The organism is Streptomyces sp. NPDC003691, assembly GCF_053981115.1.
Genome location: NZ_JBSFNQ010000065.1, coordinates 1 through 42,062 on the forward strand (window position 1 = coordinate 1; position 42,062 = coordinate 42,062).

Genomic DNA, 42,062 nt, shown 5'->3' on the forward strand with positions numbered 1-42,062 from the left:
GGGGCCGTCGTACGACCCGGCGGAGGGCTGTCGTACGACCCGGCGGGGGGCGGCGGGCGGCGGGCGGCACCCGGGCGGGGCGGGCCCGGGGGCCCCGGGCCCCCGGGGTGCGGACGGCCGGTGCTCCCGGAGCGGCGGCTCCGGGAGGTCCGGGGCCCGGCGGCCGGGCCGGCGGAGCCCGAGCGGCCGCCTGCGGAGGTCTGCGGTCCCGGGGGCGCGGTTCCCGGGCCGGGAACGGGGCCGTGTACGCGCGGTGCTCCCGGGCCCCGGGAGGCCCCGGGCCGGGCGCCCGGCCGGCCGGGACCGGGGTGCGCGCCGGGGGCGGGCGGGGACGGGTGCCGCGCCGGGGGTACGGCGCCGTCCCCGGCGGGTGAGGTTCCCGGTCCCGGCGCGGGGACGGGGACGGTGGCCGAGGCGGGTCCGGGCCCTTGCCCGGGTCCTTGTCCTTGTCCGGGTCCGGGGACGGGGAGCGGCGCCGCGCCGGTGGCGGAGACGGGCCCGGCGGCTGCCCCGGGGACCGGGGCGGTGGTGGTGGGGCCGGGCCTGTCGGGTGACTCCGGGCCCCGGGTGACCGTGGCCGGGACATGCCCGCCGGGCGGCCCGGGGCGCCGGGTGGTCCCGGTGCCCGGCGAGTCCGGCGGGGACGGGGGTACGGCGGTGCGGCCGGAGCGCGGGGTGGTGGTCCGGGGGGTGGGGGAGCGGCGGGCGGCGGTGGCCATGCGGCCACTGTCGCCGCGGGCCGTTCGGGCCGCCAGGGGTCTTCACCCGATGACCCCATAAGCTGGACGTATGAGCGCGACCGGGAGCGAGGGGCGGGTGCCGTTGGCGCACCGGGTGCCCGATCTGGGCGCCCTCGAACTGCTGCTCGCCGTCGCCCGGCACGGCAGTCTGGGCCGGGCGGCCAGGGAGCTCGGCATCAGCCAGCCCGCCGCGAGCGGCCGGCTCCGGTCCATGGAGACCCTGCTCGGCGTCGCCCTGGTCGACCGGTCGCCGACGGGCTCCCGGCTGACCCCCGCGGGCGTGCTCGTCACCGACTGGGCCCGCCGGATCGTCGAGGCGGCCGAGGCGTTCGACGCGGGGGCCCAGGCGCTGCGGTCGCGCCGGGACTCCCGGCTGCGGATCGCCGCGTCGATGACCATCGCCGAGTACCTCCTGCCGGGCTGGCTGGTCGCCCTGCGGTCCCGCCGCCCCGGCACCGCCGTCTCGCTGTTCGCCGGGAACTCGGCGGCGGTCGCGGAGCGGCTCGGCGCCGGGGAGGCCGACCTCGGCTTCGTCGAGGGGCTGCGGATCCCGGCCGGACTGGACGGGGTGACCGTCGCCGAGGACCGGCTGCTGGTGGTCGCCGCGCCCGGCCATCCCTGGGCCCGGCGCCGTACCCCCGTACCCCCGGCGGAACTCGCCGCCGCCCCGCTCGTCCTGCGGGAGCCCGGCTCCGGCACCCGGCAGGTGCTGGACGCCGCGCTCGCCGGATCCGGCGGACTCTCCGCGCCCCTGCTGGAACTGGCCTCCACCACCGCGGTGAAGGCGGCGGCCGTCAGCGGCGCGGGCCCCGCGGTCCTGAGCGAACTGGCCGTCACGGAGGAGCTGACCGCCCGGAAGCTGATCGTCGTCCCGGTGGCGGAGACCGAACTGCGCCGGGCCCTCCGCGCGGTCTGGCGCCGTTCGCAGAAGCCCGCCGGGGCGGCCCGGGAACTGCTGGCCCTCACCGCCCCGCCGCCCACCGGCCGGTCCACTGTCACAACCGTGTGAACCCCGGAGGGTCCCCTCAACCGCCCCCGGCGGGGCGGATACTGCGGCCCGCCGCCGGTGAAACGGCCCTGGCCTGCACTGATGCACCGGCCTCCGGCTGTCCGGAACGGCGTCTCACCATCTGGTTGTACTTGACATTAGTTCACCTTATGGAAGATAAAGATCAGGCTTTGGGCTGAACGTCGCCGCCTGTGAAGAATGGGCGGAACGGCCCCCGAGCATCGCTATGTCCGGATGTCCCCGTGCCCAGTGAGTGAGTGCCGCCGTGTCCCACCCCGCCGCCCCCGTCCCTTCCGTCACCGGCCCCGTGGCGGAGTGGGAGGCGTGGCGCGCCGCGCGGCGCCGGTCCGTCACCGCGCCGACCGGCAACCTCGCGCTGGTGGAGACCCGCTGGCTGCCCGCAGGTGAACGTCCCGACCTCCCCGCCGCCCGCGCCGCCGCCCCCGAGGGCACGACCGTCACCACGGTCGAGCGGACCGACCTGGTCGGCGGCACCCCCGAACACGGGCTCCGCTTCTGGTCCGCCGACGCCCCCGCGCTCCGCGCCTACGAGCGCACCGAGGTCTTCCCGTACGACCCCGCCTGGGTTCTCGACGCGGTCTACACCCCCGTCCCCGGCGCCCGGCGGATCCCCTTCGAGCACATCCGGGACAACGGCGGCAGCCGTGACCTCGCCGTCCCCGGCGACATCACCCTCACCCTCGACGGGCACGACTACACACTCAGCGCCTTCGACGACGACGGCACCCTGCTCCTCGTCTTCGGCGACCCCACCAACGGCGCCCCCGGCGACAACGGGACGTACGGCGCCGGACGCTTCCTCTTCGTCACCCGCACCGGCGAGGACTCCGTACGCCTCGACTTCAACCGGGCGTTCGTGCCGCCCTGCGGATTCTCCGATCAGTACAACTGTCCGATGCCGCCGCGGCAGAACCGCCTCCACCTGCCCGTCACGGCCGGTGAGAAGCGTGTCGTCAGCCGCGGCGGCGCGACCGCCCAGCACTGATCCCGCTCCCGTACCACCGCACGAAAGCGCAGCCCTTCCATGAGCACCCGCAGCGTCCGCTACGCCCTGCCCGCCGTCACCGCCGCCGCCCTCTCGCTGGCCCTCACCGCCTGCGGCGGCGCCCCGGCCGGCGGTACCGGATCCGGGAAGCACAACCCCGACGCGACCATCACCATCGGCTCCCTCTACGAGCCGCAGAACCTCGACAACACCGGGGGCGGTGGCCAGGGCGTCACCGAAGCCCTCCACGGCAATGTCTACGAGGGCCTGTTCCGGCTCACCGACACCGGGAAGACCGAGCCCCTGCTCGCCGCCTCCCACCAGGTGAGCCCCGACGGCCTGACATACACCTTCACCCTCCGCGACGGTGTCACCTTCCACAGCGGCAAGAAGCTGACCAGTACCGACGTCAAGTACAGCCTGGAGCGGGTGATCGCCCCGGCCTCCCAGTCCGCGCGGAAGAAGAACCTCTCCGTCATCAAGACGGTCGAGGCTCCCGACCCGAAGACCGTCCGGGTCACCCTCTCCCAGAAGTCGATCTCCTTCGTCTACAACCTCGGCTATGTGTGGATCGTGAACTCCGCCGCCGGGGACCTCCGGGCCACGGCCGACGGCACCGGACCCTTCGCGCTGGGCAAGTGGACCCGCGGCTCCAGCCTGGGACTCGACCGCTTCACCGGCTACTGGGGCACCGAGGCAGCCGGCAAGAAGGTCGTCTACCGCTACTTCAAGGACGCGGCCGCCCTGAACAACGCCCTGCTCAGCAATGGTGTCGACCTGGTCACCAGCCAGCAGTCGCCGGACGCCCTCGACCGGTTCAAGAACAACCCCGCGTACAAGGTGACCGAGGGCAACTCGACCACCAAGCTGCTGCTCGCCTTCAACGACAAGGCCAAGCCGTTCACCGATGTCCGGGTCCGGCGGGCGGTCGCCGCCGCCGTCGACGACAAGAAGCTGCTGGAATCCGTCTGGGGCGGCCACGGCAAGCTCATCGGCTCCATGGTCCCGCCCACCGACCCCTGGTACGAGGACCTCACCGGCACCGACCCGTACGACCCGGCGCTGGCGAAGAAGCTGCTCACCGAGGCGGGCTACGCCGACGGCTTCACCTTCACCCTCCAGACCCCGTCCTACGACCCGCACCCCACCGCCGCCACCTTCATCGCCGCCCAGCTCGCCGACGTCGGCATCAAGGTGAAGATCAACACCATCACCCCGGACGAGTGGTACACGAAGGTCTACAAGAACAAGGACTTCGAAGCCACCCTCCAGGAGCACGTCAACGACCGCGACCTGGTCTGGTACGGAAACCCCGACTTCTACTGGGGCTACAACAACCCGCAGGTCACCAAGTGGGTCGACGAGGCCGAGCGGTCCGCCACCGCCGAGCGGCAGACCGAACTGCTGAAGAAGGTCAACCGCACCACCGCCCAGGAGGCGGCCAGCGAGTGGCTCTACCTCTACCCGCAGATCGTGGTGGCGAGCAGCAAGGTCTCCGGCTACCCCGTCAACGGCCTGAACTCCCAGTTCCACGCCTTCAACATCAAGAAGAGCTGACGACCCCGATGGCCCGCTATCTGCTGCGGCGGTCCGCCCTGCTCCTGCTCTCGCTGGGGCTGGCGACCGTGGTGCTCTTCATCCTGCTGCGGATGCTCCCCGGCGACCCGGCCAACGCGCTGACCGCCGTCGGCGCCACCGACGAGCAGATCGCCGCCGCCCGCGCGGCGATCGGCTCGGACCGGCCGCTGCCGGAGCAGTTCACCCACTGGACCGGACAGCTGCTCCGGGGCGACTTCGGCAACTCCTTCGTCAGCTCGCTGCCCGTCGGACCCGAGATCGCCACCCGGCTCCAGGTGACCCTGCCGCTGACCGCCGCCGCCTTCCTGCTGGCCGTCCTCGTCGCCGTACCCGCCGGTTTCGTCGCCGCCCACCGGCGGCACACCTGGTACGGGGCCCTGCTCAGCGGGGTCTCCCAGCTGGGGATCGCCGTGCCGGTGTTCTGGCTCGGCATGATCCTGGTCGCCGTCCTCGCGGTGAACGCCCGCTGGTTCCCGTCGGGCGGCTTCCCGCCCGACGGGTGGGCCGACCCCGCCGAGGCCGTACGCTCCCTCGCCCTCCCCGTCATCACCGTCGCGCTGGTGATGAGCGCCTCCCTCATCCGGTACGTACGCTCCGCCGCCCTCGACGTCCTCGGCAGCGACTATCTGCGCACCGCCCGGGCCCTCGGCGGCACCTTCGGCGGCGCGATGTGGCGGCACGGCATGCGCAACGCCTCCGTCCCCGTCATCTCCGTCCTCGGCATCGAGCTGGCCTCCACCCTGCTCGGCGCGGTGGTCGTGGAGTCCGTTTTCGCCCTGCCCGGGCTCGGCTCCCAGCTGACCACCGGCATCAGCCAGCACGACTACCCCGTCATCCAGGGAGTGCTGTTCGTGTCCACCCTCGCGGTGCTGCTGATCGGCTTCGCCGCCGATGTCGTACAGCGCCTGGTCGACCCCCGGCTCCGGGGCGGACCCGCGGGAGGCGGCCGATGACCACGACCCTCCCGAAGGCCGCGGCCGGGGCCCGGCCGCACCGCCGCTCCCTCACCCTCATCACCGGCTCCGTACTCGCCGGAGCCGTCGTCCTGCTCGCCCTGGTCGCCCTGTTCTGGCTGCCGTACGCCACCGACGACACCTCCGGCGGACGGCTCGCCCCGCCCGGCGGCGAACACCTCCTCGGCACCGACAAACTCGGCCGCGACCTGCTCACCCAGGTCATGAACGGCGCGGTGATCGCCGTCCAGGCCGGACTCGGGTCCGTCCTGATCGCCGCCTCGCTGGGCACCGTCCTCGGACTGCTGGCCGCGTTCGCCCAGGGCTGGCTGGACGACACCCTCTCCGCCGTACTCGACCTGCTCATCGCCTTCCCGACGCTGCTGCTCGCCATGCTCATCGTCGCGGCCCGCTCCGGCAGCCTCGGCTCCGCGGTCCTCGCCATCGGGATCGCGCAGAGCGCGGTCGTCGCCCGGCTGGTGCGGATCCTCGCCAAACGCGTCCTCGCGCAGGACTACATCACCGCCTCCCGCACCTCCGGCACCACCTGGCCGCGGATCGTCGCCGGACACGTCCTGCCCAATATCTGGCCCACCCTGGTGGTCAACCTCGCGCTCCAGTTCGGGCTCGCGGTCCTCGCCGAAGCCGGGCTCTCCTACCTCGGGCTCGGCGCGCCCCCGCCCAACGCCTCCTGGGGGCGGATGCTGCTGGAGGCCCAGGCCACCTTCACCACCGCGCCCGCGGGCGCCCTCGCGCCCGGCATCCTCCTCGTCGTCCTCGTCGTCGGCGTCAACCTCGTCGCCGACGGACTGCGCGACACCCTCGACCCGACCAGCCGCGGGAGGCAGGCATGAGCACCGGCAACCCGACGGCGACGGCTGCGGGGACGGAGACCGGCGGACCGGTGGGGACGGACGAACTGCTGGCCGTCCGCGGGCTGACCGTCCGCACCCGGACCGGACGGAACCTCGTCGACGGGCTCTCCTTCGGTATCCGCCCCGGTGAACGCCTCGGCCTGATCGGCGAGTCCGGCTCCGGCAAATCCCTCACCTCCCTCGCCGTCCTCGGCCTGCTGCCCGGCGGACTCACCGCCGGGGGCAGCGTCCGGCTCGCCGGTACCGAGATCCTGGGCGCCACCGAGAAACAGCTCGTCAAGGTACGGGGGCGGGACGCGGCCGTCGTCTTCCAGGAGCCGCTCACCGCGCTCGACCCGCTGATGCGCGTCGGCCGCCAGATCGCCGTACCGCTCGCCCGCCACCAGGGCCTGAAGGGCGCCGCGCTGCGGAGCGCGGTCACCGAGGCGCTGGAACAGGTGAGGCTGCCCGACCCGGAGCGGATCGCCCGCTCCCGTCCGCACGAGATCTCCGGCGGCCAGCGTCAGCGGGTCGCCCTCGCGATGGCGCTCGCCTGCCGCCCCGCCCTGCTGATCGCCGACGAGCCGACCACCGCGCTCGACGTCACCGTCCAGGCCGAACTGCTGGCCCTGCTCGACACCCTCGTCCGGGAGCGGAACATGGCGCTCCTGTTCATCAGTCACGATCTGGCCGTGGTCGCGGGGATCGCCGACCGGGTGGTCGTCATGAAGGACGGCCGGGCGGTGGAGGAAGGCGGCGTACGGGAGGTCGTGGGAGCGCCCCGCGATCCGTACACCGCGGCGCTGGTGGCGAGCGCCCGGGCTTTGGAGGACGCGCTGGAACGACGGAGGGCGGCACGATGACGGAGACGGAGACGGGGTCCGACGTGGCGTCGGCGACGGGGGCGGACCCGGCGACGGCGACGGGTGTTCCGGCCGGTGCCGGGTCCGGGCCGCTGCTGGCGGCCGACCGGGTGTCGTACACCTACCGCTCCGGGAGCCGGCCCGTCCTCGACGGGGTCTCCCTCACGGTGGGCGCCGGGGAGAGCCTGGCCGTCGTCGGCGAGTCCGGCACCGGCAAGACGACCCTGCTGAAACTGCTCCTGGGGCTCGCCGCGCCCACCTCCGGCACGGTCCGGTTCGACGGGGAGCAGCTCCGGCTCCGCGACCGGGCGCTGATGCGGCGCTTCCGCGCCGGGGTGCAGTGCGTCTTCCAGGACCCGTACGCCTCCCTGGACCCGCGCCGCCGGGTCGGCGACACGGTCGCCGAGCCGCTGCGCTCCCTGGGACTGGCGAACCGCCGCGAAGCGGTGCCCCGGGTGGCCGCCGCGCTGACCGCCGTCGGACTGGATCCGGAGGCCGCGGAACGCTATCCGCACGAGTTCTCCGGCGGCCAGCGGCAGCGGATCGCGATCGCCCGGGCCACCGTCTGCGACCCGCGGGTGTTGCTCGCCGACGAACCGGTCAGCGCGCTCGACGTGACCACCCGGGTGAAGGTCGTCGACCTGCTGCACCGGCTCCGCGAGGAGCGCGGGCTGGCGCTGGTGATGGTCTCGCACGACCTGTCGGTGGTGGCGTCGCTCTGCGACCGTACGGCGGTACTGGAAGGCGGCCGGGTGGTGGAGTCCGGCCCGACGGAGTCCGTCCTGGGCGCGCCGGAGCATCCGTACACGGCCGAACTGGTCGCCAGCGTCCCGTCACTGGCCCGGGCGGTGCCGGGGCTCTAGCGGGCCCGCCGCCCCGCCGCCCGCGGCCTCCGGCGTTCAGCCCCGACCCGCCGCCGCGTCCACCAGGCCCCTGGCGACCGCCAGGTCGTCGGAGACCTCCGGATGCCACTGGACGCCCAGCACCCAGGCGCTGCCGGGGAGTTCGGCCGCCTCCACCGTGCCGTCGGCGGCGTGTGCCGAGGCGGTCAGCGGCGGGGCCAGCCGGGCCAGGGACTGATGGTGGTACGAGGGGACCTCCACGGGCTCCGGTGCCAGCGCCCCGTACCGGGTTCCCGGCACCGGTACCACCCGGTGCCGGGTGAAGACGCCCGGGCCGCCCGTATGCCCGTCGAGGTGCTGGACGAGGGTGCCGCCGAGGGCCACGTTCAGCAGTTGCAGACCGCGGCAGATGCCGAGCAGCGGGGTGCCCGAGTCCAGGGCCGCGTCGATCAGGGCCAGCTCCCAGGCGTCCCGTTCCCGGGCGGGCGGACCCGTCCGGGCGTCGGGCTCCGCGCCGTACCGCCCCGGCTCGACGTCCGCGCCGCCCGCGACGATCAGACCGTCCAGGCGCGCGACCACCGAACGTGCCGCGCCGGAGTCCGGGTCCGGCGGCAGCAGCACCGCCAGGCCGCCGGCGCGGTGGACCATCGTGTGGTAGGCGGCGGGCAGTACCGCGGCCGGTACGTTCCACACTCCCCAGGCCGCCGGTTCGAGATAGGTGGTGACGCCGATCAGGGGCTCGGGCACGACGCTCCTTCTGTATCGCTGGTGGCCGTTGATATGCGGGGACGCTGATGCCAGGGCGGCCGGTGATGTCCGGGCCGGTGGGGTGGGGCAGCCGTCAGACCGGATCCCGCTCGCCGTCCCGGTCCTCGTCCTGTTTACGGTCCCGGTCCTGGTTGCGGTCGCGGTTCAGCTCCGCCTCGGCCTCGGCCAGCGCGGCGAACTCCTCCTCGGGGGCCCGCGCCACCAGATGGTGACGGCTGTAGACCGCGAAGTAGGCGAGGGCCACACCGTAGACGGCCAGGGCGATCAGCGCCGCCTCCTTGTCCACCAGGAACGTCGCCACCAGCGCGGAGAGCGCGAGGACGAAGGCGACGGAGGAGGTCGCCGTACCGCCGGGGGTGCGGTAGGGCCGGTGCAGCCCGGGTTCGCGGCGCCGCAGCACGATATGCGAGAGCGCCATCAGCGCATAGCTGATCGTCGCCCCGAAGACCGCGATGTTCAGCATCCGGCCGCCGTTGCCGGTGGACGCGGCGAGCGCGAAACCGATGGCGCCCGGGATCAGCAGCCCCAGGTAGGGGGAGCGGCGGCGGCTGGTCAGGGAGAGGAACCGCGGCAGATATCCGGCCCGGGAGAGCGCGAACAACTGCCGGGAACCGGCGTAGATGAGGGAGAAGAAGGACGCCACCAGACCGGCGAGCCCCGCATAGTTGACGAAGCGGCTGAGCGCGGTCGGGTCACCGTCCCCCTGCAACGCCACCACCAGCGGGTTCCCCGCCTCCTGGATGGCCGCCGAACCCCGTGCCCCGGTCGCGGCGAAGAACGTCAGCAGGGCCAGCAGCACCAGGATGCCCATCGAGACGGCCAGCGCCTTCGGCAGCGACCGCACCGGGTCCTTGGCCTCCTCGGCCGCCAGCGGCACCCCCTCGACCCCGAGGAAGAACCACATCCCGAAGGGGAACGCCGCCCAGATGCCGAGCAGTCCGTACGGCAGCCACGAGTTCGCGCCGAACGCGTCCCCGTCGACCGGGATGTCGTTCAACCCGTCCGCGGAGAACTCGGTGAACGCGCCGAGCGCGAAGATCAGCAGGGCGGCCACCGCGATCGCGGTGACGACCAGACTGAACCGGAGCGCCTCGCCCACGCCCCAGAGATGGATACCGATGAAGACCACGAAGCAGGCGAGATAGACCGGCCAGCCCGACTCCAGGCCGAAGAGGCCGAGGGATTCGACGTAGTCCCCGATGAAAATGGAGATCGCGGCCGGCGCGAGGACGTACTCGATGAGAATCGCGGTGCCGGTCAGAAAGCCGCCCCAGGTGCCCAGCGCCCGCCGGGCGAAACCGTAGCCGCCGCCCGCGGTCGGCAGGATCGCGGAGAGTTCCGCGAGGGCGAAGACCAGACAGGCGTACATCACACCCATCAGCAGGGTGGCGATCGCCAGACCGCCGAAACCGCCCTTGGAGAGGCCGATGTTCCAGCCGGAGAAGTCGCCGGAGACGACATAGGCGACCCCGAGTCCGGTCAGCAGCAGCCAGCCGGCGCTGCCGCGGCGCAGCATCCGGCGGCTGAGATAGCCGTCGTCGGGGGGAGACTGTCCGGGGATCGCCGGTTCGGGTTGAGGGTTGGTCCGGGTGGTGTCTTCGGCCATGGCTGGATCCCTCCCGCCGCTAAAGGTTGAGGGCGACACCTTTGCGGTACGGGCGGGACCGGCGCAAGCCCCCGCGCGGAACTTCCGGTCCCGGCGCCCGGTCCCGGCTCCGGTTCCTGCCCGGCTCCGGCCGCTGCCCCGCTTCCGGTCGGCCCCCGCTCCCGAACCCCCGGCTCCGGTCCCCGTCCAGGCCCCGGCCCCGGTCAGGCGAGAAAGCCCCGCAGCAGCGCCGCCGTCCCCCCGCAGTGTTCCCGCATCGCCTCCCGCGCCCGGTCCGCGTCCCCCGCCAGCACCGCCGCGACCACCTCGGTGTGCTGCTGCTGCGAGTGCTCCAGATTCCGGACCAGGATCGGAATGCAGTCCAGCAGCTCGTTCACGCCCGCCCGGACCCCCGCGTACGCCCCGGCCAGCGACGGCGAGCCGGACAGCTCGGCCAGGGTGAGATGGAGCAGGGTGTCCCGGCGGCGGTACTCGGCGAGCGGCGCGTCGTGCGTCGCCGCCAGCGCCGCCCGCAGCCGCCCCGCGCCCTCCTCCGTCAGACCGTGCGCCGCGCACAGCCCCGCCGCGCCGACCTCCAGCACCTCCCGGAAGCGCAGGGTGTCCTCGACGTCGGCGCCCGCCAGCCGGCGCCGCAGTTCGTCCTCGCCGTACGCCTCCGGCCGCGGCAGCACGAAGGTGCCGCCGTACCGGCCCCGCCGGCTCTCCACCAGCCGCTGCTCCGTGAGGACCTTGAGCACCTCGCGCAGCGTCACCCGGCTGATCCCCATCCGGTCGGCCAGCTCGCGCTCCGCGGGCAGCCGCTCCCCGGCGGGCACCAGGCCGAGCCGCAGCAGCTGGAGTATCTGCTCCAGCGCCTCCTCGAAGCCGTTGCCCGCGCGCACCGGCCGCAGCACGGCCGTCAGCCGGTCCGCCTCCGCCGGGTCCGCGGCCCCGTCCGCACCGCTCGTCTTCGCCACGTCGCCGTTCCCTCTTCCCAAGCAATGGTCTTCAGCAATACCTTATGGCTCCCGGCCGACCCGAGGAGGCGCGAATCCGTGGCAGACCGCACACCCCCGCTCGCCCTGGCGGAGCTGCGCTCCCTGGTGGCGGGCGGTGATATCGACACCGTGGTGCTCGCCTTCCCCGATATGCAGGGACGTCTCCAGGGCAAGCGGTTCGCCGCCCCCTTCTTCCTGGACGAGGTCCTCGGCCAGGGCACCGAGGGGTGCAACTACCTCCTCGCCGTCGACACCGAGATGAACACCGTCGACGGCTATGCCATGTCCTCCTGGGAGCAGGGGTACGGCGACTTCGCCATGCACCCCGACACCGCCACCCTGCGGCGCGTCCCCTGGAACGCCGGCACCGCCCTCCTCGTCGCCGATCTGGCCTGGCACGACGGCGGTCCCGTCACCGCCGCCCCGCGCCAGATCCTCCGGCGCCAGCTGGACCGGCTCGCCGAACGTGGCTGGACCGCCAACGTCGGTACCGAGCTGGAGTTCATCGTCTTCAAGGACACCTACGAAGCGGCCTGGGACCGCGACTACCGGGGACTGACCCCCGCCAATCAGTACAACATCGACTACTCCGTCCTCGGCACCGGCCGGATCGAACCGCTGCTGCGCCGCATCCGCAACGAGATGGCGGCCGCCGGACTCACCGTGGAGTCCGCGAAGGGCGAGTGCAACCCCGGCCAGCACGAGATCGTCTTCCGCTACGACGAGGCCCTCACCACCTGCGACCAGCACGCCGTCTACAAGACCGGCGCCAAGGAGATCGCCGCCCAGGAGGGCGTCTCCCTCACCTTCATGGCCAAGTACAACGAGCGCGAGGGCAACTCCTGCCATATCCATCTCTCCCTCGCCGACGCCGACGGCACCAATGTCATGGCCGGGAACGGCCCCGGCGGCACTTCCCCCGTGATGCGGCACTTCCTCGCCGGACAGCTCGCCGCGCTCCGTGACTTCAGCCTGCTCTACGCGCCCAACATCAACTCCTACAAGCGCTTCCAGCCCGGCACCTTCGCGCCCACCGCCGTCGCCTGGGGATACGACAACCGCACCTGCGCGCTGCGGGTCGTCGGCCGGGGCCGTTCGCTGCGCTTCGAGAACCGGCTCCCCGGCGGGGACGTCAATCCGTACCTCGCCGTCGCCGGCATGGTCGCCGCCGGACTGTACGGGGTGGAACAGGAGCTGGAGCTGCCCGAACCCTGCGCGGGCAGCGCGTACGCCGCCGGGCACGCCCGGGTCCCCACCACCCTGCGCGAGGCCGCCGAACTCTGGGAGACCAGCCCCGTCGCCAAGGCGGCCTTCGGCGACGAGGTCGTGGCCCACTACCTGAACATGGCCCGGGTCGAACTCGCCGCGTACGAGGCCGCCGTCACCGACTGGGAGCGGCGCCGCTCCTTCGAGCGCCACTGAGGCGGCCGACCCGCGGGCGGCGCATCCGGCGCCGGGCCCCGGGCCCACCGGCCTGCGGCGTCGCGACCGGCCCACCGGGTTCGGCCGGGCCTCCCGGGGCCCGGCCCCGGGGGCCCACCGGACTCCGGTCCGGACGCCGGGGCCACCGGCCCGGACCGCCCTCCGCCACGGCCGGCGGGCCACCCGCCCGTAAGGACCGGCGGGTCACCCGCCCGTAAGGAAAGGAACGCCTTGCACCCCGAGTACCACGAGGTCCTCAACCCCGCCACCGGCGCCGTCGTCGAGCAGGTCGCCGCGGTCCCGCCCGCCGGGGTAGCCGAGGCCGTCACCCGCGCCGCGGCCGCGCAGCGCGGCTGGGCCGCCGCGGCGCCCGCCGACCGGGCCCGGCTGCTCCGCCGCTTCGCCGCGGCCGTCGACGACCACCTCGAAGAACTCGCCCGGCTGGAGGTCCTCGAAGCCGGGCATCTCATCGGCAACGCCCGCTGGGAGGCCGGGAACGTCCGCGACCTCCTCGAATACAGCGCCGGGGGAGTGGAGCGGCTCAGCGGACGCCAGATCCCCGTCCCCGGCGGACTCGACATCACCTTCCTCGAACCCCTCGGCGTCGTCGGGGTGATCGCCCCCTGGAACTTCCCGATGCCCATCGCCGCCTGGGGCACCGCACCCGCCCTCGCCGCCGGGAACGCGGTCCTCCTCAAACCGGCCGAGACCACCCCCCTCACCGCGCTGCGGCTCGCCGGACTCGCCCTGGAGGCCGGGCTGCCCGAACACCTCTTCCAGGTACTGCCCGGCTCGGGCGCCGTCACCGGCGCGGCCCTGGTCGACCACCCCGGTATCGCGAAGATCGTCTTCACCGGATCGGGCCGGGTCGGCAAGGAGGTCATGGCCCGCTGCGCCGCCACGGTCAAACGCGTCACCCTCGAACTCGGCGGCAAGAGCCCGAACATCGTCTTCGCGGACGCCGATCTGGACGCCGCCGTCGCCGCCACCCCGATGTCCTTCCTCGACAACAGCGGCCAGGACTGCTGCGCCCGGACCCGGATCCTCGTCCAGCGCTCCGTGTACGACCGCTTCCTGGAGCTGCTCGCGCCCGCCGTCCGGGCCGTCACCGTCGGCGACCCGGCCGACGAGACCGTACAGATGGGACCGCTGATCTCCCGGGCCCAGCTGGACCGGGTCCGCTCCTACGCCCCCGCCGGCCTGCCCGGTATCCGCGGCACCGCCCCCGACGGCCCCGGCTTCTGGTTCCCGCCGACCGTCCTCACCGGGCTGTCGCCCGACGACCCCGCCGTCCGCGACGAGATCTTCGGACCCGTCGCCGCCGTCCTCCCCTTCGAGGACGAGGCGGACGCGATCCGGCTGGCCAACGACACCGAGTACGGCCTCTCCGGCTCCCTGTGGACCCGGGACGTCGGCCGCGCCGTCCGGGTCTCGCGCGCCGTCCGCGCGGGCAACCTCTCCGTCAACTCCCACTCCAGCGTCCGCTACTGGACCCCGTTCGGGGGCTACCGGCAGTCCGGCCTCGGCCGGGAACTCGGCCCCGACGCCCTCACCGCCTTCACCGAGACCAAGAACGTCTTCATCAGCACGGAGGACTGACCCCATGACCGAATCCCAGAGCCAGCACGTCTGCCGCCGGCTGGTGGGCCGGACCGCCGTCGTCACCGGCGCGGGCAGCGGTATCGGCCTGGCCACCGCCCGCCGCCTCGCGTCCGAGGGCGCACACGTCGTCTGCGGCGATATCGACGAGACCGCGGGCAAGGCCGCCGCCGACGAGACCGGCGGCCTCTTCGTCCGGGTCGACGTCACCGACCCCGAGCAGGTCGAAGCCCTGTTCAAGGCCGCGTACGACACCTACGGCTCGGTGGACGTCGCCTTCAACAACGCGGGCATCTCCCCCCCGGACGACGACTCCATCCTCACCACGGGCCTGGAGGCGTGGAAGCGGGTCCAGGACGTGAACCTCACCTCCGTCTATCTGTGCTGCAAGGCCGCCATCCCCTATATGCAGCGCCAGGGCCGCGGTTCCATCATCAACACCGCCTCCTTCGTGGCGATCATGGGAGCCGCGACCTCCCAGATCTCCTACACCGCGTCCAAGGGCGGCGTCCTTGCCATGTCCCGCGAACTGGGCGTCCAGTTCGCCCGGGAGGGCATCCGGGTCAACGCGCTCTGCCCCGGGCCGGTGAACACCCCGCTGCTCCGGGAGCTGTTCGCCAAGGACCCCGAGCGCGCCGCGCGCCGGCTCGTCCATATCCCCGTCGGCCGGTTCGCCGAGGCCGACGAGATCGCGGCCGCCGTCGCCTTCCTCGCCAGTGACGACTCCTCCTTCGTCAACGCGACGGACTTCCTGGTCGACGGCGGGATCTCGGGGGCGTACGTCACCCCGCTGTAGCCGCCCCGGGGGCGGGGGTCACAGAAAGGTCAGGCCCTCGCCCCGGTACGTCGGTACGGTGTCCACCACCCGGTCCCCGGCTATCAGATGCAGCTCCCCGAACCGCTCGCACAGCTCCCCGGCCTTGGCATGCCGGAACCACACCCGGTCCCCGATCAGCAGATCGTCCGCCGGGGCGCCGAGCAGCGGGGTCTGCACCTCGCCCGCGCCCTCCACCGGGTCGTACCGCAGCCCTTCCGGGAGATACGGCACCGGCAGCCGGTCCCGGCCCGCGGCCCCCGAGGCCGGATAGCCCCCGCCGAGCACCGTCACCGCCCCCACTCCGGGCCTGCGCACCACCGGCAGCGCGAAGAGCGCCGCCGGGCGCCCCGAGAACGACCGGTAGTGGTCGAAGAGACCGGGCACGAAGAGCCCCGAACCGGCCGCGACCTCCGTCACCGCGTCCTCGGCGGCCGTGCCCTCCACACTGCCGGTCCCGCCGCCGTTGACGAACTCCAGCCCGGGGACGACCGCACGGACCGCCCGTACGGACTCCGCCCGCAGCGCGGCGAGCTGGCGGCGGGCCGCCCGCTGCATCAGCCGGATCCCCCGGGCCCGCAGCGGACTCCCCGCCACCGCGTCCGCGACCCCCGCGATATGCCCTTCGTACGCCATCAGACCGACCAGCCGGAACCCCGGCCGCCGGGCCACCGCCCCGGCCAGTGCGGCCAACTGCTCCGGAGTGTGCCGCGGGGAGCGGCGGGCCCCGACCCGGACCCGGCCGCCGAGCAGCCGCAGCGCGGTGTCCAGCTCCAGACAGACCCGGATCTCCTCCCGGCCGCCGTCCCGGGCCCGGTCGATCAGCTCCAGCTGCGCCGGGTCGTCGACCATCACCGTCACGGCGGCCGCCGCCTTCGGATCTCCGGCGAGCCGCCCGAAGGACGCCCGGTCCACCGACGGATAGGCCAGCAGTACGTCCGGGAACCCGGCCCGCGCCAGCAGGAGGGACTCCGCGAGCGTGAACGACATGACCCCGGCGAAACCTTCCTGCGCAAGGGCCCGCTCCAGCAGCGCCCGGCAGCGCACGGACTTGCTGGCGACCCGTACCGGCTTGCCGCCGGCCCGCCGGACCAGATCCGCGGCATTGGCGTCGAACGCCGCCAGGTCCACGACCGCGAAGGGCGCGTCGAGGCGGGCGGTGGCCCGGTCGTACCGGGCCCGGTCGGCGGCACGGTGAGTCATGGCCAGAGCCTGCCAGACCGGATTACCGATGGGTAGGGGGAGGATCGGGGCAGATCCGGGCGGAGTCGGCGCCCGGTGCCTCGGGGCTCCCGCCACCCCGTAGAGTGACGCAGGCGCGGAGACGAACAAGCATGCTGCGAGGGGCGATCCGACGGCGCAGGGAACATCGGGACACGGGGGGCTCCATGAGTACGGAAACACCGAGCCCGCCCGGCCGCGCCGAGGACACTCCGCCGCGCTCCCGCATCACGGATGCCCTGCTGCCCCCGGCGGCACCCACGGGCCCCTCGGGAGCCCCGACCGACCCGTCGGCCCGCCGCCCGCCCGTCCCGTCGCCCCGCCGCGACGAACCCACCCGCCCCCTGCGGGTCCGGGTCCCGCCCCCGGCGGACACCACGGCGACCCGCCGCCTCCGGACGTCCCCGCCGCCCGCCACCGCCGGAACCCCGGGCAGGCCCGCGTCACGTCCCCCGGCCCCTGCCCCGGCGCTGCCCGCGGCGGGCCCGGCGACGTTCCCCCCGGCCGCGGATCCGCACAACGGCGCCGCGCCGGGCGCGGGCCCGGGTGCGGCGGATGTCCGGGAGGGTGCGGGGCCGTCCGCGCCGGGTACCCCGCCGGGCGGGGCGGCTGCGGTACGGGGCGCGGGTGCCGCGCAGGGTACGGGCGCCGCGGGCGTCCGGGAGGCCGTGGCGCCGTCCGCGTCCGGTGCCGTGCCGGGTACGGACGCTCCGGCCGCCGGGCGGGATGCCGTACCGGTCACCGGTACGGGTGCACGGGCCACCGGACGCGGTACGGCGTCCGGTGCGCGGGGCCCGCGCACTGCCGCTGCGGAGGCACGGGAGGGCGCCGCCGGGACCGCCGCGGAGACACGACCGTCCGGGCCGACCGGAAGCCCACCACCACATGACAGCGCTGCCGGGGCCGAGTGCCGGAGTACGGCTCCCGGCCTCGCGCGGCAGCCGGGCGCCACCACCCCCGGGACCGGGGGCGGCCGTGCCGCACGGGACACCGCGACGGCCCAGCTCCGGATCCCCCCGGCGGCCGTCACGGGCGGACGGACCGTCATACGGGCACCCGGCGGCGGCACCGGCCACCCCGGGATCACCGGCGCGGCCGACGCCTCCCAGGACCCGCCGGGCACACCTCCGGCGAGCGGATCCGCGCCGGACGCACGCCCTTCCGGCGCGCCCGGCCGGGAGCCCGCCGTCCCCCCTCCGGCCGCGCCCCGGCCGGACGGGAATCCGGCCGACGGCCCGGCCCGGCCTCCGGCCGCCCCGGACGCCCGCCCCTTCCGCCCGGCGCGGAGCGGGAGCGGCGACGACAGCGAGCCGGGCGAACACCCGGTGCCGCCCGCACCGGCGCCCCGCCCGCCGGCCCCGCACCGGGAACCGCCCGCCGCCCCCGGACCCTCTGGGCCTTCGGCCGCCCCCGCCGCGCCCGCACCCCCCTCCGTTCCCGCCGATTCCGCTTCCTCCGCCGGACCCCGGGGCGCCGAGGGCCCCACGGCTGCGCCCCCTCGCGAAGACGCGCCCGGCACTCCGGCACGTCCGGCCGGTGCGCCGGGTGTTGCCGGTCGGGGCGGGTCCGCGGGGAGTGCGCAGAGCGCCGCCGGATCGGTGGCTCCCGCCGGGGCGCCCGGGGGTTCCCGGCAGAGCGGGTCGGTGCCCGCCGCACCGGTTGCCGGGGGCCCTGCCCCGGTCGCCGACACAGCCACGGGTACCCCCGTGCCCCGGCGGCCGGGCACGGCTCCGGCGGGCCGCCCCGCTCCGGGTGGCGGCTCTCGTGCGGGTGGTTCCGCGATGCCGCAGCGCCCGGCCGGTTCCCCTGCTGCTGCCGGCTCCGCCCCAGCCGTCGGCGCGACCGCGAGTACCCCCGCGCCCCCTGCCCCGCCCCGGCGGCCGGGCACGGCTCCGGCTGGGGGCCCGCACGCGGGCGGGCGGGCACCGGGTTCCACCGGGGCGCCCGGCGGGCCCGCGCGGCCCGGCGCGGGTGCCCGGGCGGACCTCGCTCCCGGCGGCCCCGCGGAGCGAACCGGTACCGGGGCGGGCACGATTCCCGGTGGCCCCGCGGAGCGAACCGGCGCGAGTGCCGGGCGGGCCTCCGTCGTACCCGAGCGGCCCGCCGCGCCGCCCCCGGCTCCCGGCGTACGGCCGCCGGCCGCCGGGCCGTTGCCGCCCGAGCAACCGGCCGCCCGGTCCGGCCCCGTACTCCCGCCGCACGCGCCCCCGTCACTGCCGCTGCCTCTTGAGGAGTACGCGGAGATCACCGCCCGGCTGCGGCCCGTGCCCGCCCGGCGGCCGGTACGGACCGTCCTCGCCGCGGTCTGCGCCGTACTCGGACTCGGGCTGATCGGCGGCGCGGTCACCGCCACCGCGCTCACCGGCGGGACCGGCGGCGGCTCCGCCGAGGAGTCCGCGTACGACCGCGCGCAGGCGCTCTGGCACACCGCGCCCGTCGGCCGGCTCTTCCCCCCGACGATCCGCGGTCTCAAAGCCGGTCCCGGCAAGGCCGACCGCGTCTGGACCCGGATCGCCGTGGCGCCGGACACCGACTGCGCCACCGCCCTCGACCCCGGACTGACCGCCGCCCTGGCGAAGACCGGCTGCGTCCGGGTCGTCCGGGCCACCTACACCGACGCCACCTCGACCCATGTGACCACCGTCGGCATGGTCTTCACCGGAGCCGACGAGCACGATATGGCGACCCTCGCCCAGCGAGTCGACACCCAGAGCCTCGACGAGCGCCCCGATCTGCTGCCCCGCGCCTTTCCCGCCCGGGGCACCGTCGCCGAACGCTTCGGGGCCGCGCAGCGGGCGAGCTGGTCGCTCAAGGTGCTCCCCGACGCGCCCGTCGTGGTGTACGCCGTGTCCGGCTTCGCGGACGGCCGGGCCGTCGCGGGCCCGGAGCCGGTCACCGCCGCCCGGGACGCCAAGTCGACATCCCCGGTCGCCCAGGCCGGGCTCGGCCACGAGGCGTCGGGCCTCGCGGCGGGAGCCGAGCGCGCTTTCCGGTCGGCGCTCCACCCTCCGACGGAGGCCCCCGAGTGACCCCTTCCCCCGCCTCCGGAGCGAACCGCCGTACGCCCGCGGCCCGGAGCACCTCGCACACTCCCGTTCCCGCGGCCCGGGGAACCTCCGTTCCCGCGGCCGCCGCCTGCGCCTCCGGGTCCGCGGCCGTGGCCCCCGCCGGTGTCCCGGGTACGCCCGGTCCCGCTGTCCCCGGCACCCCGGCCGCATCCGGTCCCGCCGCCCCCGGCTCCACCGCCCTCCGCGCCCCGGGGGCCGCCCGGGTCTCCCGGCCCGCGCGGCGGAGCCGTACGGCAGCGGCGGTCCGCACCCGGCGGCTGCACCGCACCGCCGCGCTGGCCGCCGCCACCGCGTTCGCGCTGCTGCCCGCCGTACCCGCCCGCGCCGACGGCATACGGGTCCAGCAGTGGGGCCTCGACGCCCTCAACACCGACGAGGCGTGGCGTACCACCAAGGGCGAGGGGATCACCGTCGCCGTCCTCGACACCGGCGTCGACGACCAGCACCCCGACCTCAAGCACAATGTGCTGCCCGGCAAGGACCTCATCGGCTTCGGCGCCGTACGCGGCGACCGGGCCTGGGCCCGCCACGGCACCGCGATGGCCGGGATCATCGCCGCCCACGGCCGGGGCTGGAACAACGAGTCCGGGGTCATCGGCATCGCCCCCGAGGCGAAGATCCTGCCCGTCCGCGTGATCCTCGAAGGCGGCGACAACGCCCGCGAGAAGGCCCGCAAGACCCGGGGCACCGCCCTGGCCCAGGGCATCCGCTGGGCCGCCGACCAGGGCGCCGACATCATCAACCTCTCCCTCGGCGACGACAGCGAGTCCGCGCACCCCGAGCCGGGCGAGGACGCCGCCGTCCAGTACGCCCTCGCCAAGGGCGCCGTCGTCGTCGCCTCCGCGGGCAACGGCGGCGAGAAGGGCGACCGGATCTCGTACCCCGCCGCCTATCCCGGCGTCATCGCCGTCACGGCCGTCGACCGCTTCGGCGGCCGGGCCTCCTTCTCCACCCGCCGGTGGTACGCCACCGTCAGCGCGCCCGGTGTCGACATCGTGATACCGGACCCGGACCGCAAGTACTACGAGGGCTGGGGCACCAGTGCCGCGGCCGCGTTCGTCTCCGGCGCCGCCGCCCTGGTCCGCTCCGCCCACCCCGGTCTGACGCCCGCCCAGGTCAAGCGGCTCCTCGTCGATACCGCCCGGGACCGCCCCGACTCCGGCCGGGACGATTCCCTCGGCTACGGCACGGTCGACCCGGCGGCGGCCATCGAGGCGGGCAAGGACCTGACCCCCCGGGACCCGAAGACCGCGACGGCGGGTTACGCCAAGCCGTACTTCGGCAAGGGGCCGCAGCCGCGGAAGCCCGACGAGACCCCCTCCAACTGGCTGGCGCCGCTGGTCGGCGGCGGGGGCGCGGTGGTGCTCGCGCTCGCGGTCGTGCTGTGGCGCGGCGGCCGCCCCCGTACCGGAGCCTGAACCACCGCCGGACCGCCCCCCGGGGACGGCCACCCGGGCCTGCGGTCCTTCGGCCACTCGGACCTCGGGCTCACGGCACCTCCCGGACCGCGGGCGCGAACCGTCTCCCAGGCTCACGGGCGGGGAGAGGCCCCGCCCCCGCTTCGGGCGTGAACCATCCTCTGAGCCCTGAGCCCTGAGCCCTGAGCCCTGAGACTTCTCGGGGCGAGGCTGTGACCTGCGGAAATGTGGGCTTTTGGGTATCTGGCCTGGGGAAACCCCTCTCCGTAGTTCTCGTATTTTCGCGCGTTTTCTCAGCCTGATGTGTGCTGGATCCGTTCCGGAGCGCTCCGTTCTCAAGGCGGCCACGCATCTGCTCTGTGATGTCGATGCGGGATGCTCTGCGATTCCTTGTTGTGGGCCTGGCCGCACAGAAACAGCCAAATCTTGCCGGAGTGTTTCAGGCCAGGAGGGAGTGTCCGGCAGCGTTCGCATGGAGCTGCCCCCACCATCACTCGACGTTGGTGCTTCGGTGCGCGCAAGTGCTGATGGAACTGAGAGCGGTCACCAGGGCGTGGTCCGGACAGTCGGTCGACGGGTTGAGGCGTAGAGCGAGTGCATTCACGGGCCTCGGGAACGGAATCTTGAACGGGTATCGAATTTGCGTCCCGATTCGATCGTCGACACCAATCCCATCGTGAAAACGATCTGCTGATCATCCATCCGGGGGCTAGCATCTCAGAGGTCACTTGGGGATCAACCGCCCCTTTCGGAACGTGCTTTCAGGATGACTGTGAAGATCAAGCGTGTGCGCGTCGAGAACTTCTGCTGCCTACAGAAGGTCGATGTCTCTTTCGAAGGAACGACCTGCTTCATCGGCCCGACAGGCGTTGGGAAGTCCACGGTGCTGCGAGCCCTGGACTGGTTCTTCAACGGGGAGAAGTCTGTCGCGCTCAGCACGAACGACGTGCATTCGGCAGCGGAAGGCGGGCGCATCTCGGTGGAGGTCGAGTTCGACGGCCTCACCGACCGCGACCGTGCGACGCTCGGACGGTACGCACCCGAAGGCGTCAAGTCGGTGAGCATCTGGCGGACGTGGCAGGACGGCGACGACAAGATCACGGGCAAGGCCCTCGCGTACGCGCCCTTCGAGGAGGTGCGACGTCACCAGAAGGCGACCCCGTTGCGGAAGGCGTACAACGAACTGTTGGAGGGCGACCCGAGCCTCGGGCTACCCAAGGTCGGTAGTGCGCCGGCAGCGGAAGAGGCGATGAGGGCGTGGGAGCTCGCGAATCGCGAGCGGCTCACCGAGTCCGAGGTTGAGGACACGCACTTCTTCGGTTTCGCGGGCCAGAGCGTGTTGGCACAGTTGATCGACTTCGTGTTCGTCTCTGCCGATCTGCGGGCCTATGAAGAGGCGGACGACCAGAAAGCTACGGCGCTTGGCCGCATCCTCGATCATGCGGTGGACCGGACGGGCGCGAACGAGCAGCTCGGTCAAGTCGAGGAGAGTGCACATCTAGCACGTGAGAAGATCCACGCTGAGGTGTACGGCCCAGTCCTCGATGAACTTTCCTCCGCGCTCTCCTCGGAGGTGGAGAAGTTCACTACCGGCCGCCGTGTGGTGGTCACTCCCGTTGTGCACCCGCCGAGGCCCGCCCGGACCGCCTTCAGCGTGACGATCCGCGACGGTGCGGCCGAGACCTCGGTCCATCGGCAGGGGCACGGGTTCCAGCGTGCGCTCATCATCGCCGCGCTGAAGTTCCTGGCGGACCGTCGCCAGCCCGAGGGCGGGACACGAACCTTCTGCCTGGCCATTGAGGAGCCCGAGCTGTTCCAGCACCCTCCTCAGGCCCGCACCTTCGCAGCTGTCTTGCGCGAGCTCGTGTCTGCATCGCCCGCAGGGCGTACCCAGGTGATGTACGCCACCCACAGTCCCGTATTCATCGATCCGACCGGCTATCACCAGATTCGGCGCCTGTGCCGAGCGTCCGATCAGGAGCATCCTGCGACCGAGGTCTGGCAGGCGACCGAGGATGAACTGTGCCGGACCCTGGACGGGCTGGTGGACGCAGACACGGTCCGACGGCGCATTGCAGGGCAGCTGACCACTGCGTTTGCGGAGGGGTTCTTCGCCCGAAGCGTCGTGCTGGTTGAGGGGACGGGTGACGAGGCTGTCCTCAACGGGTGCGCGGAGCGCGTGGGCGTGAACCTCGGCGCCAACGGAATCAGCATCGTCGCGGTCGGCGGCAAGGACAACATGATGATCGCCCACGCGATCTTCAGTGCCTTGGGTGTGCAGTGTCACGTGCTGTTCGACGGCGATGCCCACAAGGAGGAAGAGAAGCTGCAGTCCGTGCAGAACTTGTTGCCCGAGCAACGCAAGGCTCAGGAGCTGAAGGCGCAACAGGAAGCACAGCGCACCTGCGCGAAGAACGCCAATCTTCTCGGGTATCTGGGCGCACCGCGTTCGCTGCGCCCGGTTGACGAGTCCGCAGCCCGCTACACGGTCTTTGAGCGTGACCTGGAGACCTACCTGGCGGAGTACTGGCCAGCATGGGGCGCGCGGAGAAAAGAGCTGATCGACGAGGGGGAGGGCTTCGGAGACAAGAACGCGGCAACGTATCGCACAGCGGCCCGAACTGCGGCGACCGCACCGCCGTTCCTCATCCAGGCACTGCTGGAGAACGTTAAGGCGATGGTATGAGCCCTCAGGCTCGGCCTTTGCACGAGGGAAGACGAACCCGGGATATGCTCAGGGAAAGAGGTTGCTCCAGCCACGTCAGTGGGCCTGTGTGTTCAGGGTTGTGTCGGGGGCACCTCCCAGGGACGGGTCTGGGCCGAAGTCGGTGACCGTCATGGACGCAGTCCCTCCGGGCGGGCTCGTCAGGACGCCACGGACGCGGACCGGAATGCCAGCGTCGTGGCAGTGGACCGCCTCGTGGTAGGCGGTATCGGGCAGATCTATCCACACGGTGCGACTGCGGCGCTGGATAAGGGCTTGGACGCCGACGCGCCCAGTCTCGTCGTCCGGGTGCCGACTGAGGTCGGTTACCAGGCCGTAGATCACGTTCTCGCGGCTGTAGACGCTTGTCTTGAGTTGGTCGGCTACCCGCTCCACGACGGCGATAGCGTCGTGGTTGAACTCGACCTCACGAGGGGTCCCAGGGGGTGCCGACGCAACCCGAGACCAGTTGAAAGTGACGTCCAGGCTGTCGACCGCCTTGCTGTTTACGACTTTCGACAGGGCCTGGCACAGTTCGTATGAGACACCTTCCCCGATCGAGTCGGTGATCTCACTGGGCGTGGGGACGCGGTCTGCCTCTGCCATCTCCTCCAGAACGCCCAGCGCTCGGGACATCGTGGCGGTGACGCGCCGGTCGAACAGCGTCTCCTCGATCTCGACATCGATCTGGTCTTGGCCCCGTTCGTACACGTCCATGGGGGACCGGGCCTGGCTGATGATGGGCACGATGTACGACCCTTTACGGGTCTGACCGAGCCTTACGTCCCGAGCCTGTTCTCTGGCACGGACTGGGAAGCTCCGGAAATGACCCTGCCTACGCAGGGTTGCCGCGGCCGAGGCCACTCGCAGCCGTTTTGCCGATTGGAAGAGCTCGAAGCCGGCGTCCAGAGGGATCGACCCGTCACGAATGGACGGGTGGGAGGCTCTGAGATCGGTCACGTCGTGGAAGACGGAGCTGATGGAGTCCGTCACGGTTCGAGTGTCCACACCGCCGATCCGAGAGAGATCCGCGACGAGCATATGAGCCCGTTTGGTGAAGTCCGGGGCGCCCGGCTTCATGGGGACGAGGATGACTTCCTCGGTGGGACCGGGAAGGCGCCAGAGTTCCGCGATGTCACCGCCGGACACCGTGGACCAACCTGTCACTTTGAGGTAACTGCGGATCTCAGCCGGCCCGAAGGGGAGTTCGTCGGTGACCACGTCAGTTCACCACCGAGCTGCCGACGAGGAGGATGCTTCGCGCCATGTCGAACATGGACTGCATCGACTTCACGGTGAGTTGCTGTTCCTCCGGGAGGCCGATCGCAGTGGTGGCGCGGCTGTTTACGGGCTCCCTGCCGTGCAGGCAGGCCCAGTACCCGTGGCAGGCGAGAACGACGGAATCAGGGTGCTGGGTGACCCAGAGTTCCAGATTGGGCGGCACCACAAGGAGAACCAGGTGCCCGGGCGCCGAGCGTTCCCTGCTGCGCAGCTTGTCGTAGGTCTCGATGTCCAGGTCGAAACTGTATCCACCGCGAACGGCGCGTGGGCTCTGCGTGCACTTGAGTTGGAAGTCGACCATGAGGCCGCGGTCCCGGAGCGTGACATCCACCCCGTCCTTGTCGACGTTCCAATCCCCCACTGTGTACCCGCCCTGGGAGGCGAGGGCGTGCACGTACGCGCGGCTGATCTGTTCCTTCTGCCAGCTTGTCGCTTCCCCGGTCACGTGTGCCCCTCCCCGCAGCCTGATCGCGAGGATAGATGCGTGCGGAGCGTCTGGAAACAGGGCGTCGAGTCTCGAGGAACCGACTGCGACCAACAACGCCATCTGAGTCCCCCGACTAGGGGATCACTGAATCTTGCTTTGGGGCGGTCCGTCGGCGATCGGGCTGTCCTACGTGCTACACGCTGTGGCTGGGGGTCAGGCTGCAGGTGCGGGGTGGATCGGCTGTTTCCTGGTCTGCGAAGGCGAGGAGGTCAGGCATCCTCGTAGGACCATGCCTGGCCAGTCTGCCGGTATTGCTCCACGGGAATTGGGTATTCCCCTCTCCGCATCCGGGTGGTGTACAGGAGACCGTCGAGGTGGTCGATCTCGTGGTGGATGAGGCGGGCGAGGCCGTGTTCGTACACTGCGGCTGCTGTCTCGCCGGCCAAGGCCGTGCTCTCGACGGTGATCTCCAAGGGGCGGGGGACAAGGCCCCGGACGTCGAAGAAGCTCAGGCAGCCCTCATACTGCTCGTCGCTCGCGTCCACGCAGGCTGTGACCCTTGGGTTGAGCAGGATGATCGCGGGGGCGTCGCCGGGTGGCTGGACGATGGCGACGGCGCGGCCAATGCCGATCTGTGGGGCCGCGATGCCCATGCCCTTGGCGAAGGGGTGGACCTGGCTGATGCGGTTGAGGGCGGCGAACAATTCGTCCACGATGCGCTCGGCCTCGTCCTGCTCGGTGGGCAGGTCGAAGCGGCGGGCCGGGGTGGTGAGGATGGCGGCGCCCTCCTGGACGACGCCGAGGTCTCGCATCTGCTGGCTGGGCCGAACGCTCGTCAACTGAACTCTCCCTGTTCCGTCTTGTGTTCGGGTCGTGCGCGGAACCGCCACTCCAGACGGTACCGAGCGTGCAGTGCGGGTGTCGTCGTGATCCACGTGAAAGCCCGATGCTCGCCGTCGTCGCGGCGGACGGGCGGGGTGCGGAGTGGGGAGGCTTCGGCGGTCATCGAGGTCTCGGTGCCCCAGACCACGGGGTTGAGGGCGGTGGGGAAGACAAGCTGGACTTCGAGCTGTTCTGTGGGCAGGCGGACGGCACGCTGGAACCAGTTGCCCCATTTGTCGTCGCCGACGGTGTAGGCGTACTCGATCCAGACGGATTCGCTGGGGTAGAGCGGGAAGCGGCCGTGTTCGTTGTCGAACAGCAGCCAGATCTCCTTGAAGGCGTCACGGTCGTGCTTGGCCTGCCATCGCATTGGCTCGCCCCGGCAGGTGGCGGTGAGGTCGAGTTCGTCCCAGGTCAGCGGGTGGGCCCGGTAGTGGGCGTTGGACTGTTCCGGGTCGCCGGGGTAGCGGTCGACCGAGATGCGGATCAGGTAGCGGGTGACCGGTTCCGTGCCGGTGTTCCGGAGCTGGCGTCGCATCGTGAGCCGGTAGGCGCGGCCGTCGTAGCGGAGGTGCGCGGCGTCGTGTTCGACGACGAGGGCGGAGCCTACGGCGTGCGGCTGCTCGGGCATTCGCGGTGTCGGCGGGGCTGCGGGTGGGCGCCGTGCTCGGGACTCTCTGGCCCTCGCCTGCTCGTAGTCGAGCCAGCGCCGCCAGATGGCCTTCGCGGAGTTCATCACCTCGTCGGCGAGCCGGGCGAACTCCGCGCTGGGCTTGTGGCGACCGGACTCCATGTGGCTGACGTACGACGGGTGGAAGCCCATGGCCTGGGCTAAAGCCCGCTTGGACAGACCCCGTACCTCACGCCACCGCGCCAACTCGGCCGCGAAGTCCTCGGCTGCCTGTTCGGCGGTGATCTCCGCGCCCTGGGTGTCCATCGAACCATCGCCCCGTGTCATCTTCAGTGAGCATGAATGAACCGTGAGTGATCCCAGTTCATCATCCCGTCACGGTCCGCGTCGACGCTTTCCTTCCCTCAGCGGCCCGGACCGACCCGGGCGGATGACGGAGGCGACGCATCATGCGCGTGCTGTACCTGCTGAACATCTCCAACCCCGACCGGCTGTCATCGGACTCCGGCTGGATCTTCGCCGATCTCCTCGCCCCGGCCCTCGCGGACGCCGGAGCCGAGGTGACCGTCGCCGCGCCAGCACCGGCCGGGGACGGCCGGTGCGGCTTCCGGCAGACGAAGCTGCCCGGAACGAAGTATCGCGCCCGGTTCTCGGCGGACATCGACGAATTGGAGTCTCTCATTCGGTCCGAGAAGCCGGACGTGGTGGTGGCCAACCAGATCGAGGAGGCCACCGCGATCCGTACGGCCCTGCTGGAAACGGGCTCCGGCGCGCTACTGGCCGGGTACTGCCACTATCTGCCGTACTCCTTCGACGACGGCAGGCAGCTTCTGGTCGACCCATCCCTCGATGACGGCGGGCTCGGGCGGCCGGTGCTGCTGGCGTTCGCCGCCGGCCTGGCTGTCTGTGACCGGGTGATGGTGCACTCCTCCACAGCCGCCTCCTGGGTCTCGGCCGCAGCTGAACGGATGACCGTGGATCTGGGCGACAGGCTGCGGGTGGTTTCGGCCCCACGCGACGAACGCCTGGTCCGCGCGCCCGTCACCACCCCGAGCGGCGACGGAGCCGAACCGATCGGGGTCTACAACCACAGGCTGTACGCGCACTACGGCACCCAACAGTTCGTGGACCTGGCCCGTGAACTTGTGTCTTCCGGATCCGTGCGGCTTCGGGTGATGGACCTGTTCGGGCAGCGCAGTGCCGCTCGGACCGGGCTGAACGACAGTCCCGAGCGGATGCAGGAGAAACTTGCCGCTCTGCCTCATGTGCAGATCGTCTCGGACCGGGGTGACCGCGTCCGCTATCGGGATCTGCTGGCCGGGGCGCGCTTCGGTATCGCCCCGTTCCGGCGCGGCTGCCCGTGGTCGATGAGCGTGATCGACTGCCAGGGCATGGGCCTGCCGGTAATCTCGCCGCGACTGGGCTGGCTCGCCGAGCACATTGACCCCGAACTGTGCTTCACCACCACGTCCGAGGCGGTCGCCCTCGCCGAGCGGCTGGCCTCCGACGACACGTTCCACGCCCTGCACGCCAAGCGCGCCCACGCCTCCACGGCCGACTTCACCCCCGAACTGGTTGCCACCCGCTACCTGGAGGCGATCTCGTGACTGGGTTCGACGCCGTCTTCCTCTCGTACGACGAACCGATGGCCGACTCCCTCCACTCCCGCCTCCAGCGGACCCTCGGGGGCGCTGTGAAGCGCCTGCACGGAGTACACGGCATGCGCCGGGCCTACCTGCTGTGTGCCGAGGCCGTCGACCGTGAGCAGTTCTTCCTCGCGGACGGCGACTTTGCCATAGACACCAACTTCGCCCCGGCCGCTGTGGAGCCCCTGGACGAGGATGTCTCCATGCGCGTGTGGCGCGCGGTCAACCCCGTCAACGGACTGACCTACGGCTACGGCGGGCTCAAGCTCATCCGCCGCAGTGCTCTGCGGGAGATGGGCGAGGCGGTGGATGTCCTCGCCGCACTGCCCGGACGCGTCGAGTTCGCCGAACAGGCCGCCGGTGTCACCCGCTTCAACCAGAGCCCCTTCCACTCCTGGAAGGCGGGCTTTCGGGAGTGCGCGATGCTCACCCGCGGCAGTGAGTACGGCATGGCCGACGGCGACGCCCACTGGCGGGTGGAAGCTTGGAGCCGCAGCAGCGACGGGGAGTTCGCCGCCTTCGCCGCAGCGGGGGCCCGAGAGGGCGTGGCCTTCGCGAGCGAGGTCGCCCGTCAACCGGACCAGTTCGAGCGGCTCAACGATCCGGCGTGGCTGCGGCAAAGGTTCACTGAGGTCCACGGGGACCAGACGGTCTCCGGGTGACTAGGCCACTCGCCCTGATCGAGCCGTACGCCGACCGGCTGGGCGGGCACCATCAGCGCACTCTGGTGGCGCTCGCCCAGGCACGACCCGGCAGCCTGGTCGTCGCCCTGAACGGAATCGCACCCGATGCGGTGGCCGTGCTCCGGGAGACGGCAGCCCGAACGGCGACCGCGCCCGTGGGGCGTGTCTCCGCCGGATTCTTCGTCGCATCACGCCTCCTTGCTGGTGTTTCGACGGTCATCCGGCGGGTCTTTCGCTCTCGTCGATGGCCCGACCGTCTGCGGCGGCTGCCACACCAGATCACCCTCATCGCGCGCTGCCTGGCCGAAGCCTCGGCACTGCGGACCGCCCGTCGGCTTCAGCCCATCGCCGACGCGGTCGTGATCCTCACCGCCAGCGATGCGCTGCACGGGGCAGCAGCCCTTCTGGGAAGTCAACCGCATCTCCGGTTCGTCCACGAGGCCGTCACGACCGAAGACTCCTTCGTACGGCTCATCGGCCGCCTGGCCCGCCGGGGCGAGCGCCGAGTGATCGCCGTGTACCCGACCGAGTCGGTCGGCGACCAGTTCGCCGAGGACTTCCCCGACCTGCCGGCCGTGGTCCGAGCCTTCGCGGTCGACGATGGTCTCCGTCTGACCGACTCCGAACGTGAAAGTGGCCGGTCGGCCCTCGGGATCCCGATCACCGATGCCGTGGTCTGCCTCGTCGGCGGCTGGTGGCCGTACAAGGACCTCGACGTCATCGACGCCGCCCTGGCCCGGCTGAAGGAACCGCTGCACCTCGTGGTCACGGGCGATCCACTGGACGAGTCGGTACTCGCACGCTGGCAGAACCTGCCCTTCCTCCACCTGCACGTGATCCCCGGACCCGTCACGGAGTGCGCGCTACGACGGGTTTATGGGGCGGCTGACGCCGCCCTCGTCGCCCGGCGCCCAGGGGTCGGCAAGGAGTCCGGCCTGGTGATGGACGCCGCCCGCCTCGGCGTCCCGCTGATCCTCTCTGGTCACGACCTCACGCTCACCGGCCGGCTCCAGGGCCGACCGTGGGCCCTGATGTTCCCCCCAGGCGACCCGGATGGCCTCGTCCACGCTCTGCGCAGCGTCATCCGCCAACCGCCTGAGCGACCCGGCTCTGAGGCTCCCGACCTTCTGGGGATGCCGACCGCCGCAGACCAGGCCGACTTCCTCACTCGGATGATCGCCTCCCTCATGACCACGGAGTCCCGATGCTGAGCACACCCCCGGCTCTGATCGCCGTCGTCGGGCCCGTCGAGCCTTCTCTGTTCGAAGCATGGGTCCACCACTACCGGAAGCTCGGCATTGAGCGATTCTTGATCGCTTTCCATTTCCCCGAGCATGTTCCCCACGCCCAGCAGCACCAGCTCCAGGCGGCCTGCCGGGAGCTGGGCATCGTTCCCACCGGCACCTCGACCGGCCCTTGGCACGAGCACACGAACACACAGCTCCGCGACGCCCTGCGGCACCACGCCGGACGCGGCTGGCACCTGCTCGCTGACGCCGACGAATTCCAGCAGTACGCCGCGCCTCTCCCCGAGGTGATCGAACAGGCCGAACGTTCCGGACACCGGACCGTGGGCGGCCTGATGCTCGACCGCGTCACCGCGACCGGGCATCTGACCGGCTGGCGCACCGAAGACGGGCTGGATCACGCGTATCCCCTCGGCGGCCATCTCACCCACCGGCTCCTGCACGGGGACCCCCGCAAGATCGCACTGGCCTGCCACGACATCCCCGTCTCCTCCGGCAACCACCGATCCCCCGGACACAGACCGGACCCGGACCGCCTCTGCGCCGTTCACCACTTCAAGTGGCGCTCCGGGGTCTTGGACGACCTCCGCCGCAGGGTTCAGCACTTCTCGACGGGCACCTGGCAGGAACAGACCCCGGCCGTACGCGGCGAAGCCGCCCGTCTCCTGTCACACGTTCGCCGGCACAGCGGCTCGATCGACATCGGCGATCCGCAGTTCGCGTTCCGGCGGGTGGGCCTGGACCGGACGCCGGACGGCTGGGCCGCCGAGGCCCGCGACATCGTCACCGCCTGGCGGCCGTCCGCCGGCTCCGCCCGGGATCGGGGAGAATGACCGCGCTCGTGCACGCCCGTCGCGGAAGGGATGACCCCGTGCCCCTCGCCGTTCTCCTGGTCGGCCTCACCGGCTCCGGCAAGACCACCGTCGCCCAGACCCTCACCCGCCACGGCTACGTCCGGCTGTCCGTGGACGAGGAGGTACACCGCCTCCACGGCCGCTACGGCGTGGACTACCCCGAGCACACCTACTTCGAGCGCGAGCGACCCGCCATCGAGACCACCCGGGAACGGTTCACCAAGGAACTCCAGGCCGGGAACGATGTCGTCCTCGACCATGGTCTGTGGCGCCGCACGGACCGGGACGCCTGGCGGGAGGCCGCCCGTGAAGGAGGCGGCCATCCCGTCGTCGTTTACCTTCCCGCCGACCGCGACGAACTGCTACGGCGCCTGACCGAACGCAACCAGCGCGAGGACGCCAACGCCCTCACCGTCACCCCCGAAGCCCTCGACGACTTCTTCGCCCGCTTCGACACCCCGGCCGAGGACGAGGAAGTTATCGTCCACACCGGAGACCAGAACGCACTTCTGGCAGCGCTGGCCGCAGCTCGGCACACTCAGCGCTGAGTGCCTCTGCTCGCCCCACGCGTCACATGGTGTGGCGTCACCAGAGGCTGGGGCACGGAGAGGCTGGGCTCGCTGCCATGGGTGCTTCGGAGGCGAGCTGCGGTCGCCCGCTTGTCCGGCAGGGAAGCGGTATGCCACACCAGCACCTGAGCCGGTGAATCCGCACTGTCGAGCCCGGGGCTCACGGGCCCGCCGCACCCCGGGTTCAGCCCGCGGCGGCCACCGCCGCGCGTACCGCCGCCTCCACCCGGGCGACTCCGGCCTCCTTCGACGGGTGCCCGTCCGAGAGCGCCACCACGAGGCGGCCGCCGGCCCGTCCCATGGAATGGACCACCCACAGGCCGGTCGCCCGCATCGGCATCCAGCCGTTCTTGAGCGCCCACCCGCCGGGCCCCGGACCGGCGGCCGCCGACACGCCCCAGGCCTGGTCCACGCGGACCAGGCCCATCAGCTCCCGCAGCGGGGCGTACCCGGGCTCCCGGAACACGGACCGCAGCAGGGTCAGCTGATCGCGGGCGGTGGTCCGGGTCAGGCCCCAGGCCGGGTGGGCGGAGGTCGCGGTCAGCCCGAGGCGCGCATGCGCGGCGTCCAGCGCCGGGGCGCCGCCCAGGGCCTGCCACAGCTCGGTCGCCGCGTCGTTGTCGCTCCGGACGATCATGTCCCGGGCCAGGGCCCGCTGCCGGGCGTCCAGCGGCCGGCCGCTCCGCAGCAGGGCGGCCAGTACGGAGACCTTGACGATGCTGGCCGAGGGATAGCGGAGATCGGCGCCCTCGCCGTACCAGGAACCGGACTCCGTCCCCACGGCGACCGAGAGCCGGTGACACGCCGGAGGGCCGGGTACGCCGGAGGCGCCGGAAGCCAGGGAGCCGCCGGGTACGGCGGAGGTCTCGGTCATGGCCGCAGGCTATGCGGCCGTACGGGATCCGATAAGGCCCTGTCCCGCCCGAGGCTCCCGTCCGCCCGGCGCCCCCGTGACCGGCCGCCGCCCGGAGGGAACTAGGCTCGGAGCGTGGCCCTCAAGAACATCCCCGATCCCGGTTTCTCCGACGACGACGGCACCGCCGACGCCCGGCTGACGGCGGCACTCGCCGTCTGGGCGGGCGACCGGACGGCCGAGGGGGGGGTCCTGGCGGCGCTCGCCGGGGCGCGCCTGCTGGTGCCGGTCGTCGCCGTACTCGGCGAGGTCGAGACGGACGAGAACGGGCTGCGGCGGGAGAAGACCAGCGAGATGGCGGTGCCCACGCTCACCGCGGGGGACCGGCGCGCGCTGCCCGCGTTCACGTCGCTGGAGACCCTGGCCCGCTGGGACCCGGCCGCCCGTCCGGTCGCCGTACCGCTGCACCAGGCGCTCCAGGCGGTCGCCCACGAGCGGGCCGACACCCTGGTGCTCGACCTCGCCGGGCCGGTGCCGTACCAGCTCAGCGGTGCCGCGCTGCGGGCCGCGGCGGAGGGCCGGATCAGCACCGATCCGCTGGACGACCCGGCCGTCACCGGGGCCGTCCGGGAGGTGGTGGCGGCCGAGCCCGCCGTCGTACGGGTCCATCTGCTGCCCGGGGACGGCACCGACGGCACCCTCGCCCTGGTCCTGGCGGACGGCGCGGACGCCGCCGGGGTCGCCGGGCGCATCGCCAGGGCCCTCGCGGGCCACGACGTACTGAGGGCCCGCCTGGTGCGGGGCCTCGACCTGGCGCTGCTGCCGGCCGGGGCCACCCCTCCGGGCGAGCCCTTCTCCGTACGTTCCTGATCCCGGGGTTCCCGGCCGGGCCTGCCGGCCGGGGCTACCCGGTCGGCAACACCCGGTCCCGGGCGGGCCGGCCGGGGCCACCCGGTCCCGGCCCGTACCCGGGCCCCGTTGGCGGCGCCGCTGCCCCGCCCCGGGCCCGGGGAGTCCCCGCGCGAATTCCTAGCCGTAGACCGGCCCGGTGTACTTCTCGCCCGGTCCCTGACCCGGCTCGTCCGGGATCAGGGACGCCTCGCGGAACGCGAGCTGGAGCGACTTCAGGCCGTCGCGCAGGGGCGCGGCGTGGAAGGAGCTGACCTCCGTCGTGGAGGCGTCCAGCAGTCCGGCCAGCGCGTGCACCAGCTTGCGGGCCTCGTCGAGGTCCTTGTGCCGGTCGCCCTCCTCGGTGAGGCCCAGCTTCACGGCGGCGGCGCTCATCAGGTTGACCGCGACCGTGACGATCACCTCGACGGCGGGCACCTCCGCGATATCGCGGGTCATGGCGTCGAAGTCGGGGGCCTCGGCGGATGCGGGGGACACGGCGGGCTCGCCGGCGCCGGGGGAAGGGGTCGCGTCACTCATGACGCCCACGATATGCCCCGCCGCCGACGCGGCCGCCGGGGCCACCGGTTAGCACCGCCCCGCCGAAGGTGCTAACCTTGTGTGACGACCGGCCGGACACGACTGTGCCCGGCCCACAAGTGGAGGCTCCGATCTCCCACCTGGCCGCCCTCGGGGCGGCGGGTCACCGGTCAGGCGGTCCCCATCGTTCCGTACGGACGATGGAACTGCCCGATGTGCGCCCCGCGGGTATTCGCGGCGGTGCTCCGGTATTCGAGGAGCTGCCGCCTGTGTCCCGTCCGGGGCATTTTTTCTGTTCCTGCGCGGTTGGTCTTACCAAACAGACGCTCGCGGCCGTCTGCCAGTCGGCCGCGTGTGCTACCGAGGAGGATCCATCAGCGCCGAGCCCCGCATCAACGACCGGATTCGCGTTCCTGAAGTGCGGCTTGTCGGTCCCAGCGGCGAGCAGGTGGGCATCGTCCCGCTCGCCAAGGCCCTTGAGCTCGCCCAGGAGTACGACCTCGACCTGGTCGAGGTCGCGGCGAACGCCCGGCCGCCCGTGTGCAAGCTCATGGACTACGGGAAGTTCAAGTACGAGTCGGCCATGAAGGCCCGTGAGGCGCGCAAGAACCAGGCGCACACGGTCATCAAGGAGATGAAGCTCCGGCCGAAGATCGACCCGCACGACTACGACACCAAGAAGGGCCATGTCGTCCGCTTCCTGAAGCAGGGCGACAAGGTCAAGATCACGATCATGTTCCGTGGTCGTGAGCAGTCTCGCCCCGAGCTTGGTTACCGTCTGCTTCAGCGTCTTGCGTCCGATGTCGAGGACCTCGGATTCATCGAGTCGAACCCGAAGCAGGACGGCCGGAACATGATCATGGTTCTCGGCCCGCACAAGAAGAAGACCGAGGCCATGGCCGAGGCGCGTGAGGCCCAGGCCGCACGCAAGGCGGGCCGTGACCCCAAGGCTCCGGCCGAGGAGCAGGCAGAGGCTCCGGCCGAAGCCCCGGTCGAGACTCCGGTCGAGACCCCCTCCGAGGGATGAGCCCCGGGGGCAGCCTTGCGGCCGCCCCGGGTCCGCCCCGGACCTGACAAGACGAACTGGACGCTCCCGCGTTCCCGGTGCCCGCGCGCGCCGGGGGAGAGCGCCACTGACGAGGAGATAACGGCGCGATGCCGAAGAACAAGACGCACAGCGGTTCCAAGAAGCGCTTCAAGATCACCGGCTCCGGCAAGGTGCTCCGTGAGCGCGCCGGCAAGCGCCACCTGCTGGAGCACAAGCCGTCCACGCTGACGCGTCGCCTCACCGGCAACGCGGAGATGGCCCCCGGCGACGCCAAGAAGATCAAGAAGCTTCTCGGCAAGTGACGTCGCCTCCCGCCTCCGGGCGGCCCCGCGGTCGCGGGGCCCGCTGACGGAGCGGGGGAGACGACGCCGGGACCGGGAGACCAAATTCGTATTCGGGCCGTGCCGCCGCACGTACGGCCCCGCTACAAGGAGTTAACAAGTGGCACGCGTCAAGCGGGCAGTCAACGCCCACAAGAAGCGCCGGGCGATCCTGGAGCAGGCCAGCGGTTACCGCGGCCAGCGTTCGCGCCTGTACCGCAAGGCCAAGGAGCAGGTCACCCACTCCCTGGTCTACAACTACAACGACCGGAAGAAGCGCAAGGGCGACTTCCGTCAGCTCTGGATCCAGCGCATCAACGCCGCTGCCCGTCAGAACGGTATGACCTACAACCGTCTGATCCAGGGTCTGAAGGCCGCCAACATCGAGGTGGACCGCAAGATCCTGGCCGAGCTGGCCGTCAACGACGCCAACGCGTTCGCCGCGCTGGTCGAGGCCGCGCAGAAGGCGCTCCCCGCCGATGTGAACGCGCCGAAGGCCGCCGCCTGATCGCCGCGTGATCGTCGCACCGCCGCCGTGCCGCGCGCACCGGTGGTGCGACACCCGCGTTCCGGACCCGCAGGCCCCTGTGGCCTGCGGGTCCGTCTGCATCCACGTGTCACCGGGCGGTGCCGTCCGCCGTTCCGTACTACGCCTCTTCCTGAGATGGCTCTTCGTACGGTGCCTCTCCGTGTCCGCCCGCTCGTCACGCCGCCCGCGCCCCGCGCCGGCGGCGCCTCTCCCGGAAGTGAGTCCATGGCCGCCCCCGAGTTGATCTCCCCGCGCTCCCCGCGCGTCGGCGCCGCGCGGAAGCTGGCCCGGCGGAACCTCCGCGGCAAGGAGCGGCTGTTCCTGGCCGAGGGGCCGCAGGCGGTACGGGAGGCCACCGGCCACCGGACACCGGCGGGCGAGACCACGCTCACGGAGCTGTTCGCCACCCCCGAGGCGGCCGAGCGCTATCCGGACATCCTGGCGGCCGCCGGGGCCGCCGGAGTCCGGGTCCATCTCGCCGACGAGACGGTCATCGCCGATATCTCCACCACGGTCACCCCGCAGGGGCTGGTCGGCGTCTGCCGGTTCGTCGACGTCCCGTTCGAGGACATCGTGGCGGCCCGGCCCCGGCTCGTCGCCGTGCTCGCCAATGTCCGGGACCCCGGGAATGCGGGCACCGTACTGCGCTGCGCCGACGCCGCCGGAGCCGACGCCGTCGTCCTCACCGACGCCTCCGTCGACCTCTACAACCCCAAGGCCGTCCGGGCCTCGGTGGGCTCCCACTTCCATCTGCCGGTCGCCGTCGGCGTCCCGGTGGAACGGGCCGTACGGGAACTGCGGGGCGCCGGGGTGCGCGTGGTCGCGGCCGACGGTGCCGGGGACGACCTCGACACCGAACTGGACGCGGGCACCATGGGCGGCCCCACCGCCTGGGTCTTCGGCAACGAGGCCTGGGGCCTCCCCGAGGAGACCCGGGCGCTCGCGGACGCCGTGATCCGGGTTCCGATCCACGGCCGGGCCGAGAGCCTGAACCTGGCGACCGCCGCGGCCGTATGTCTCTACGCCTCGGCGCGCGCCCAGCGCTCCGGGGCGTAGGAACCCGGCGTACGGGAGCCCCGGGGCAAGCCGGGGCCGGGGGTACGCGAACGGCCCGGAGGGCGCCGCGACAGCGGACGGCGCATCCGGGGAGCGAGGCAGGGTTGACGGGTGGTACGGGGGGCGCACTCGCGCAGGGGGTCCGGACCGTCACCTTGAGCTAGTAGGGTGACGGGCTCGGGGGCCCACTGCGAAGCGGAGAGGTGGGGGCACGGGTATGGCGGTCGGCACGAGCAGGGTCGCGGAGACACACGGCACGTCGCCGTGCGCGTCCACCGGTCCCGGCGCGTTCCCGGTCGACCCCGACGACCTGCCCGACGGGCTCGTCGTCGCCGACGAGAACGGCCGGGTGATCTGCTTCAACGCCGCGGCCGTCCGGATCACCGCCACGGCCGGCGCCGACGCCCTCGGGCAGCCCCTGGAGCGCGCCCTGCCCCTGGAGGACCTCAAGGGCCGCCGCTGGTGGGCCCTGACCGACCCGTACGGCGGACTCGCCACCCGGGTCGGCCAGCCCGAGCGCAATCTGCTGCTCCCCGGCGGCCGCGAGGTCCTCGTCTCCGCCCGGTACGTCCGCGAGTACCCCACCGGCCCGCTGCGCCGTCTGGTGGTCAGCCTGCGCGGCACCGAGGCCCGCCGGCGCACCGAACGCAGCCACGCCGAGCTGATCGCCACCGTCGCCCATGAGCTGCGCTCCCCGCTGACCTCGGTGAAGGGCTTCACGGCCACCCTGCTCGCCAAATGGGAGCGGTTCACCGACGACCAGAAGAAGCTGATGCTGGAGACCGTCGACGCCGACGCCAACCGGGTCACCCGGCTGATCGCGGAGCTTCTCGACATCTCCCGGATCGACTCCGGGCGGCTGGAGGTCCGCCGCCAGCCCGTCGACATCGCCGCCGCGGTCGGCCGGCACGTCCAGGCCCATATAGCCAGCGGACGCAGCCCGGACCGGTTCGTGGTCCGGATCCACCCGGGGCTGCCCGCCCTCTGGGCCGACCCCGACAAGGTCGACCAGGTCCTCGGCAATCTGCTGGAAAACGCGGTGCGCCACGGCGAGGGTACGGTCACTATTGACGTGGCGCCGACCGCGGCACCGCGCGACGCAGAGGAAGGGACGGCCGTCACCGTGAGCGACCAGGGCCCCGGCATCCCCGAGGAGTCGATGGCCCGTGTCTTCACCCGCTTCTGGCGGGGCAGCAAACGCGGCGGCACCGGTCTGGGCCTCTATATCGTCAAGGGCATCGTCGAGGCCCACAGCGGCACCATCACCGTCGGCCGGGGGCCGGCCGGCGGCGCCGAGTTCCGATTTACCCTGCCCGTCGGGCTGCCCGCTCATCTGAGCTGAGCCGCCCGCCGGGCCATCCGAGCCGCCCGGCCAGCCGGGCCCCGGGACGTCCCCCGGAAACGCGCCGCCGCCCGTGCGATCCCGACCCTTTAGACTCAGTCTTTGGCACCTTTGCGTCCTTCGTCTGCGTCCGTCGTCGCCGAGCGGAGCCGCGTCCACCAAGCCAACCGGAAACACGGGAAGAGATGTCGGCACCCAACAAGTCGTACGACCCTGTCGAGGTCGAGGCACTGAAACCGGAAGAAATCGAGCGCATGCGGGACGAGGCGGTCGCCGCCTTCGCCGCCGCGGGCGACCTCGAAGCGCTCGCCCACGCGAAGGTCGCGCACACCGGTGGCACCTCGCCCCTCGCGCTCGCCAACCGTGAGATCGGCGCGCTGCCCCCGCAGGCCAAGGCCGAAGCGGGCAAGCGGGTCGGCCAGGCGCGCGGCGCCGTGAACAAGGCCCTCGCCGCCCGCCAGACCGAACTGGAGGCCGAGCGCGACACCCGGGTGCTGGTCGAGGAGGCGGTGGACGTCACCCTGCCGTACGACCGGGTCCCGGCCGGCGCCCGCCATCCGATCACCACGCTCTCGGAGCGCATCGAGGACGTCTTCGTCGCCATGGGCTACGAGGTCGCCGAGGGCCCCGAGGCCGAGGCCGAGTGGTTCAACTTCGACGCGCTGAACATCGGCCCCGACCACCCCGCGCGCGGCGAGGCCGACACCTTCTTCGTCAACGGCCCCGGCGGTGCCGACGCCGCTGAGGGCTCCGGGGTCGTCCTGCGCACCCACACCTCCCCGGTGCAGATCCGCTCCCTGCTGAGCCGTGAGCTGCCGGTGTACGTGATCTGCCCGGGCCGTGTCTACCGCACCGACGAGCTGGACGCCACCCACACCCCCGTCTTCCACCAGGTCGAGCTGCTCGCCATCGACGAGGGCCTGACCATGGCGGACCTCAAGGGCACCCTCGACCACATGGTCCGGGAGCTGTTCGGCGGCGAGGGCATGAAGACCCGGCTCCGGCCGAACTTCTTCCCCTTCACCGAGCCGTCCGCCGAGATGGACATGGTGTGCTACGTCTGCCGCGGCGAGTCCGTCGGCAACCCCGACCGCCCCTGCCGCACCTGCTCCAGCGAGGGCTGGATCGAACTGGGCGGCTGCGGAATGGTCAACCCCAAGGTGCTCGTCGCCTGCGGCGTCGACCCCGAGAAGTACAGCGGATTCGCCTTCGGGTTCGGCATCGAACGGATGCTGATGTTCCGCCACAACGTCGAAGACATGCGAGACATGGTCGAGGGTGACATCCGGTTCACCCGGCCCTTCGGGATGGAGATCTGATGCGGGTCCCGCTTTCCTGGCTGCGGGAGTACGTCGACCTGCCGGCGACGGAGACCGGCCGTGACGTACAGCAGAAGCTGATTGCCGCCGGTCTGGAGGTCGAGACCGTCGAGCAGCTCGGCGCCGGCCTGACCGGCCCCCTGGTCGTCGGCCGGGTGCTCTCCATCGAGGAGCTGACCGAGTTCAAGAAGCCGATCCGGCACTGCCTGGTCGACGTCGGCTCCGCCAACGGCACCGGCGAACCGCAGGAGATCGTCTGCGGCGCCCGCAACTTCGCCGTCGGCGACAAGGTCGTCGTGGTCCTCCCCGGCGCCGAGCTGCCCGGCGGCTTCAAGATCGCCGAGCGTAAGACGTACGGCCGGATGTCCCGCGGCATGATCTGCTCCTCCGACGAGCTGGGCATGGGCGCCGACGCCTCCGGCGGCATCATCGTGCTCCCGCCGGAGCACGAGGCCGGCACCGACGCGATCGCCCTGCTGGAGCTGCGCGACGAGGTCCTCGACATCGCCGTCACGCCCGACCGCGGCTACGCCCTGTCGATGCGCGGTGTCGCCCGCGAAGCCGCCACCGCGTACGGGCTGCCGCTGCGCGACCCGGCGCTGCTCGACGTCCCCGGGCCCAACGCCCAGGGCTACCCCGTCCGGGTCGCCGACCCGGTCGGCTGCGACCGCTTCACCGCGCGGACCGTCACCGGGGTCGACCCCGAGGCGCGCTCCCCGATCTGGCTCCGCCGCCGCCTCCAGAAGGCCGGCATGCGACCCGTCTCGCTCGCCGTCGACATCACCAACTACGTGATGCTGGAGCTGGGGCAGCCGCTGCACGCCTACGACCGCACCCTGATCGACGGCCCCATCGGGGTGCGCCGCGCCGAGCCCGGTGAGAAGCTCACCACCCTCGACGGCACCCGCCGGGTCCTCGACGCCGGGGACCTCGTCATCACCGACAGCCGGGGCCCGATCGGGCTCGCGGGCGTCATGGGCGGCGCGCACACCGAGATCGCCGACGCCGTCGCCGACCCGGAGACCGGCGAGGTCCGCGGCACCACCGAGATCGTCGTCGAGGCCGCGCACTTCGACCCGGTCTCCATCGCCCGCACCGCCCGCCGCCACAAGCTCTCCTCCGAGGCGTCCCGGCGCTTCGAACGGGGCGTCGACCCGCTCGCCGCCGCCGCGGCCGCCCAGCGGACCGTGGACCTGCTGGTGCTCCTCGCCGGGGGCACCGCCGAGCCGGGTGTCACCGAGGTCATCACGCCCTCCGCGCCCCGCACGGTCGCCATGCGCGCCGACCACCCCGACCGGGTCGCCGGTGTCGCCTACGGCCGGGAGACCGTCGTCCGCCGCCTCCAGCAGGTCGGCTGCGACGTCTACGGGCAGGACGAGCTGATCGTCACCGTCCCGTCGTGGCGCCCCGACCTCACCGCGCCCAACGACCTCGCCGAGGAGGTCATGCGGCTGGAGGGGTACGAGAACCTCCCCTCCACGCTGCCCCGGCCCGCCTCCGGGCGGGGCCTGACCGGCCGGCAGCGGCTGCACCGCCGGATCGGCCGGGCGCTCGCCGGAGCGGGTTACACCGAGGCGCCGAACTACCCGTTCATCAGCCCGCAGGTCCTCGACCAGCTGGACCTGGCCGCCGACGACCCGGCCCGCCGGACCGTCACCCTGGCCAACCCGCTCTCCGACGAGGAGCCCGCGCTGCGCACCACGCTGCTGCCCGGTCTCCTGGGAGCCCTGCGCCGCAACGACGGCCGCGGCAGCCACGACCTGGCCCTGTTCGAGACGGGTCTGGTCTTCCACCCGGCGGCCGAACAGCGGCGGGCCGCCGCGCTCCCCGTCGACCGGCGCCCCACCGACGCCGAACTGGCGGGCCTGGACGCGGCCCTGCCCGAGCAGCCCCGGCATGCCGCCGTGGTGCTGGCCGGCGCCCGTGAGCAGGCCGGCTGGTGGGGGAAGGGCCGCCCGGCGGACTGGGCGGACGCCGTCGAGGCCGCCCGGACCGTCGCCCGCGAGGCCGGTGCCGAACTCGCCGTCGAGCAGTCCCGGTACGGCCCCTGGCACCCCGGCCGCTGCGCCGAGCTGTTCGTCGTGGTCGACGGGGTGAAGACCTCCGCCGGGCACGCGGGCGAACTCCACCCGCGCGTGGTGAAGGCGTTCGGGGTGCCCGCCCGGACCTGTGCCATGGAGCTCGACCTGGACCTGGTCCGGCGGGCGGGCGAGGGCCCGGTCACCGCACCGCGGATCTCGTCGTTCCCGATGGCCACCCAGGACGTGGCCCTGGTCGTCGACGCCGGTGTCCCGGCCGCCGCCGTCGAGCACGCGCTCGCCGTGGGCGCCGGTGAACTGCTGGAGTCCGTCCGGCTGTTCGACGTCTTCACCGGGGAGCAGATCGGCGAGGGCCGGAAGTCCCTGGCGTACGCGCTCCGCTTCCGGGCCCCGGACCGGACCGGAAGGGAGCCGGGCGCGGACCGGGGAACGCCGTTGTCCCGTCGACGGGACGGTCCCGCGGAAC

General features: G+C 72.5%; 36 protein-coding genes. 26 read left to right on the forward strand and 10 right to left on the reverse strand.

The features are described 5' to 3' along the window. Positions 1-789: 789 nt before the first annotated feature. The 7 genes from ACWDR0_RS25540 (at position 790) to ACWDR0_RS25570 (ending at position 7,866) form a co-directional block, all read left to right on the forward strand. On the forward strand, positions 790-1,749 hold the full coding sequence (locus tag ACWDR0_RS25540; RefSeq protein ID WP_456354098.1) for a LysR family transcriptional regulator: 960 nt from the start codon (positions 790-792) through the stop codon (positions 1,747-1,749). Between the two features lie 265 nt (positions 1,750-2,014). Further along, positions 2,015-2,755: a DUF1684 domain-containing protein gene (locus tag ACWDR0_RS25545; protein WP_456354099.1), complete on the forward strand. Its 741-nt coding sequence runs from the start codon at positions 2,015-2,017 to the stop codon at positions 2,753-2,755. 39 nt (positions 2,756-2,794) lie between these two features. Further along, positions 2,795-4,312: an ABC transporter substrate-binding protein gene (locus ACWDR0_RS25550; RefSeq protein WP_456354100.1), complete on the forward strand. Its 1,518-nt coding sequence runs from the start codon at positions 2,795-2,797 to the stop codon at positions 4,310-4,312. An 8-nt stretch (positions 4,313-4,320) separates the two neighbouring features. Next, positions 4,321-5,286 (forward strand): ABC transporter permease, encoded by a 966-nt coding sequence (locus ACWDR0_RS25555; protein WP_456354101.1) that lies wholly within the window; start codon positions 4,321-4,323, stop codon positions 5,284-5,286. Further along, positions 5,283-6,140, forward strand: a complete 858-nt coding sequence (locus ACWDR0_RS25560) for an ABC transporter permease (protein ID WP_456354102.1) — start codon at positions 5,283-5,285, stop codon at positions 6,138-6,140. The genes ACWDR0_RS25555 and ACWDR0_RS25560 overlap by 4 nt, the downstream gene beginning before the upstream one ends. Further along, positions 6,137-7,003 carry an ATP-binding cassette domain-containing protein gene (locus ACWDR0_RS25565; protein ID WP_456354103.1) on the forward strand — a complete coding sequence of 289 codons (867 nt, stop codon included), beginning with the start codon at positions 6,137-6,139 and terminating at the stop codon, positions 7,001-7,003. Before ACWDR0_RS25560 ends, ACWDR0_RS25565 begins: the two co-directional genes overlap by 4 nt. Beyond that, positions 7,000-7,866 carry an ABC transporter ATP-binding protein gene (locus tag ACWDR0_RS25570; protein ID WP_456354104.1) on the forward strand — a complete coding sequence of 289 codons (867 nt, stop codon included), beginning with the start codon at positions 7,000-7,002 and terminating at the stop codon, positions 7,864-7,866. The genes ACWDR0_RS25565 and ACWDR0_RS25570 overlap by 4 nt, the downstream gene beginning before the upstream one ends. A gap of 36 nt (positions 7,867-7,902) precedes the next feature. On the opposite strand, the gene ACWDR0_RS25575 is transcribed toward ACWDR0_RS25570, so the two are convergent. The 3 genes from ACWDR0_RS25575 to ACWDR0_RS25585 all read right to left on the reverse strand — a co-directional run bounded on the left by ACWDR0_RS25575 (position 7,903) and on the right by ACWDR0_RS25585 (position 11,175). Further along, positions 7,903-8,592 carry a gamma-glutamyl-gamma-aminobutyrate hydrolase family protein gene (locus ACWDR0_RS25575; RefSeq protein ID WP_456354105.1) on the reverse strand — a complete coding sequence of 230 codons (690 nt, stop codon included), beginning with the start codon at positions 8,590-8,592 and terminating at the stop codon, positions 7,903-7,905. A gap of 94 nt (positions 8,593-8,686) precedes the next feature. Beyond that, positions 8,687-10,219, reverse strand: coding sequence for an ethanolamine permease (gene eat / locus ACWDR0_RS25580; RefSeq protein WP_456354106.1), 1,533 nt, complete (start codon positions 10,217-10,219; stop codon positions 8,687-8,689). A 203-nt stretch (positions 10,220-10,422) separates the two neighbouring features. Continuing rightward, positions 10,423-11,175, reverse strand: a complete 753-nt coding sequence (locus tag ACWDR0_RS25585; RefSeq protein WP_456354107.1) for a FadR/GntR family transcriptional regulator — start codon at positions 11,173-11,175, stop codon at positions 10,423-10,425. Between the two features lie 78 nt (positions 11,176-11,253). Between ACWDR0_RS25585 and ACWDR0_RS25590 the strand changes: the two genes are divergently transcribed. The 3 genes from ACWDR0_RS25590 to ACWDR0_RS25600 all read left to right on the forward strand — a co-directional run bounded on the left by ACWDR0_RS25590 (position 11,254) and on the right by ACWDR0_RS25600 (position 15,013). After that, positions 11,254-12,618, forward strand: a complete 1,365-nt coding sequence (locus ACWDR0_RS25590; RefSeq protein WP_456354108.1) for a glutamine synthetase family protein — start codon at positions 11,254-11,256, stop codon at positions 12,616-12,618. A gap of 231 nt (positions 12,619-12,849) precedes the next feature. After that, positions 12,850-14,217, forward strand: coding sequence for an aldehyde dehydrogenase family protein (locus ACWDR0_RS25595; protein WP_456354109.1), 1,368 nt, complete (start codon positions 12,850-12,852; stop codon positions 14,215-14,217). A 4-nt stretch (positions 14,218-14,221) separates the two neighbouring features. Further along, complete coding sequence (locus ACWDR0_RS25600; RefSeq protein WP_456354110.1) at positions 14,222-15,013, forward strand: 3-oxoacyl-ACP reductase; 792 nt, start codon at positions 14,222-14,224, stop codon at positions 15,011-15,013. Between the two features lie 18 nt (positions 15,014-15,031). Here the strand turns inward: ACWDR0_RS25600 and ACWDR0_RS25605 are convergent, their stop codons facing one another. After that, a complete protein-coding gene (locus ACWDR0_RS25605; RefSeq protein ID WP_456354111.1) occupies positions 15,032-16,234 on the reverse strand; it encodes an amino acid deaminase/aldolase in 1,203 nt (400 codons plus the stop codon). A 2,168-nt stretch (positions 16,235-18,402) separates the two neighbouring features. Here ACWDR0_RS25605 and ACWDR0_RS25610 point away from each other — a divergent pair. The 3 genes from ACWDR0_RS25610 (at position 18,403) to ACWDR0_RS25620 (ending at position 23,424) form a co-directional block, all read left to right on the forward strand. After that, complete coding sequence (locus tag ACWDR0_RS25610) at positions 18,403-19,281, forward strand: hypothetical protein (RefSeq protein WP_456354112.1); 879 nt, start codon at positions 18,403-18,405, stop codon at positions 19,279-19,281. A gap of 296 nt (positions 19,282-19,577) precedes the next feature. Continuing rightward, entirely contained in the window at positions 19,578-20,738 is a 1,161-nt protein-coding gene (mycP, locus tag ACWDR0_RS25615) for a type VII secretion-associated serine protease mycosin (protein WP_456354131.1), read from the forward strand. A gap of 772 nt (positions 20,739-21,510) precedes the next feature. After that, positions 21,511-23,424 (forward strand): ATP-dependent nuclease, encoded by a 1,914-nt coding sequence (locus ACWDR0_RS25620; RefSeq protein WP_456354113.1) that lies wholly within the window; start codon positions 21,511-21,513, stop codon positions 23,422-23,424. 75 nt (positions 23,425-23,499) lie between these two features. Here the strand turns inward: ACWDR0_RS25620 and ACWDR0_RS25625 are convergent, their stop codons facing one another. The 4 genes from ACWDR0_RS25625 to ACWDR0_RS25640 all read right to left on the reverse strand — a co-directional run bounded on the left by ACWDR0_RS25625 (position 23,500) and on the right by ACWDR0_RS25640 (position 26,990). Then, positions 23,500-24,663 (reverse strand): hypothetical protein, encoded by a 1,164-nt coding sequence (locus ACWDR0_RS25625; RefSeq protein WP_456354114.1) that lies wholly within the window; start codon positions 24,661-24,663, stop codon positions 23,500-23,502. Position 24,664: 1 nt separating this feature from the next. After that, positions 24,665-25,168, reverse strand: a complete 504-nt coding sequence (locus ACWDR0_RS25630; protein ID WP_456354115.1) for a DUF4365 domain-containing protein — start codon at positions 25,166-25,168, stop codon at positions 24,665-24,667. 251 nt (positions 25,169-25,419) lie between these two features. Continuing rightward, the gene (locus tag ACWDR0_RS25635; RefSeq protein WP_456354116.1) at positions 25,420-25,989 is read right to left on the reverse strand and encodes a peptide deformylase; all 570 of its coding nucleotides are present in this window, start codon (positions 25,987-25,989) and stop codon (positions 25,420-25,422) included. Further along, the gene (locus ACWDR0_RS25640; protein ID WP_456354117.1) at positions 25,986-26,990 is read right to left on the reverse strand and encodes a helix-turn-helix domain-containing protein; all 1,005 of its coding nucleotides are present in this window, start codon (positions 26,988-26,990) and stop codon (positions 25,986-25,988) included. The genes ACWDR0_RS25635 and ACWDR0_RS25640 overlap by 4 nt, the downstream gene beginning before the upstream one ends. 122 nt (positions 26,991-27,112) lie before the next feature. On the opposite strand from ACWDR0_RS25640, the gene ACWDR0_RS25645 reads away from it, so the two are divergent. Genes ACWDR0_RS25645 through ACWDR0_RS25665 form a run of 5 tightly spaced genes read left to right on the forward strand, consistent with a single transcriptional unit; the run spans position 27,113 to position 31,641 of the window. Then, positions 27,113-28,270 (forward strand): glycosyltransferase family 1 protein, encoded by a 1,158-nt coding sequence (locus ACWDR0_RS25645; RefSeq protein WP_456354118.1) that lies wholly within the window; start codon positions 27,113-27,115, stop codon positions 28,268-28,270. Next, positions 28,267-28,971: a hypothetical protein gene (locus tag ACWDR0_RS25650; protein ID WP_456354119.1), complete on the forward strand. Its 705-nt coding sequence runs from the start codon at positions 28,267-28,269 to the stop codon at positions 28,969-28,971. The genes ACWDR0_RS25645 and ACWDR0_RS25650 overlap by 4 nt, the downstream gene beginning before the upstream one ends. Next, positions 28,968-30,203, forward strand: coding sequence for a glycosyltransferase (locus tag ACWDR0_RS25655; RefSeq protein WP_456354120.1), 1,236 nt, complete (start codon positions 28,968-28,970; stop codon positions 30,201-30,203). The genes ACWDR0_RS25650 and ACWDR0_RS25655 overlap by 4 nt, the downstream gene beginning before the upstream one ends. Then, on the forward strand, positions 30,197-31,072 hold the full coding sequence (locus ACWDR0_RS25660) for a glycosyltransferase family 2 protein (RefSeq protein ID WP_456354121.1): 876 nt from the start codon (positions 30,197-30,199) through the stop codon (positions 31,070-31,072). The genes ACWDR0_RS25655 and ACWDR0_RS25660 overlap by 7 nt, the downstream gene beginning before the upstream one ends. Positions 31,073-31,110: 38 nt before the next feature. Continuing rightward, positions 31,111-31,641: an AAA family ATPase gene (locus tag ACWDR0_RS25665; protein WP_456354122.1), complete on the forward strand. Its 531-nt coding sequence runs from the start codon at positions 31,111-31,113 to the stop codon at positions 31,639-31,641. A 205-nt stretch (positions 31,642-31,846) separates the two neighbouring features. Here ACWDR0_RS25665 and ACWDR0_RS25670 read toward each other — a convergent pair whose 3' ends face one another. Further along, the gene (locus ACWDR0_RS25670; RefSeq protein ID WP_456354123.1) at positions 31,847-32,536 is read right to left on the reverse strand and encodes a serine hydrolase; all 690 of its coding nucleotides are present in this window, start codon (positions 32,534-32,536) and stop codon (positions 31,847-31,849) included. Between the two features lie 114 nt (positions 32,537-32,650). Between ACWDR0_RS25670 and ACWDR0_RS25675 the strand changes: the two genes are divergently transcribed. Next, complete coding sequence (locus ACWDR0_RS25675; RefSeq protein ID WP_456354124.1) at positions 32,651-33,385, forward strand: SseB family protein; 735 nt, start codon at positions 32,651-32,653, stop codon at positions 33,383-33,385. Positions 33,386-33,544: 159 nt separating this feature from the next. Here the strand turns inward: ACWDR0_RS25675 and ACWDR0_RS25680 are convergent, their stop codons facing one another. After that, positions 33,545-33,943 carry a DUF1844 domain-containing protein gene (locus ACWDR0_RS25680; RefSeq protein ID WP_456354125.1) on the reverse strand — a complete coding sequence of 133 codons (399 nt, stop codon included), beginning with the start codon at positions 33,941-33,943 and terminating at the stop codon, positions 33,545-33,547. 352 nt (positions 33,944-34,295) lie between these two features. Between ACWDR0_RS25680 and infC the strand changes: the two genes are divergently transcribed. From infC to pheT, 7 genes are all read left to right on the forward strand, one after another. Further along, positions 34,296-34,970: a translation initiation factor IF-3 gene (infC, locus tag ACWDR0_RS25685; protein WP_456354126.1), complete on the forward strand. Its 675-nt coding sequence runs from the start codon at positions 34,296-34,298 to the stop codon at positions 34,968-34,970. Positions 34,971-35,098: 128 nt separating this feature from the next. Further along, positions 35,099-35,293, forward strand: coding sequence for a 50S ribosomal protein L35 (rpmI, locus tag ACWDR0_RS25690; protein WP_003959822.1), 195 nt, complete (start codon positions 35,099-35,101; stop codon positions 35,291-35,293). A 139-nt stretch (positions 35,294-35,432) separates the two neighbouring features. Next, positions 35,433-35,819, forward strand: coding sequence for a 50S ribosomal protein L20 (rplT, locus tag ACWDR0_RS25695; RefSeq protein WP_358827461.1), 387 nt, complete (start codon positions 35,433-35,435; stop codon positions 35,817-35,819). A 246-nt stretch (positions 35,820-36,065) separates the two neighbouring features. Continuing rightward, complete coding sequence (locus ACWDR0_RS25700; protein WP_456354127.1) at positions 36,066-36,896, forward strand: TrmH family RNA methyltransferase; 831 nt, start codon at positions 36,066-36,068, stop codon at positions 36,894-36,896. Between the two features lie 217 nt (positions 36,897-37,113). Next, positions 37,114-38,238 carry an ATP-binding protein gene (locus ACWDR0_RS25705; RefSeq protein ID WP_456354128.1) on the forward strand — a complete coding sequence of 375 codons (1,125 nt, stop codon included), beginning with the start codon at positions 37,114-37,116 and terminating at the stop codon, positions 38,236-38,238. 185 nt (positions 38,239-38,423) lie between these two features. Continuing rightward, entirely contained in the window at positions 38,424-39,557 is a 1,134-nt protein-coding gene (gene pheS, locus ACWDR0_RS25710; RefSeq protein ID WP_456354129.1) for a phenylalanine--tRNA ligase subunit alpha, read from the forward strand. Then, positions 39,557-42,062, forward strand: a 2,506-nt coding sequence (gene pheT / locus ACWDR0_RS25715) for a phenylalanine--tRNA ligase subunit beta (protein WP_456354130.1), incomplete at its 3' end; no start/stop codon positions are given. The genes pheS and pheT, both read left to right, overlap by 1 nt.

Excerpts from the sequence above, each read along its gene's own strand:
- ACWDR0_RS25540 (WP_456354098.1), top strand. The coding sequence starts at position 790 with ATGAGCGCGACCGGGAGCGAGGGGCGGGTGCCGTTGGCGCACCGGGTG.
- ACWDR0_RS25550 (WP_456354100.1), top strand. The coding sequence starts at position 2,795 with ATGAGCACCCGCAGCGTCCGCTACGCCCTGCCCGCCGTCACCGCCGCC.
- ACWDR0_RS25555 (WP_456354101.1), top strand. The coding sequence starts at position 4,321 with ATGGCCCGCTATCTGCTGCGGCGGTCCGCCCTGCTCCTGCTCTCGCTG.
- ACWDR0_RS25560 (WP_456354102.1), top strand. The coding sequence starts at position 5,283 with ATGACCACGACCCTCCCGAAGGCCGCGGCCGGGGCCCGGCCGCACCGC.
- ACWDR0_RS25565 (WP_456354103.1), top strand. The coding sequence starts at position 6,137 with ATGAGCACCGGCAACCCGACGGCGACGGCTGCGGGGACGGAGACCGGC.
- ACWDR0_RS25570 (WP_456354104.1), top strand. The coding sequence starts at position 7,000 with ATGACGGAGACGGAGACGGGGTCCGACGTGGCGTCGGCGACGGGGGCG.
- eat (WP_456354106.1), bottom strand. The coding sequence starts at position 10,219 with ATGGCCGAAGACACCACCCGGACCAACCCTCAACCCGAACCGGCGATC.
- ACWDR0_RS25600 (WP_456354110.1), top strand. The coding sequence starts at position 14,222 with ATGACCGAATCCCAGAGCCAGCACGTCTGCCGCCGGCTGGTGGGCCGG.
- ACWDR0_RS25605 (WP_456354111.1), bottom strand. The coding sequence starts at position 16,234 with ATGACTCACCGTGCCGCCGACCGGGCCCGGTACGACCGGGCCACCGCC.
- ACWDR0_RS25640 (WP_456354117.1), bottom strand. The coding sequence starts at position 26,990 with ATGACACGGGGCGATGGTTCGATGGACACCCAGGGCGCGGAGATCACC.
- ACWDR0_RS25645 (WP_456354118.1), top strand. The coding sequence starts at position 27,113 with ATGCGCGTGCTGTACCTGCTGAACATCTCCAACCCCGACCGGCTGTCA.
- ACWDR0_RS25660 (WP_456354121.1), top strand. The coding sequence starts at position 30,197 with ATGCTGAGCACACCCCCGGCTCTGATCGCCGTCGTCGGGCCCGTCGAG.
- ACWDR0_RS25670 (WP_456354123.1), bottom strand. The coding sequence starts at position 32,536 with ATGACCGAGACCTCCGCCGTACCCGGCGGCTCCCTGGCTTCCGGCGCC.
- ACWDR0_RS25680 (WP_456354125.1), bottom strand. The coding sequence starts at position 33,943 with ATGAGTGACGCGACCCCTTCCCCCGGCGCCGGCGAGCCCGCCGTGTCC.
- rpmI (WP_003959822.1), top strand. The coding sequence starts at position 35,099 with ATGCCGAAGAACAAGACGCACAGCGGTTCCAAGAAGCGCTTCAAGATC.
- ACWDR0_RS25700 (WP_456354127.1), top strand. The coding sequence starts at position 36,066 with ATGGCCGCCCCCGAGTTGATCTCCCCGCGCTCCCCGCGCGTCGGCGCC.
- ACWDR0_RS25705 (WP_456354128.1), top strand. The coding sequence starts at position 37,114 with ATGGCGGTCGGCACGAGCAGGGTCGCGGAGACACACGGCACGTCGCCG.
- pheS (WP_456354129.1), top strand. The coding sequence starts at position 38,424 with ATGTCGGCACCCAACAAGTCGTACGACCCTGTCGAGGTCGAGGCACTG.